This is a genomic window from Staphylococcus sp. KUGN1, assembly GCF_045984185.1.
Taxonomy (GTDB): Bacteria; Bacillota; Bacilli; order Staphylococcales; family Staphylococcaceae; genus Staphylococcus; species Staphylococcus warneri_A.
In genome coordinates this window covers 57,672-115,342 of the sequence record NZ_JBJQIL010000005.1, presented here as the reverse complement: position 1 = coordinate 115,342, position 57,671 = coordinate 57,672, and the positions used below count along the sequence as shown (strand labels likewise).

At 31.6% G+C, this 57,671-nt stretch carries 60 protein-coding genes and 1 pseudogene (2 of these 61 cut by a window edge); 17 read left to right on the top strand and 44 right to left on the bottom strand.

The window, feature by feature from the left end:
* Window positions 1–810: the 3' portion of a metal-dependent hydrolase gene (locus ACJQQZ_RS11075; RefSeq protein WP_002452358.1), read on the top strand. It extends 168 nt beyond the left edge of the window; the window shows 810 of its 978 coding nt (coding positions 169–978); the start codon falls outside the window, past its left edge; the stop codon is at window positions 808–810.
* A 55-nt stretch (window positions 811–865) separates the two neighbouring features.
* Here the strand turns inward: ACJQQZ_RS11075 and ACJQQZ_RS11070 are convergent, their stop codons facing one another.
* The 7 genes from ACJQQZ_RS11070 to ACJQQZ_RS11040 form a co-directional block, all read right to left on the bottom strand.
* A complete protein-coding gene (locus ACJQQZ_RS11070) occupies window positions 866–1,726 on the bottom strand; it encodes a hypothetical protein (protein ID WP_408023153.1) in 861 nt (286 codons plus the stop codon).
* Window positions 1,727–1,734: 8 nt separating this feature from the next.
* On the bottom strand, window positions 1,735–3,243 hold the full coding sequence (locus ACJQQZ_RS11065; RefSeq protein WP_124227741.1) for an ATP-binding cassette domain-containing protein: 1,509 nt from the start codon (window positions 3,241–3,243) through the stop codon (window positions 1,735–1,737).
* Window positions 3,244–3,257: 14 nt separating this feature from the next.
* Entirely contained in the window at window positions 3,258–3,572 is a 315-nt protein-coding gene (locus ACJQQZ_RS11060) for a YfhH family protein (protein WP_015364863.1), read from the bottom strand.
* Window positions 3,550–4,368 (bottom strand): recombination regulator RecX, encoded by an 819-nt coding sequence (recX, locus tag ACJQQZ_RS11055; RefSeq protein WP_145506714.1) that lies wholly within the window; start codon window positions 4,366–4,368, stop codon window positions 3,550–3,552. The genes ACJQQZ_RS11060 and recX overlap by 23 nt, the downstream gene beginning before the upstream one ends.
* A gap of 169 nt (window positions 4,369–4,537) precedes the next feature.
* Window positions 4,538–5,347, bottom strand: coding sequence for a monofunctional peptidoglycan glycosyltransferase SgtB (gene sgtB, locus ACJQQZ_RS11050; protein WP_075778666.1), 810 nt, complete (start codon window positions 5,345–5,347; stop codon window positions 4,538–4,540).
* Window positions 5,348–5,584: 237 nt separating this feature from the next.
* A complete protein-coding gene (locus ACJQQZ_RS11045) occupies window positions 5,585–6,103 on the bottom strand; it encodes a type 1 glutamine amidotransferase domain-containing protein (RefSeq protein WP_049423323.1) in 519 nt (172 codons plus the stop codon).
* Between the two features lie 125 nt (window positions 6,104–6,228).
* Window positions 6,229–6,390, bottom strand: coding sequence for an SE1561 family protein (locus tag ACJQQZ_RS11040; RefSeq protein ID WP_001830395.1), 162 nt, complete (start codon window positions 6,388–6,390; stop codon window positions 6,229–6,231).
* A gap of 233 nt (window positions 6,391–6,623) precedes the next feature.
* Here ACJQQZ_RS11040 and yfkAB point away from each other — a divergent pair, with 233 nt between their 5' ends.
* On the top strand, window positions 6,624–7,766 hold the full coding sequence (yfkAB, locus tag ACJQQZ_RS11035; protein WP_145506711.1) for a radical SAM/CxCxxxxC motif protein YfkAB: 1,143 nt from the start codon (window positions 6,624–6,626) through the stop codon (window positions 7,764–7,766).
* Window positions 7,767–7,883: 117 nt separating this feature from the next.
* On the opposite strand, the gene ACJQQZ_RS11030 is transcribed toward yfkAB, so the two are convergent.
* From ACJQQZ_RS11030 to ACJQQZ_RS11020, 3 genes are read right to left on the bottom strand one after another with little or no spacing between them, the layout of a single operon-like run.
* Entirely contained in the window at window positions 7,884–8,414 is a 531-nt protein-coding gene (locus ACJQQZ_RS11030; RefSeq protein WP_002452295.1) for an acyl-CoA thioesterase, read from the bottom strand.
* Between the two features lie 58 nt (window positions 8,415–8,472).
* Window positions 8,473–9,714 carry an aminopeptidase gene (locus tag ACJQQZ_RS11025; RefSeq protein WP_002452294.1) on the bottom strand — a complete coding sequence of 414 codons (1,242 nt, stop codon included), beginning with the start codon at window positions 9,712–9,714 and terminating at the stop codon, window positions 8,473–8,475.
* A gap of 12 nt (window positions 9,715–9,726) precedes the next feature.
* Window positions 9,727–9,930: a DUF1128 domain-containing protein gene (locus tag ACJQQZ_RS11020; RefSeq protein WP_002452293.1), complete on the bottom strand. Its 204-nt coding sequence runs from the start codon at window positions 9,928–9,930 to the stop codon at window positions 9,727–9,729.
* Window positions 9,931–10,076: 146 nt separating this feature from the next.
* On the opposite strand from ACJQQZ_RS11020, the gene ACJQQZ_RS11015 reads away from it, so the two are divergent.
* The 3 genes from ACJQQZ_RS11015 to ACJQQZ_RS11005 all read left to right on the top strand — a co-directional run bounded on the left by ACJQQZ_RS11015 (window position 10,077) and on the right by ACJQQZ_RS11005 (window position 12,296).
* A complete protein-coding gene (locus tag ACJQQZ_RS11015; protein WP_049423330.1) occupies window positions 10,077–10,541 on the top strand; it encodes a low molecular weight protein-tyrosine-phosphatase in 465 nt (154 codons plus the stop codon).
* 6 nt (window positions 10,542–10,547) lie between these two features.
* A complete protein-coding gene (locus ACJQQZ_RS11010) occupies window positions 10,548–10,832 on the top strand; it encodes a YtxH domain-containing protein (protein WP_002466132.1) in 285 nt (94 codons plus the stop codon).
* Between the two features lie 228 nt (window positions 10,833–11,060).
* Window positions 11,061–12,296: a YihY/virulence factor BrkB family protein gene (locus tag ACJQQZ_RS11005; RefSeq protein WP_124227743.1), complete on the top strand. Its 1,236-nt coding sequence runs from the start codon at window positions 11,061–11,063 to the stop codon at window positions 12,294–12,296.
* 57 nt (window positions 12,297–12,353) lie between these two features.
* Here ACJQQZ_RS11005 and vraR read toward each other — a convergent pair whose 3' ends face one another.
* The 5 genes from vraR to map form a co-directional block, all read right to left on the bottom strand.
* The gene (gene vraR, locus ACJQQZ_RS11000) at window positions 12,354–12,983 is read right to left on the bottom strand and encodes a response regulator transcription factor VraR (protein ID WP_002452289.1); all 630 of its coding nucleotides are present in this window, start codon (window positions 12,981–12,983) and stop codon (window positions 12,354–12,356) included.
* Window positions 12,973–14,016 (bottom strand): sensor histidine kinase VraS, encoded by a 1,044-nt coding sequence (gene vraS, locus ACJQQZ_RS10995; protein ID WP_145506703.1) that lies wholly within the window; start codon window positions 14,014–14,016, stop codon window positions 12,973–12,975. The genes vraR and vraS overlap by 11 nt, the downstream gene beginning before the upstream one ends.
* Window positions 14,013–14,714: a cell wall-active antibiotics response protein VraT gene (gene vraT, locus ACJQQZ_RS10990; RefSeq protein WP_145506700.1), complete on the bottom strand. Its 702-nt coding sequence runs from the start codon at window positions 14,712–14,714 to the stop codon at window positions 14,013–14,015. Before vraT ends, vraS begins: the two co-directional genes overlap by 4 nt.
* Before the next feature lie 14 nt (window positions 14,715–14,728).
* The gene (locus ACJQQZ_RS10985) at window positions 14,729–15,115 is read right to left on the bottom strand and encodes a DUF2543 family protein (protein ID WP_002452286.1); all 387 of its coding nucleotides are present in this window, start codon (window positions 15,113–15,115) and stop codon (window positions 14,729–14,731) included.
* A gap of 143 nt (window positions 15,116–15,258) precedes the next feature.
* Complete coding sequence (map, locus tag ACJQQZ_RS10980; protein ID WP_124227744.1) at window positions 15,259–16,014, bottom strand: type I methionyl aminopeptidase; 756 nt, start codon at window positions 16,012–16,014, stop codon at window positions 15,259–15,261.
* Window positions 16,015–16,177: 163 nt separating this feature from the next.
* Between map and ACJQQZ_RS10975 the strand changes: the two genes are divergently transcribed.
* On the top strand, window positions 16,178–17,167 hold the full coding sequence (locus ACJQQZ_RS10975) for an FUSC family protein (protein ID WP_186364176.1): 990 nt from the start codon (window positions 16,178–16,180) through the stop codon (window positions 17,165–17,167).
* A 54-nt stretch (window positions 17,168–17,221) separates the two neighbouring features.
* Here ACJQQZ_RS10975 and gatD read toward each other — a convergent pair whose 3' ends face one another.
* Together gatD and murT are read right to left on the bottom strand one after the other, a co-directional pair.
* Entirely contained in the window at window positions 17,222–17,947 is a 726-nt protein-coding gene (gatD, locus tag ACJQQZ_RS10970) for a lipid II isoglutaminyl synthase subunit GatD (RefSeq protein WP_049423339.1), read from the bottom strand.
* Window positions 17,947–19,260 (bottom strand): lipid II isoglutaminyl synthase subunit MurT, encoded by a 1,314-nt coding sequence (murT, locus tag ACJQQZ_RS10965; protein WP_124227745.1) that lies wholly within the window; start codon window positions 19,258–19,260, stop codon window positions 17,947–17,949. Before murT ends, gatD begins: the two co-directional genes overlap by 1 nt.
* A gap of 193 nt (window positions 19,261–19,453) precedes the next feature.
* On the opposite strand from murT, the gene ftnA reads away from it, so the two are divergent.
* The gene (ftnA, locus tag ACJQQZ_RS10960) at window positions 19,454–19,954 is read left to right on the top strand and encodes an H-type ferritin FtnA (RefSeq protein ID WP_002452281.1); all 501 of its coding nucleotides are present in this window, start codon (window positions 19,454–19,456) and stop codon (window positions 19,952–19,954) included.
* Window positions 19,955–20,177: 223 nt separating this feature from the next.
* Window positions 20,178–20,732 (top strand): 3'-5' exonuclease, encoded by a 555-nt coding sequence (locus ACJQQZ_RS10955; RefSeq protein WP_124227747.1) that lies wholly within the window; start codon window positions 20,178–20,180, stop codon window positions 20,730–20,732.
* Between the two features lie 32 nt (window positions 20,733–20,764).
* On the opposite strand, the gene dinB is transcribed toward ACJQQZ_RS10955, so the two are convergent.
* The 7 genes from dinB to gatC form a co-directional block, all read right to left on the bottom strand.
* Complete coding sequence (dinB, locus tag ACJQQZ_RS10950; protein ID WP_002452279.1) at window positions 20,765–21,835, bottom strand: DNA polymerase IV; 1,071 nt, start codon at window positions 21,833–21,835, stop codon at window positions 20,765–20,767.
* Between the two features lie 144 nt (window positions 21,836–21,979).
* On the bottom strand, window positions 21,980–22,522 hold the full coding sequence (locus ACJQQZ_RS10945) for a DUF3267 domain-containing protein (protein ID WP_049423345.1): 543 nt from the start codon (window positions 22,520–22,522) through the stop codon (window positions 21,980–21,982).
* 155 nt (window positions 22,523–22,677) lie between these two features.
* Entirely contained in the window at window positions 22,678–24,039 is a 1,362-nt protein-coding gene (rlmD, locus tag ACJQQZ_RS10940) for a 23S rRNA (uracil(1939)-C(5))-methyltransferase RlmD (protein WP_049423347.1), read from the bottom strand.
* A 75-nt stretch (window positions 24,040–24,114) separates the two neighbouring features.
* Window positions 24,115–25,089 (bottom strand): diacylglycerol kinase, encoded by a 975-nt coding sequence (locus tag ACJQQZ_RS10935; RefSeq protein ID WP_002452276.1) that lies wholly within the window; start codon window positions 25,087–25,089, stop codon window positions 24,115–24,117.
* Window positions 25,090–25,402: 313 nt separating this feature from the next.
* On the bottom strand, window positions 25,403–26,830 hold the full coding sequence (gene gatB, locus ACJQQZ_RS10930) for an Asp-tRNA(Asn)/Glu-tRNA(Gln) amidotransferase subunit GatB (protein ID WP_124227748.1): 1,428 nt from the start codon (window positions 26,828–26,830) through the stop codon (window positions 25,403–25,405).
* 12 nt (window positions 26,831–26,842) lie between these two features.
* Entirely contained in the window at window positions 26,843–28,300 is a 1,458-nt protein-coding gene (gene gatA / locus ACJQQZ_RS10925) for an Asp-tRNA(Asn)/Glu-tRNA(Gln) amidotransferase subunit GatA (protein ID WP_002452274.1), read from the bottom strand.
* A 1-nt stretch (window position 28,301) separates the two neighbouring features.
* Window positions 28,302–28,604, bottom strand: coding sequence for an Asp-tRNA(Asn)/Glu-tRNA(Gln) amidotransferase subunit GatC (gene gatC, locus ACJQQZ_RS10920; protein WP_002452273.1), 303 nt, complete (start codon window positions 28,602–28,604; stop codon window positions 28,302–28,304).
* 420 nt (window positions 28,605–29,024) lie between these two features.
* Here gatC and putP point away from each other — a divergent pair.
* Window positions 29,025–30,562 (top strand): annotated as a pseudogene (putP, locus tag ACJQQZ_RS10915) (sodium/proline symporter PutP).
* Window positions 30,563–30,618: 56 nt separating this feature from the next.
* On the opposite strand, the gene ACJQQZ_RS10910 reads toward putP, so the two are convergent.
* The 10 genes from ACJQQZ_RS10910 to ACJQQZ_RS10865 form a co-directional block, all read right to left on the bottom strand.
* The gene (locus ACJQQZ_RS10910; protein ID WP_124227750.1) at window positions 30,619–31,821 is read right to left on the bottom strand and encodes a CamS family sex pheromone protein; all 1,203 of its coding nucleotides are present in this window, start codon (window positions 31,819–31,821) and stop codon (window positions 30,619–30,621) included.
* Window positions 31,822–31,830: 9 nt separating this feature from the next.
* Entirely contained in the window at window positions 31,831–33,837 is a 2,007-nt protein-coding gene (gene ligA / locus ACJQQZ_RS10905) for an NAD-dependent DNA ligase LigA (RefSeq protein ID WP_145506691.1), read from the bottom strand.
* 3 nt (window positions 33,838–33,840) lie between these two features.
* Window positions 33,841–36,033 (bottom strand): DNA helicase PcrA, encoded by a 2,193-nt coding sequence (gene pcrA / locus ACJQQZ_RS10900; RefSeq protein WP_145506688.1) that lies wholly within the window; start codon window positions 36,031–36,033, stop codon window positions 33,841–33,843.
* On the bottom strand, window positions 36,030–36,722 hold the full coding sequence (gene pcrB, locus ACJQQZ_RS10895) for a heptaprenylglyceryl phosphate synthase (protein ID WP_124227752.1): 693 nt from the start codon (window positions 36,720–36,722) through the stop codon (window positions 36,030–36,032). Before pcrB ends, pcrA begins: the two co-directional genes overlap by 4 nt.
* Window positions 36,723–36,897: 175 nt before the next feature.
* The gene (locus ACJQQZ_RS10890; RefSeq protein ID WP_002452267.1) at window positions 36,898–37,200 is read right to left on the bottom strand and encodes a YerC/YecD family TrpR-related protein; all 303 of its coding nucleotides are present in this window, start codon (window positions 37,198–37,200) and stop codon (window positions 36,898–36,900) included.
* Between the two features lie 108 nt (window positions 37,201–37,308).
* Window positions 37,309–38,604, bottom strand: a complete 1,296-nt coding sequence (gene purB, locus ACJQQZ_RS10885; protein WP_002452266.1) for an adenylosuccinate lyase — start codon at window positions 38,602–38,604, stop codon at window positions 37,309–37,311.
* A gap of 233 nt (window positions 38,605–38,837) precedes the next feature.
* Complete coding sequence (locus tag ACJQQZ_RS10880; RefSeq protein WP_124227753.1) at window positions 38,838–39,014, bottom strand: NETI motif-containing protein; 177 nt, start codon at window positions 39,012–39,014, stop codon at window positions 38,838–38,840.
* Window positions 39,004–39,597 (bottom strand): DUF2179 domain-containing protein, encoded by a 594-nt coding sequence (locus ACJQQZ_RS10875; protein WP_002452264.1) that lies wholly within the window; start codon window positions 39,595–39,597, stop codon window positions 39,004–39,006. The genes ACJQQZ_RS10880 and ACJQQZ_RS10875 overlap by 11 nt, the downstream gene beginning before the upstream one ends.
* 165 nt (window positions 39,598–39,762) lie before the next feature.
* Window positions 39,763–40,584 carry an ammonia-dependent NAD(+) synthetase gene (gene nadE / locus ACJQQZ_RS10870; RefSeq protein ID WP_049423364.1) on the bottom strand — a complete coding sequence of 274 codons (822 nt, stop codon included), beginning with the start codon at window positions 40,582–40,584 and terminating at the stop codon, window positions 39,763–39,765.
* On the bottom strand, window positions 40,577–42,046 hold the full coding sequence (locus tag ACJQQZ_RS10865) for a nicotinate phosphoribosyltransferase (protein WP_075777797.1): 1,470 nt from the start codon (window positions 42,044–42,046) through the stop codon (window positions 40,577–40,579). Before ACJQQZ_RS10865 ends, nadE begins: the two co-directional genes overlap by 8 nt.
* Window positions 42,047–42,282: 236 nt before the next feature.
* Here ACJQQZ_RS10865 and ACJQQZ_RS10860 point away from each other — a divergent pair, with 236 nt between their 5' ends.
* Together ACJQQZ_RS10860 and ACJQQZ_RS10855 are read left to right on the top strand one after the other, a co-directional pair.
* Window positions 42,283–43,350 carry a nitric oxide synthase oxygenase gene (locus ACJQQZ_RS10860; protein WP_124227755.1) on the top strand — a complete coding sequence of 356 codons (1,068 nt, stop codon included), beginning with the start codon at window positions 42,283–42,285 and terminating at the stop codon, window positions 43,348–43,350.
* A 21-nt stretch (window positions 43,351–43,371) separates the two neighbouring features.
* On the top strand, window positions 43,372–44,178 hold the full coding sequence (locus ACJQQZ_RS10855; RefSeq protein WP_124227756.1) for a prephenate dehydratase: 807 nt from the start codon (window positions 43,372–43,374) through the stop codon (window positions 44,176–44,178).
* Window positions 44,179–44,233: 55 nt separating this feature from the next.
* Here ACJQQZ_RS10855 and ACJQQZ_RS10850 read toward each other — a convergent pair whose 3' ends face one another.
* A complete protein-coding gene (locus ACJQQZ_RS10850; RefSeq protein WP_002452259.1) occupies window positions 44,234–45,328 on the bottom strand; it encodes a glycosyl hydrolase family 28-related protein in 1,095 nt (364 codons plus the stop codon).
* Window positions 45,329–45,503: 175 nt separating this feature from the next.
* On the opposite strand from ACJQQZ_RS10850, the gene ACJQQZ_RS10845 reads away from it, so the two are divergent.
* The 3 genes from ACJQQZ_RS10845 to ACJQQZ_RS10835 all read left to right on the top strand — a co-directional run bounded on the left by ACJQQZ_RS10845 (window position 45,504) and on the right by ACJQQZ_RS10835 (window position 48,610).
* Window positions 45,504–46,058 (top strand): cysteine hydrolase family protein, encoded by a 555-nt coding sequence (locus ACJQQZ_RS10845; protein ID WP_124227757.1) that lies wholly within the window; start codon window positions 45,504–45,506, stop codon window positions 46,056–46,058.
* A gap of 69 nt (window positions 46,059–46,127) precedes the next feature.
* Window positions 46,128–47,057 (top strand): manganese-dependent inorganic pyrophosphatase, encoded by a 930-nt coding sequence (locus ACJQQZ_RS10840; RefSeq protein WP_124227758.1) that lies wholly within the window; start codon window positions 46,128–46,130, stop codon window positions 47,055–47,057.
* A 173-nt stretch (window positions 47,058–47,230) separates the two neighbouring features.
* Window positions 47,231–48,610: an aldehyde dehydrogenase gene (locus ACJQQZ_RS10835; protein ID WP_124227759.1), complete on the top strand. Its 1,380-nt coding sequence runs from the start codon at window positions 47,231–47,233 to the stop codon at window positions 48,608–48,610.
* A 42-nt stretch (window positions 48,611–48,652) separates the two neighbouring features.
* On the opposite strand, the gene pglS is transcribed toward ACJQQZ_RS10835, so the two are convergent.
* Window positions 48,653–49,681, bottom strand: a complete 1,029-nt coding sequence (gene pglS, locus ACJQQZ_RS10830) for a 6-phosphogluconolactonase (RefSeq protein WP_075778954.1) — start codon at window positions 49,679–49,681, stop codon at window positions 48,653–48,655.
* Between the two features lie 202 nt (window positions 49,682–49,883).
* Here pglS and ACJQQZ_RS10825 point away from each other — a divergent pair, with 202 nt between their 5' ends.
* A complete protein-coding gene (locus ACJQQZ_RS10825) occupies window positions 49,884–50,288 on the top strand; it encodes a YolD-like family protein (protein WP_124227760.1) in 405 nt (134 codons plus the stop codon).
* Window positions 50,289–50,368: 80 nt separating this feature from the next.
* Here ACJQQZ_RS10825 and ACJQQZ_RS10820 read toward each other — a convergent pair whose 3' ends face one another.
* Window positions 50,369–50,539, bottom strand: coding sequence for a hypothetical protein (locus tag ACJQQZ_RS10820; RefSeq protein ID WP_002466153.1), 171 nt, complete (start codon window positions 50,537–50,539; stop codon window positions 50,369–50,371).
* 386 nt (window positions 50,540–50,925) lie between these two features.
* Between ACJQQZ_RS10820 and ACJQQZ_RS10815 the strand changes: the two genes are divergently transcribed.
* Entirely contained in the window at window positions 50,926–51,966 is a 1,041-nt protein-coding gene (locus tag ACJQQZ_RS10815; RefSeq protein WP_124227761.1) for a C45 family autoproteolytic acyltransferase/hydrolase, read from the top strand.
* Window positions 51,967–52,020: 54 nt separating this feature from the next.
* On the opposite strand, the gene ACJQQZ_RS10810 is transcribed toward ACJQQZ_RS10815, so the two are convergent.
* From ACJQQZ_RS10810 to ACJQQZ_RS10800, 3 genes are all read right to left on the bottom strand, one after another.
* Window positions 52,021–52,863: a DUF4097 family beta strand repeat-containing protein gene (locus ACJQQZ_RS10810; protein WP_124227762.1), complete on the bottom strand. Its 843-nt coding sequence runs from the start codon at window positions 52,861–52,863 to the stop codon at window positions 52,021–52,023.
* Window positions 52,860–53,417 (bottom strand): HAAS signaling domain-containing protein, encoded by a 558-nt coding sequence (locus tag ACJQQZ_RS10805; RefSeq protein WP_002452237.1) that lies wholly within the window; start codon window positions 53,415–53,417, stop codon window positions 52,860–52,862. The genes ACJQQZ_RS10810 and ACJQQZ_RS10805 overlap by 4 nt, the downstream gene beginning before the upstream one ends.
* 63 nt (window positions 53,418–53,480) lie before the next feature.
* The gene (locus ACJQQZ_RS10800) at window positions 53,481–53,966 is read right to left on the bottom strand and encodes a hypothetical protein (protein ID WP_002452236.1); all 486 of its coding nucleotides are present in this window, start codon (window positions 53,964–53,966) and stop codon (window positions 53,481–53,483) included.
* A gap of 166 nt (window positions 53,967–54,132) precedes the next feature.
* Here ACJQQZ_RS10800 and ACJQQZ_RS10795 point away from each other — a divergent pair, with 166 nt between their 5' ends.
* Window positions 54,133–54,696 (top strand): thioredoxin family protein, encoded by a 564-nt coding sequence (locus tag ACJQQZ_RS10795; RefSeq protein ID WP_075778959.1) that lies wholly within the window; start codon window positions 54,133–54,135, stop codon window positions 54,694–54,696.
* Between the two features lie 132 nt (window positions 54,697–54,828).
* On the opposite strand, the gene pmtD is transcribed toward ACJQQZ_RS10795, so the two are convergent.
* The 4 genes in view from pmtD to pmtA are tightly spaced (at most 12 nt apart) and all read right to left on the bottom strand, a layout consistent with a single transcriptional unit that may run on beyond the window.
* Window positions 54,829–55,563: a phenol-soluble modulin export ABC transporter permease subunit PmtD gene (gene pmtD / locus ACJQQZ_RS10790; RefSeq protein WP_002452234.1), complete on the bottom strand. Its 735-nt coding sequence runs from the start codon at window positions 55,561–55,563 to the stop codon at window positions 54,829–54,831.
* Window positions 55,563–56,435 (bottom strand): phenol-soluble modulin export ABC transporter ATP-binding protein PmtC, encoded by an 873-nt coding sequence (gene pmtC / locus ACJQQZ_RS10785; protein ID WP_002452233.1) that lies wholly within the window; start codon window positions 56,433–56,435, stop codon window positions 55,563–55,565. The genes pmtD and pmtC overlap by 1 nt, the downstream gene beginning before the upstream one ends.
* Window positions 56,436–56,447: 12 nt before the next feature.
* Window positions 56,448–57,119, bottom strand: coding sequence for a phenol-soluble modulin export ABC transporter permease subunit PmtB (pmtB, locus tag ACJQQZ_RS10780; protein ID WP_124227764.1), 672 nt, complete (start codon window positions 57,117–57,119; stop codon window positions 56,448–56,450).
* On the bottom strand, window positions 57,116–57,671 hold the 3' portion of the coding sequence (pmtA, locus tag ACJQQZ_RS10775; RefSeq protein WP_124227765.1) for a phenol-soluble modulin export ABC transporter ATP-binding protein PmtA. 344 nt of this gene lie beyond the right edge of the window; the window shows 556 of its 900 coding nt (coding positions 345–900); its start codon lies beyond the right edge, outside the window — the gene reads right to left on this strand; it ends in the stop codon at window positions 57,116–57,118. Before pmtA ends, pmtB begins: the two co-directional genes overlap by 4 nt.

Here is a 57,671-nt window from a genome sequence, read left to right as displayed (position 1 = left end):
TCACATCATAGAGGTATTACACACTCTATTCCTTTTACAATCTTATGGCCTATTTTAATCACGTTTTTAATTTTTGTCATATTCAACCATACGAACCCTTTACATGTATGGATGTGGGCGCAATTAGCTGTGTTCTTGCATGTATTTGTTGATATCTTTAATTCCTATGGTACACAAGCTTTAAGACCTATTACAAATAAGTGGATTCAACTTGGTGTAATTAATACGTTCGACCCAATAATATTTATTATTCTATGTATTGGCGTGGCATTGTGGGCATTTGGTGTACATCCTTACTTAGCCTTTTTCCCGATTATCGGGGTTCTCGTAATATACTATATTGTCCGCTTTAAAATGCAATCATTCTTGAGAAAACAAGCATTGAAACAAATTAAACAAGAACATAATCCTGTTAAAGTTTTCGTGATTCCTACTTTAAAATTTATGGAATGGCGTATAGCAATTCAAACTGATGAACATGATTATGTAGGTAGATCATTTGGTAGAAACATTGTTTTTAGTGATAAGGTCAAACGTCAACATTTATCAATTGATTCATTATTATGGAAAGTTAAAAATAATAAAGATATTAGGACATTTTTAAATTTTTCATCGATTTATCGTTGGCAAACAACACCATTAGAAGATGGTACTACTGAAATTAGATTAATGGACTTGAGATATTTAAATAATGATCATTATGCATTTGTTGCAATTGCTCATTTAACTCAACAAGATGAAATCGACCACTCATATATTGGATGGGTATTTAGCGAAGATAAACTTCAGCGTAAATTATTCGCCAAATAAAATAGCCGAGGCATTTGGATAACTTCATTCTCCAAGTCCTTGGCTATTTTTCTTATTATTTCTTTTGCTCATTTTCTACTTTTTCATTATTATTTATTTCATTCAAGCTATTTTTTTCATCATTAGATTGAATTACTTTTTGTAGTTTTATATTTTGATTTCTATATTTCGCATGTGCTACATAACGTGACAATGCAAAATTGATAATAGAAATGATTGCAATAAAACATAACATGTATAGATGATATGGAAGATTAGCTACACTCACGTTTCCAAATAACACTGATTGCGCCAATCCATTAACTATATAATATAAAGGGTTTAACATTAATAGGTGTTCGATAAGCGTCAAGTGTGTCTTTGGCATATAAATTATAGGCAATATCAAAAATTCTACTACACAAAAGATATAGAAATATTTATCAATTTTGTAATTTAGTATTTTCAAAAGACCGAATGTTACTGACAATAAACTTATCAACACTATAGAAACAAATAAAAAGAATAACGTCGCTAATAATGAACTTTCATAGTTTATGGGTTTTAATAATGCAATGATAGTCATTAGTATAAATATCACTACACTTCCAACAATCGTGGTAATTACAGTAGGTGTTACTGGTGTAATATGAAAAAATTTCGTAATTAAATAATCTTTAGCATATAATCTATAACATCCATACAAAGTTAGCATGATAAAGATAAATGCAAATAGTGTTATTAGTCTATATAACCAAATACCATGGATAACTTCTGTAGCATTTGTAAATTTAAAAGATAGTTCTGCGATTAAAATAAACACTAAGCCAACTATAAAACTTAAGGTGAACCACTTCCATAAACTTTTAATTCTTTTTAACGTGTATGTTAAAAGATGTGGTAAGTTTTTAAAATATAATATTATATTATCAATCATGTTTACACCTACAATTCAATATATATCCATTTATTATCTTTTAAATCAGCAATAAAGTAACCATCTCCTGATTTACAAATCCAAATATCCTTCTTGATATTAAACTTATCTTTCAGCTCGCTTTTATTCTCAATCGGCATCACAAAACCATTTAATTGATTCTCATCGTTAAATATCATTTTAATCGGCTGAGATGTTATATCAGCAACAAAACGATTATCATCTTCAGGTACTAGTGACTTTTTCACAGAACTATGTTCTTTATGTAAATGGCTATTGAAGTAATCCACATATTTACTGTAGTTGGATTTAATATATGGAGATAGTGTTTTAAAACTATGTTTTTCATATAAACCTGCTGGATTAAAGTATTCTAATTGATTCTTTGCTATAGTATAACGATTACCACTTACATCAATACGATAATTTTTACTGTTTTCACCATCAATAGTCACAACACTATATTTGGGCAAAGTTAAATTACTTGAACCTGAAAGTTTACTACTGCCCTTTAAGGCTATACCGTATGCCAATTTATCCTCATATGTATCTTTAGCTTGTGTTTGAAGTGTGGCTTGGTTATTTTCAGGTACGTTAACTATGCCTAAATTATTGAATATAAATATACCCATCAGTGCTAAACCTAAAATAAAGCTAACCATCAATGTCCAAAATCTTACCAAGAATACTGGTGGTTTAGCATGATTATATCGTTCTATTCGTTTAAAATTATAAGTCATCTCTGGCATTCTTGTTCTACTTTTTTTCCAATCCAGGTCAAATGACGCAAGTGCTTCTTTAGATTCAATACTTTTTCGATCTTTTTCATGCTCTATAAAGGTAGGAATAACTTGGTTTACAGAGCCCTCCATACGAATTTGACCATGAGAAACCCATGTAATATAGTTACTTACTTGTTCGATTTTATCAATATCGTCATCGATAAAGACCATTGTTTGATTATTATCTATGTATTCATTAGATAGTTCTGTAGCTCTATTCATAAATGTTTCATCTAAATATTGAAGCACATGATTTAAAATGATGATGTTAGATTGGCAAGATCTCGCTATACTTAATAACAATTGCGCAAACTCTTGTTTTGACAATTTAGAAATCACTTGTTGCTCATCTACATGGGCATATTGTATCACTTGATCAGCTTTATGATTTGATATTTGATAAGGAAATAATTCAACGATATGAGTGACATAATCCTTAACAGTTCGATGAATCATACGTCTATCTTCAATATCTCCATAATATATATGATCAAGTTGAACTAATTTCCCCTTGTCAGGTTCGATAGATCCGGATAACAACCTTCCTATTAACCTTTTTGATGAACCTGGTTCTCCAATAATACCTAAAGATTCTCCTTGGTATATATGTAGTGAAATATTATTTAAATCAATGTCATCTGCGCCGTAACCAAAAGGTAAGTACCATTTTTTAGTTTTTTTGTTTCTATAATAATGAGTGACTTTCAGTAACTTTAAAACGATTGAACTTCCCATTTTATTTCATCCTTCTACAATTTTAATAATGCAATTGGTAATCCTTCTTCGGGTTCACTACTTTTAATTCGGAATCCCCAAGCAAATATACCTTTCAGTCTTTCAACTTTAAAATATTGATCACTACCATCATTTAATTGATAAATACGACCTAATTCAATTTGGTTACGATCAACAAGGTAGCTTTCTGCTACAATGACTTTACTTTGGTAAACGTCATATTCATTTAAAATACCGTTCATTTCTGCTTTTCTCATTTTTTCTTTATATGTTTGAATTTCATGTCTTAATTCTTGTTCAGACATCTCACTCAATTTCTTCTGTTCCATGTTCGATACCACTTTCTTCTAATTTAGATTTAATTTTATCATATTTATAGCCTTTTCTCATAAGTGTTTCTATCGTTTTTCTTATAACTTGTTGACCTTCATATTTACGTTGTTGCTTGTTATAAACTTTTTCTAAATCTGTTTGTAACATATGGTCCAATTGATCTTCATTTTCTGAAAAGTCTAATTCATCCATAGCATCTTTAATTCTTTCCATCGTATACCCTTTTTGCATCAATGATTGCATGACTTTTTGTTTTACCTTAGACGTCGGTCCTTTCTTAGTTCTAATTACTTTCTGCGCAACTTTAACTATATCCTCTAGTGGCTGTTGCTCTATATATATTTCTGTATACTGGTCGATAATATTAGGCTCTACGCCAGCTTGATACAACTTTTGTTTATATATTTCAGGGCCTTTATCAGTTGTATTAATCATTGTGTTTTTTAAACTTTCTGCATAATCATCATGGTCTATTAATTTTTCTTGATAACAATAATCTATAACTTGTTGAATTGCACCTTCAGAAACTTCATTTTTTGATAAATGCTGTCTAACTTCTTTTTCAGTACGTTTTCGATATGACAGAAATTGAATTGCATCATTTAAACCTCTACGATAATGATCATGTTTTTGTATCTGTTCCATATCTGAGGGTTCTAATACTTGACCTTTTTTTAAATTGAATTTAACTAAAGTATCAATATCAATTCCCATTTCAAATTCATTATCAAGATATAGGTTAAACCGCTCTTTATTTGTCTTTTGAACTTCTAATTTAGTGATTTTAGGCATCATGCACCTCCACTTGCGTATTGTATATTACTTATTATGACATAGTTTGATAATTATCTAAAAACCATTGCTTTACAAAAATAAATACCCTATCAGCTACCCAATATTAGGACTTCAGTTACACATAACTGTAATTAAGTCTTTCATATTGCATATGATAGGGTAAGTTTTAGTTACCTAATTGTGCCATTGCTTCTTCATATTGTTCATCTGAAATATAATGAAGTTGTTTCATCTTTTCTAAATTTGTTTTAACTCTATTTATAAAATTATCAGACATATCTTCAATATTATAAACACTTGGTGCATTGACTTTACTAGCTAAAATAGCACTTTGCAAAACACTAATTTGCTTTAAGTTTTGATTATCTTTATTAGTAGTTGCACCGAAATAATGATTGGCTGCACCTTCTACCGTATATTGATTGTCACCAAAATATATATTGTTTAAATAAAAACTTAGTATTTGGTTTTTATCATATTGTTTCTCAACTTTATGTGCTACAAATAATTCTTTTAATTTTCTTGTAAATGAACGTTCGTTATCATAATAATAATTTTTAACAACTTGTTGTGTAATCGTGCTACCACCTTGAACATCATGATCACTTAATGTTGAAAACAATGCACGCGATGTACCCTTAAAATCAAATCCATGATGTTTATAAAATCGTTCATCTTCTAACGAAATAAATGCACCTCTTACATATTCAGGCATTTGATCAGCAGCAACGTAATCATTTTTATTTTCTATCGATTTTAAATCATCCACGTTAGCTCTAGAAGACATAAAGTACATTAATCCTAAAAACAGAACTATGATAATTGTTAATATGATTAAAATTCTCAAAAAAATACGTTTGCTTTTTTTCTTTTTAGGTGGTTTTCCTACTGGTTGGTAATAAGTATTATAGTGAGGTTCACGCATATCTCGTTGATACGTATCATTCGATTGTGCAAATCTATCGCTTCTTTTCATGCATTTGCTCCTTTACTTAAACTCACTGTTATAATGTGAGTTTACCAGTACTTACGTGGTTTAGCTATAGTTAATCATAAAAATCAGTCCCAGGGTGTACGTGATCACAAATGGTATTAACTATATTTTGTTGAAAATTTATAGTTACATTATATCCATTTATATATCAATTAATATAAAAATAGCCTGTTGAAATTAATCAACAGGCTCTATATCAGTGCTTAATTAATGCTTAAATTAATTTTCTAATTGTTTAACAATTTCTCTGTTAAAGTCATCTAAATCATCTGGTGTACGACTAGTTACAATGTTGTTATCTACAACTACTGATTCGTCAACAACATGAGCACCAGCATTAGATAGGTCTTTTCGAACATTTAATACTGCTGTTAATGTTCTACCATTTAAATCATCAGTATCAATTAACACTTGAGGACCATGGCAAATTGCGAAAGCAGGTACATTATTTGTTGTGAAATATTTAGCGAAAGTACCGTATCTACCCTCTGCATCACCACGTAAATGGTCAGGTGCAAATCCACCTGGTATTAATAAACCATCGTAATCTTCTGGTTTAGCATCAGCAATACTTACTTGAACGGTTGCTTTTTCTCCATGTTTACCTACAACCTCTTGGTTTTCATTATCTCCAACGATAACTGTTTCAAAACCAGCATTTTCTAATGCTTCTTTAGGGCTTGTTAACTCTATATCTTCAAATTCATCTGCTAAAATAATAGCTACTTTTTTACTCATAATATAATCACCTTTCTATTGTACGATTATATTTATTACTTTCACTCTTTTACATAATTTTAAACATCTTCTAACAAATGAAAACTAATTGTCACTAAAGTGTCACTAATAATGATAACCTATGATTATTTTGAAACTTGTTTCACTTTTTCTTCTAATTGATCTAATAATCCAATCCACTCATCAATGTCTTCAACGCGTACTTCATCAGGGTTTACGTGATCAATATCTTCAATAAATTTGTTTAATCGTGTTTTAATTTGGTCAATTGTTTGTTGTTCACTCATATTAAATAAGCGCTCCTTTAGTTTGTTTTTTGATAATATCATCCTAACAGAATTTGACAAAAAGCGATATAATCTTAATAATGTTTACTGTACTTTTTACAAAATTTAAAGAGAAAGACTCGGTAAAAGTTAGATTTAACTATATTTTGTTATGAATCAATTCATATTAATGATTTACTTCATTTACATATCTAATTTTATACTAACGTCCCCCTCTTTTAGGAGTAATTTTCATGTTAACAACTAATAAAAAACCTATTTCAATACATAATGATCCTTGGGAAGCCTATAATGACATCATTGATAATGGTCAACTTACTTTAAGTAATATAGAGTTTACGACTACTAATTTATGTAATATGAGATGTAGTCATTGCGCGGTTGGTTATACACTTCAAACTCAAGACCCAGAACCTTTACCAATGGACATTATTTACCGTCGACTAGATGAAATACCTCATTTACGTACGTTATCAATTACGGGCGGCGAACCCATGTTTTCAAAAAAATCTATCAAGAATGTTGTTAAACCATTATTAAAATATGCATATCAACGTGGTATTTATGTTCAAATGAATTCTAATTTAACATTGCCACAAGATAGATATTTAGATATCGCTGAGTATATCGATGTCATGCACATTTCTCATAACTGGGGTACAATCCAAGAATTTACAGATGTGGGCTTCGGTGCTATGAAAAAGCAACCACCTTTGAAAGCGAAACTCAAATTATATGAACAAATGCTTGATAACGCAAGCACGCTCTCTGACCAAGGTATGTTCGTTTCTGCAGAAACAATGTTGAATCAAAGTACTTTACCCTATTTAAATAAAATTCATAAAGAAATTGTAAATGATATGAAATGTAGTCGTCATGAAGTACATCCAATGTACCCTGCTGACTTTGCTAGTACATTAAATGTATTGTCATTAAAAGAAATGAAAGAAGCAATTCATCATTTATTAGGCATTAGAGATGAAGATACTTGGATGTTGTTTGGTACGTTACCTATATATCCATGTATTAATGATGAAAATGATCAACATTTATTACAACGTTTAAGACATGCTAAAAACGTTACAATGCGAAATGATCCAGATGGCCGCAGTCGTTTAAATGTAAATGTCTTTACAGGTAATGTCATCGTAACTGATTTTGGTGATGAAAATGGGACTATCTCAAATATTCAAAATGATAAACTGACAGATGTTTTTAAGCAATGGCTTAATTCAGATTTAGCACAATCACTCAACTGTCATTGTGCTGAATATCAGTGTTTAGGACCAAATGTTTTAGTGAAAAATATGTACTACCCTAATACAGATTTCAAAGAAAATGAAAAAGCGATGCATGCTAAGCGTATTTTCTCTTAAAGTCTTTATTATGTAGCATTTGAATTGAATCATTATTTTAATAAGTATTAAAATAGGCCCTTATATCAATACGTTTAACGCATTGATATAAGGGCCTTTATTTAGGTAATTAGAGTATTATCTTTCTATATGCTGAATTTTAGATAAATACTCAATTGTATTTTTGCTTTCATCACGACGTTCTTTGCGACGAGCAACACGTTGTGGTGCAGTTTCATGGAACCATTTTTCAACTTTATCTTCTGGATATACCTGAGGTACTTGTGTTGGTTTACCACTTTGATCTAACGCAACGAAAGTTAAAAAGCTAAGAGCTGCTAATTTTCGTTCACCTTCGAACACATCTTCAATAATAATTTGCACACATACTTCCATCGAACTACTACCAGTGTACGAAACCATCGCTTCATATGACAAAATATCACCATTTTTAATTGGCAATAAAAAATCAACAGAATCCGTTGATGCTGTAACAACAGAGTTACCTGCATGTTTCATGGCAGTAATAGCTGCAATTTCATCAACGTTAGCCATTAAAGTACCACCAAACATCGTATGATGATGATTTGTATCTTGTGGATAGACTTGTCTAGATTTCAAACTTTTAGATTCTGACATTGCTTTTTTAGTCACTTGTTGTTTTGCCATTCATATCTCCCTATCTCTTAATGAATTTTGACTCCTCATCTGTTCTATAACATGATATTTAATTTGCCCAATTACCATTTTCAAATACGAGTTCTTTAGTACCATCTTCTAATATGCCATAGATAGTTAAATCTGCACTGCCAATCATAAAGTCTTCATGCACATTTGAATCATTTAAACCACTTGCTATTTTTTCTTCCGTAGTCATTTCTGTTCCACCTTCAATGTTGAAGCCGTATGCTGAACCTATAGCTAAATGACAGGATGCATTTTCATCAAATAACGTATTATAAAAGATGGTATTACGATTTGAGATTGGTGAATCATCCGGTACTAACGCAACTTCACCTAATCGTCTAGCACCTTCATCGGTATCCAATAAATCTCTTAACACGTCTTCACCTTTATCTGCTTTAAAATCAACAATTACACCATCTTTAAATGTTAAGGTAAAGCCATCAATAATATTTCCATTAAAACTCAATGGCAATTTATTAGTCACATAACCGTTAACATTGTTTCTATCTGGTGCAGTGAAAACTTCTTCTGTAGGTATATTAGCAATAAAGGCTTGTTGATCACCATTGACATAACTTGTCGCATCTTCCCAAATGTGACCTTTAGGTAAGCCAACAACTAAGTCTGTTCCTTCAGATAGATAGTGTAATGCTTTGTATTGTTTTTTCTGTAATTTATCAGCATGCACACTTAAATTTTTTACGTGAGATTTCCAATTTTGAATTGGATCGTTACCATCAACTCTTACAATATCAAATACTTCATCTATAAAAGTTGAGTACGCATCTTCTACTGATTTATTAGGATATACACGTTGCGCCCAAGCTTTAGATGGGAATGCTGCTACGACCCATGGGAATTGATTCTTTTGACTTGCTTCCATATAACCCTTATACGCTTTTGAATATTGTAATTGATAGGCTTTTAATTTACTTGCATCGATGCCACTTAATAAGTCTGGATCTTCAGTTAATATTGCAAGATTCGCAGCCCCTCTTTTCACAAAGTCCATTCTAGCTTCTACATCATATGACTTAACGTCGTTATTTTCAAAGTGATCTAATGATTCATATTCAAATTTTAATCGTTTTAAACGTGGATCAGCATACTCAACTCTAACATCTGAAGCACCCGCAATGTAGGCCTCTTCAACGACTAAATGAGTGAGTTCCAATGCCTCAACTGATGATCGAATAAATACTGGTTGCTTATCTTGAACATTCATCCCTACTCTAACTAATAGTTGTGCATATTGTCTTAACTTGTCTTGATAGTTACTCATTTAGGTTCCCCCTTATTGTCGTAATTGTCCTAGTGCATCTGCAATTGCAGTGACCTCACTAGGTGAAAATGAATCCTTTGAAGTAACAAATTGATGAATTTCACTAATCTCATCATGATTTGCCTCTTTAAATTTATCTGGATCGATGAGTGCTTTATTGACGATATTTAATTTTTGTCTAATCTCAGTAATCATCTCTTCATTAGTTAATGCCACACGTCTCACCTCTTTATCTAAGTAATCATATTCTATCAAACTAACATACTTTATGGAACTTTAATAGAAATTGAAAAAATTTGCTTTCTAATTGTTTGAAGAACCATTAAAATGGGGATATAATTACATGGTTTGGAGGAATCAATATGGTAGACGTTGCTTTTGTATGTCTTGGAAACATTTGCCGTTCTCCAATGGCTGAAGCTATCATGAGACAAAGACTTCAAGACAGAGGCATTAAAGATGTTCGGGTACACTCTCGTGGTACTGGTAAATGGAATTTAGGAGAACCACCACATGAAGGTACTCAAAAGATTCTTAAAGAACATCAAATTCCTTTTGATGGTATGATTAGTGAGCTATTTGAACCGACAGATGATTTTGACTATATTATTGCTATGGATCAAAGTAATATAGAAAATATCAAAGCAATTAATCCTAACATTCAAGGACAATTGTTCAAACTATTAGAATTTAGTAATATGGAAGAAAGTGATGTACCAGATCCATACTACACAAACAATTTTGAAGGTGTATATAAAATGGTACAATCATCTTGTGATCATTTAATTGACTACATCGTAAAAGATGCAAATTTGAAAGAGGGGTAAAATATTATGGAAAACAAATTCATTCCTGGTGTATTATTAGGCGCTGTTATCGGTGGCGCAGCAACATTAGCTGATAAATCAACTCGTAATTCATTAAAACAATCATTCTCTAATGTTAAAGAAGGCAAAAAATCTCAAAAACCTTCTAAAGTTAGTAGCATTAAAGATGAAGTAATGTATTGGAAAGATGTTATCGAAGAAATTCGTCGTAACAATCCAGAATTAGAACGTTCTATTAAAGATGCTAAAGACACATTTGTTAATAGAAAAAATGAACGTATTGGTAAGTAATGGAATGCCAAATGGACAATTTAATTGAATGTTGGCTTATCGCCAATACGTAATCTAGCTATTTTAAATAGTGAAACACTTCTATTATAATTGTCCCACTCCATTAATACGGGGGTGAGTTTAAGAATTCATTTCCAAATGAGTTCTTTCTCACTCCCTTTCTTTACAACTAATATTAAAATAAAATTGCATTTAAAATTCCATGTCAAAGGACTAAAGGAGATTGTTATGTCAAAGAAAGAAAAAACAAGTTCCAAATTCCTTAACTCTGCTAAAGAATATGAAGAGCATAAGGATGACAAAAATAGTGATAATAAAATTAAAGTAGACCGTACATATATTGAACCACAAGAATTTCAATCTAAGGAACCTAAGAAAGATAACCAAGTTTTCTTCTTATCAAGATTGAACAAACCTGCTAAATATACAAAGAATTCAAATTTCTTTTCTTATTTAGTTTATAGAATTGGCAAAGATGATGCTTCAGGATTAGCAGCACAAATGACTTATCATTTCGTTCTTGCAATGTTCCCTATGTTAATTTTCTTATTAACATTGTTACCATTCTTTAATATTGAACAAAGCCAAATTACTAATATGTTAAGCAGTGCACCTTCTGAAACATCATCAATCATAAAAGGTGTCATTGGCGATGTAACGAAGAACTCAAGTGGTGGCTTACTATCTGTCGGTTTGATCTTAGCAATTTGGTCAGCTTCAAATGGTATGACAGCAATTATGAACTCATTCAATGTTGCTTACGATGTTGAAGATAGTCGTAACGGCATTTTACTAAAACTTCTAAGCGTTGTATTTACAGTTGTGATGGGCGTTGTTTTTGCTATCGCAATGGCATTACCAACGTTAGGTTCTGCTATAAGTCATTACTTATTCGGACCTTTAGGCTTAGATTCTGAAGTAAAATGGGTATTCAATTTAATAAGAGTGGTATTACCACTTATCATCATTTTAGTTTTATTTATCGTGTTATATTCAGTAGCACCTATTGTTAAAACAAAAATTCTATCTGTATTACCAGGTGCTATCTTTACTTCTATCATTTGGTTACTAGGATCATTTGCATTTGGTTGGTATATTTCTAACTTTGGTAATTATTCTAAAACATATGGTAGTATCGCAGGTATCATTATTTTACTAATTTGGTTATACTTAACAAGTTTCATCATCATTATAGGTGCTGAAATCAATGCGATTATTCACCAACGTCATGTGATTAAAGGTGAAACGCCAGAAGAAGCTGCATTGAAACATGATGATAATAACCAAAACCATTACAACGAAGATACAACATATGAATATAATGATCATCGTGAAATAGGTAAAGATGAAGATTATAATATTGATAAAAATGCTAAAGACAAGTATCAAGAAGATCAAAGTACGATGAAAGATAAAATCGTTAATAAAATTAAAAATAATGATTCTGAAGATAAACATTCTTAATCATTAAATTAAAGGCCAAGTGGAATTGATATATCATCCACCTGGCCTTTTTTATAATTATTGAATTAAGTTATGTTGGAATGCATAAATGACTGCCTGTGTTCTATCTTGAACTTCTAATTTACTTAGAATATTACTTACATGAGTTTTTACTGTTTTTATTGTAATATGAGATGCACTAGCAATCTCTTGATTAGAATAACCTTTAGCAATTAACAATAAAATTTCCATTTCTCTATCTGTTAACATTTCGTATAGCTCAGCACGTTTTTTCATTCTGTTACGCATTTTAACTAATACTTCTGGTTCAAATACCGATTCACCATGATATGTTTTACGAACCGCTTCTGCGATATCACTAGCACTTGTGGTCTTTAAGATATAACTATCTACACCAGCATCTAGAGCTCGATACACTTCTTTATCTTCAATGAAACTTGTAAGCATCACAACTTTAATGTGTGGTAAATCCTTTTTAATTTCTGTTGTCGCTTCTACACCATCCATATCATCCATAAGTAAATCCATTAGAATCAAATCTGGTTGTAACTCATGTGCCTTTGCAATTGCATCTTTCCCAGACTCACCTTCTCCCACTACTTCAATGTCAGATTGTGTTGATAAGTAACTTGAAATACCTATTCTAACCATCTCATGGTCGTCTACAAACAATACTTTAATCGCCATACGAATCCTCCTTGTTTAATGGTGCTTTAACTTCAATACGTGTACCAGAATCTGGTAATGAAACGATATGGAAAGTAGCACCAATTTCTAGTGCACGTTCACGCATATTCTTTAATCCATAACTTTGCTCAAGTTTCTCGTCTATATTAAAACCTTTACCATTATCTTGTATACGTAACAATAAATAATCTTGTTTATTAAATAATTCAACCGTTACTCTTGTACCATTAGAATGTCTCAAAGTATTTGAAATTGCTTCTTGTGTAATTCTGAATAAATGATCCTCTATTCCTTTTGGTACTTTAAATTCTTGAATCTCATGTACTACTTTCATTGGAACTTTCTTTTGAAGGTCAATGACTAAATCTTTAATTCCTTCACCTAATGATTTATCTTTTAATCCTAGCGGTCTTAAATGAAGTAACAACGCTCTCATTTCAAGTTGAGAATCTTGAATCATTTTTTCGAGTACAGGTATTTGTTGATCTAATGGTGGTTCTAACTGTGTTTCTTTAATTGCTGATAACATCATACTTGCAGCGAATAGTTGTTGACTTACAGAATCGTGTAATTCTCTTGCTAAACGTTGTCGCTCGTCTTCAATAATTTTTTTAACTTTAACATCATTCATATTGTAATTTTCGTTAGTTAAATTTTGTGTTTTCATTCTTAATCGATGTAACTCTTGATTTAATGGAACGAGTGTATGATATATTTCTAAAGTCTCACTATACAATTCAATATTTTGGTCATTAATACCAACTGTTTCCCCTTCAATTGATCGCTCAATTTGAGTTTTAATCCAATCATTCTGTTGATTAATTTTATATGCTAGAACTGATCCGACTATAATACATAATAATATAACTATAATATTTAAGAATAAGAACACTGGAATACCGAAAATTTGTGTATAAAACATGCCTTGAAAGTAAATGATGTTAACAAAAACTTTATCAATAAATAAGAATGCCGTTAACATACTATATATCAATATCAGCATTGACCCAATGGCTCTTATATAGTGATTCATCTATATATCACCTCTACGTCGCCAATAAATGTTGATACATAGACATTAACTGTATAATTTTCTTCTTTTGTCTTTTCTTCAACATGAATATTATTATTCTCTATCTTGTATGATTTTTCATTAATATATGCGGAACCATAAAATGCCGTCGCATGGATATTAATATTATAATTTAATGGCACAATCACTTGTACTTTACCTAATATATGTCTAACAACAATTGTGTTGTTATCTTTAATATTTGCAGCTTTAGTTAAATCAATATGAATATCCCCGATTCCATGTTGGATTTGAACATCTTCCCACTTATATACATATACTGGTGTACGTTGTTCACCAAACCATTTCTGCTTAATAAATGCTGGCGACGTAACTTCTTCTTCAGTTGCTGTTACTTTTAATGGTTTAAATTTATAAATTAAGTACCTTACAATTAATATTAATAAAAATATAAACAATATGATAATTGTATATTTATTAGAAAGTAAGGTGAATGCAATTAACAAAGTACCAATCCAAAAGGATAACAACCCTCGTACTTTATGAAAATAAATATATCCTGCATAGACTAATACGCACCCTAAAAGTAAAACGAGTAAAAAGCCTATTTTTTCAAAGAATATATAATAAAAATTAGCAATAATCATTAATGCTGTAAAAACTATCAACAATTCTGTTGATATATATTTATGTGTCATGATTCGCCACCTTTCTATGCCACAGCACTCATATATTGAATTAAATGACATTCTTTTTCGATAGTCATTTTCTCTTTTGCTTGTTCACTTATTTTAGTTTCAATTTGAGCACAATACGCTTCAATTTGATTTAAATGATTTCTTAATGATGCAATTTCATTATCATGTACTTCTTCTGCACATCTAATATTATATAAATCTGCTATATCTATATATTTATTCTCTAATGCTAATGAAAGACTGTCAATTAGCTTTTTAAGTTGCATTCGCTTTTCATTTAAATAAGCGATATAATCTTCAATACTTTTCAATTTTTTGTCTAATTTCATTTTATAATCATCAATGTTGTATTGTAATGATGTTTTAAATATTTTATTTAAGTAAATCTCCATGTAATTCATAGAACCACCTCACCCTTGATTAGGTTCTATTATAAAACAATTCCGAAACCATCAGTAATAGGCTCCGGAACCATATCTTGTTAGTCCTTTAGTCCTAGTCTATGTAAAATGAATGACTATACGATCTAAAGGATGATAATACTTTAATCTTCAATTTTAGTTGTTAATAAAGGGCCTTCTTTTGTGACAATGACAGTATGTTCTATTTGTGCAACGTAACTTTTATCTCTTGTTTCAAATGCCCATTCATTTTTACCTTCAGTCACAAATGTTGCTTTAGAAGAAATAAATGGTTCAACTGCAATCACAAGTCCTTCTTTTAAAAGTGTTTTATCTTTAGGATCATAATAGTTCATGACATGATTAGGTGCTTCATGTAATGATTGACCAACGCCATGACCTGTTAGGTTCTTAATAACTGTTAAATCATTTTGACGTGCTGTTGCGTGTACAGCTTTACCAATATTACTCAACTTTGTACCTGGTTTTACTTTAGCCATTGCATTCTCAAATGCCATTGTAGCAACATCACACACTTTTTGTTTCATAGGATCACTTGCTTCTCCTACCACAAATGAAATACCTGTGTCGGCATAATAGCCATTTTTCAATGCAGAAACGTCAATATTAACTAAGTCACCTTCACGAATCACACGTTTTCCAGGTATACCATGTGCTACTTCTTCGTTGACACTGATACATGTATGTCCTGGAAAATTCTCATCATGAATTGGCGCTGAAATTGCACCATGTTCTTCGAATAACACTTTAGCAATATTGTCTAACTCTTTTGTCGTAACACCTGGTTTAGTCTCGGCTTGCATTGTGTCTCTAACTTTTGCACAAATATAGCCAATCTCTTTTAAAGCTTGTAATTCCTCATCTGTTTTTACAATCATTTTTATCCCGTTCCTTTTTATTTATTATTCTATCTTATTATAGCAAAAATTTTTTGATATACTAAACATGAATGCATTGAAATGACTTTATTTTGTTTGATTAAGAAAGAGAATTTGTAAAACCGTAAATCGTTTTAAAAATTCCCTTTTCAAGGGGGACAACATGTTGAATGAAAAATGGTATAAAAATCTTATTGGTGCTCGCACTATCAAGACAGGTTTAGCTACATTTTTTACGACTGTCTTTTGTATGTTATTAAATCTTACACCAATATTTGCCATATTAACTGCAATTGTAACAATTGAACCTACTGCTAAGGCCTCAATTAAAAAAGGGTATCGCCGTTTACCTGCTACAGTTATTGGCGCATTATTTGCAGTTGTATTTACTTTTATATTTGGGGATCAGTCACCATTTGCTTATGCATTAAGTGCAACATTGACAATTTTAGCCTGTACTAAACTGAATTTACAGGTAGGTACAACGGTCGCTGTATTAACGTCAGTTGCAATGATACCAGGTATACATGAAGCGTATGTATTTAACTTCTTTTCACGTTTACTAACCGCCTTAATTGGTTTAGTGACAGCAGGTCTAGTCAATTTTATGATTTTACCACCTAAATATTATAATCAGTTAGAAGATCATCTTTACGATTCTGAAGAAAAAATGTACGCACTATTTAATCATCGGTGTCATGAATTGTTGCTTGGTCGCTTTCAATCGGATAAAAGTAATAAAAAGATTATCCGAATCAGTAATTTAAACCAAAAAATTGATATGCTAACTGGCTATCAACGTGATGAACTTACTTATCATCAGAACAAGGCAGACGATTGGAAAAAACTAAATAAATTAACTAATAGAGCTTATACTAATCGATTACTGATGACCCATTTAGCAAACATTATATATTTACCTAAAGATGCACACGTATTCTTTACACCTGAAGAAAAAATGGCAATTCTAAAAATCAGTACAAGTATTAGCCAAATCCTATGTGATGGTACATTTAGACGTGAGCGACAATCCGCTTCAACACTAAAATCTTCAGTTAAACAACTAGAAGAATTTGACCAAAATCAAATTAAAAGTCATCTTATATACGAAATATTGTTAATCTATAAAATATTAGACCATCGTTATGCATAATAAAATAGAAAGAGGTTGCGACTCGTTACAAAAGTCACAACCTCTTCTTTTATGTTATTTACTTTTATTTGCACGATCTATTAAAACTTGTTTGGCTGCTTCTTCTTCAGTATTATCTAATTCTTTGGGTTCAAACGGAATACCTTTTCTTTCACAAGCTTTCTCTAATAAATAATCAGTTACTTCATGGTTTTTAGGTAAAATAGGACCATGTAAATAAGTTCCTAGTAAATTCTTATAATGGATACCCTCTTTACGATCCGTATCATTATTACCATAACCATGTGTCACTCGACCTAGAGTACCAAATTGATGATAAGTTCTTCCCCCGTGATTTTCAAAGCCAACAATAGTTCCAAATGTATCACTTTCGATAATGATATCACCTGTTAATCGGTCTTCTCTAGATTCAGTATAAAAATCTAAAATACCTAAACCTTCTAACTCTGTACCATCTGGTGTAATATATTTAGTTCCTAGAAATTGATATCCACCACATATAGTTAATCCAGGCATACCATCCTCAATTGCTTCTTTTAATGGGGTTTTAATTTTACTCAATTGTTTTGTAGCTAGTGATTGTTCACGGTCACTTCCCCCGCCAATAAAGAAGATGTCACAATCATCAAAGGTTACACCCTCTGTTTCATTAATTTCTACAACATTCACTTTAATATTTCTTTTTTTGGCTCTTATTTTTAATGCAATAATATTGCCAATATCGCTATATAAATTTAATTTATCGGACATAAAATGATAAATCGTTAATTCGTGATTCATTATGATTGTCCTCCTTCAAAAGAACGATTCAATTGTTCTAGCATCGGTGATAATGAAGTATAGTTAGGAATCGCTACTGTAAACCCTGTAAAGTCCATTGTTTTAGCAGTTGCTTTATATATATCCCTTTCAAGGATAACAGGTACATCCACTTCAGCTAATTTTAATCTTAATTGTAATTCTTCAGCACGATTACCTGTAACGATAATCGTTTCAATATCTTGATTACTTAGTTTTTCAAAGTCCGCATCATAAATCCATGACGTATCTCTACCATCCGCAGCATTATCATTTAAACTGATAACATATACTTTACGTCCTTGTAATTGTTCGCCGACTGATAAACTTGCATTCATTCCAGCTGGATTTTTAGCTAAGTTAATCATCGCTTCTTTTTGATTTAATGAAAAATACTGCATACGACCATTGTCAGATGTATATGTTTCAAATCCTTTTTGAATAGATGTATCATTTAATCCTAATTCTCTTAACACAGTATATGCTGCAAGTGCATTATATGCATTAAAATCACCAGCAATCTTCATATTAAACGTTGCCTCTCCTATATTTAATTTAAGGAATGGTGACGTTTCGAAAGAAGATACTTCATATTTAGGTTGTTCACGTTTAAAGCCGCATTCACAATGATAATGACCAATTTGATTATAATGTATGTAATCATATTTAAGTAAACGGCCACAGTTAGGACAATATCTACTTTCATTCATTGTACTTTGTTCAAATTCATGAGCATGTGCTTTCATACCATAATAAACTCGAGTCTCACTTGCAATCTTAAGTCGGCTAACGAATGGATCATCCGCATTTAATAATAATTTGATACCTTTATCACTAATTGATTTAGCGATATTATTGACCATGATGTCTATTTCACCAAAACGGTCCATCTGATCTCTGAAGAAGTTTGTAAATACCATCATAGATGGTGTTACTTCTTTAAGTACTCTCGGTATAGAGCCTTCGTCTATTTCAATAATTGCAATTTTAGTTTGCTTTGTTGTTTGCATAATAAAGGCAGACGTAATACCTGCTGCCATATTGGCACCTTCATTGTTATGAATAATATCAATTTGGTTGGCCTTTAATGTATGTCCAATTAAGTTAGATGTTGTTGTTTTACCGTTTGTACCACTTATGAAGACAATATCATCAACTTGTTCTGATAATTTTCTTAATATATTTTGATCCACTCTACGTGCGATTTGACCTGGTAAGTCAGTTCCATTTTTACCCACGGCTCTACTGGCCTTGCGCGCTAACTTCGCTAAATGGGTTGCAGTCCATTGTCTCATTTGTTTCCTCCCTATTACTATTCACTCGCATAATTATAACATGCAGAGGGTATAACTAAAAAGATTCTCAATTAAAAAGATAAAAATGCACTCCAGATTATAATAATTATTATTTACGAATGAGAATAAGTTTGTTATACTCATTTTAGTCAACAGAGAAAGAAAATGAAAATTTTCATATGAGGTGAATACTATGTTAAATAAAGAATTATTAGAAGCATTAAATGAACAAATGAATCACGAGTATTTTGCTGCTCACGCATATATGGCAATGGCATCTTATTGCGATTCTCAATCATACGAAGGATTTGCAAACTTCTACATTCAACAAGCTAAAGAAGAAAGATTCCATGGTAAAAAAATCTATGATTATATTAATGACCGTGGTGGCCATGCGAAATTCACAGCATTACCAGCACCAAAAGTAGACTTTAATTCTATTTTAGAAACATTCAAAGACGGTCTAGCTCAAGAACAAGATGTAACAAAACGTTTCTACAATCTATCAGAAATCGCACATAAAGATAAAGATTACGCAACAATCTCTTTCTTAAATTGGTTCTTAGATGAACAAGTTGAGGAAGAATCAATGTTCGAAACTCATATCGATTACCTAAACCGTATTGGTGATGACTGCAATACGCTATATTTATATGAAAAAGAATTAGCTACTCGTACATTTGACGAAGAATAATTCAATATATAATTAGATAAGTCATTTATCATTTATAGAAGAGCTGTCAATTAACGTTTAAAGTTGATTGGCAGTTTTTTTATTGAATTTCAACAATGACTTCCACATATACGCGCCTTAAAATGAATGTTTTATAAATGTTAAGTCTTTCCCTTTTACTATCCATTATAGCTTTGATATATTAAAATATATTTTATGATTATTGATAGAAAGGAGTGGCACAATGAGTGAGAATGCATTTGTTGCACTAGACTTTGAAACTGCTAACGGTAAACGTACTAGCATTTGTTCAGTAGGTATGGTTAAAGTAATAGATAGCCAAATTACAGAAACCTTTCATACTTTGGTCAATCCGAATGATTATTTCTCTGAACAAAATATTAATGTGCATGGTATATACCCAGAAGATGTGGCATCTTCTCCAAATTTTTCATATGTATTTCCCTATATGATGCAGTTTATCGATCAACTTCCAGTCGTTGCACATAATGCTGCATTTGATATGAATGTACTCCATCAAAGTATTCAAGACATTGGACTTGAAACTCCTCATCTAACATATTTTTGTTCATATCAATTGGCTAAGCGAACAGTTCAATCACATCGCTATGGCTTAAAACATATGATGGACTTTTATCAACTTGATTTTCATGGGCATCATGACGCACTAAATGATGCGAAAGCTTGTGCAATGATCACATATAGATTATTAAAACATTATGATGATTTACATAGCATGTTAAATATCTATGGCAAAGATTTAAAAGATAAAGGCTAATAATGTATTAAATATCATACATTACTAGCCCGTTATATAAAGTCATATATAGTCATATTGCGGTATGCTGATTGTTCTAGGTTACCTACTGTAACACCTATTAATCGTATAGGCACTTCAGGATCTTTCAAATCAGTATAAAGTGAGTAGGCAATATTATAAATATCTGTTTCTGAATTAACTGGATCTCTTAAACTGGTTTGCTTTGATAACGTCTCAAATTGATACGTCTTAATTTTAACAGTAACCGTTTTACCTGATTTTTGTAATTTATTTAATCTTTCAGCCGTTTTTCCAGATAATTCCCAAACCTTTCTTAATATCTCGTCATCATCATTTACATCTGTCGCAAAAGTACGTTCTGTTCCTACAGATTTACGTATACGGGTCGATTTTACCTCATTATGATCGATACCTCTTGCTTTATTGTATAAACCCCTACCCCTTTTTCCAAACAAACGTATTAACTCAAATTCATCCTTATTATATAAATCTTGACCGTTAAAAATTTGATTATCATGCATGACTTTTTCAGATGCTTTTCCAACACCTGGAAATTCACCAATATCCAAACCCATTAAAATGTCATGCACATTATTATAATCTATCACTGTAAGGCCATTAGGTTTATTCATACCGCTCGCTAATTTGGCTAAAAATTTATTATAAGACACTCCTGCAGAGGCTGTTAATTCAGTTTGTTCTAATATATCTCTTCGAATAAAATTGGCTATTTTAGAAGCTGGTAAATCAGGTCTTACTAAATGTGTAATATCTAAATAAGCTTCGTCTAAAGATAAAGGTTCTACAATTTCAGTATAACTCCGAAATATATCCATAATTTTTTGAGAAGCTTCTCTATAAGCATCAAATCGGCTCGTTACGTAATAACCATTAGGACATAATTTATGTGCTTGCGACATAGGCATGGCTGAATGCACACCATACTTTCTAGCTTCATAAGATGCCGTTGATACGACACCCCTGTTACTTGCCTTTCCTCCAACAATAACCGGCTTTCCTTTTAGTTTCGGATTATCTCTCATTTCCACTTGCGCAAAAAAGTAATCCATGTCAATGTGAATAATTCTTCTTTCTTCCATTATTTCACCATACTTTCATTTTTAGTTTAATCATACTTTTATTATAAAATGTATGACAAATATTCACGAATTTCATGCTCTTAAATTAAGGCATTAAAATAAGCCATCTCCACTTTTAAGAAAGATGACTTATTTGTTGAACTATTATTCATGATTCATTTGACTTGGCTTTTGTTGATATAAATATAATCCTTCATCATATTTTTGAATATATTTAAAATTACTAGCAAGTGCTAAAGACACTAATAAAATATCAAGCACACAATAACCAATATGAATACTAAACATAAATATCAACGATGAATATGCAAAAGTTTTGATTAGTACAAGTAAAAGCGAACTTATTAATACAAGAGGCGCTAACATGATTGTGCTAAATTGCCATCTGTTAAAGCAAGTTTCAGTAAATTGTAGTAACATTGTTCCCTTTTTATATTTCATTTTAGGCTTTTCACCTTTAGAAAATAATATAAATAATACTCGATGTATCATCTCATGGAGAATTAATAAAACTAAAAATCCAGCGAAACCATAAACTAAGTTCAATATAATATTTTGTTCGATAATATGTGTCACCGTGTAAGCCCATTTATATGTAAATAATATGACAAACATAATTAAAACAATCTGCATTAATACAAAGCGACGAATATTAATTTTATGAGGAAACAAATTAATTTTATGCACAACCAACCCTCCATTTATCTCTAAAATCAACTTTAGTATACATTGTTTATGATTGATACTAAAGGCATTTTCAAGAAAGTAAGTTGCTTGTAATATAATTTTAATAATCTTCTTGTTTTAGCAATCAACTTCTTCAAATTTCTCATCAAATGACATTATTTTCTTTCAAATAATGCCACAGTTTCGATATGCGTTGTTTGCGGGAACATATCAACAGGCGTAATTTCTTTTAATTCATATTGACGACTAAGTATATGTGCGTCACGTTGTTGTGTAGACGGATTACATGATATATATACAATACGTTTTGGATTAAGTTCTAATATTGTTTCTAAGAACGTTTCATCGCAACCCTTTCTTGGCGGATCGACCATGACAACATCTGGTCTTATTCCTTCTGATTTCCATTCTAGAATAACTTCTTCAGCTTTCCCACAGACAAAAGTCGTATTTTCGAATTGGTTTATAGTCGCATTTTGTTTTGCGTCTTTAATCGCAGAAGGAACTACTTCGACACCATAAACGTGTTTCGCATTTTCAGCCATATACAAACCTATTGTACCGATACCACAATATGTATCAAGAACAATTTCATTGCCTGTTAATTGAGCATAATCTAATGCTTGTTGATATAATTTTTCTGTTTGATGTGAATTGATTTGATAGAATGATTGATCGCTAATATTGAAGGTGACTTCATTTAGTTGATCTTTGATTTCTTCTTCACCATAAAGCGTGATAGATTGATGACCCATAATCACATTTGAATGTGCATCATTAATATTTTGTTTAATACTAGTGACATTAGGATATTTTCGAACTAGTGCATCAACCATAACTTGAGCTTGTTTGAATGCCTTTCCATTCGTCACAAGTATAATCATTAATTGATTCGTATAGTGACCTGTTCTCACTACTAAATGACGAAGTAGTCCTTTTTTAGTTTTTTCATTATAAACGCTTATATTTAAATCTGATATAAGTTGTTTAACATCGTTCATCACTTGTTGATGTTGTTGATCTTGAATTAAACAACTATCCATATCTATGATGTCGTGGCTTCGTTGACGATAAAATCCCATGATTGGTAACTGATCCTTACTTAAACCAACGGGAATTTGTGATTTATTTCTATATCTCCATGGCTCTTCCATGCCAACAGTATCTTTAATTACTGTATTGGTAAAATTGGATTTTCTATGAAATAAATTAACCACCTGTTCTTTTTTCATATTGAGTTGTGCTTGATAAGACATATGCTGTAGTTGGCATCCACCACATTTATAATAATATATGCATGGCGGCTCCACTCGTTCATCACTTTCAGTAATCACTTTTATTAATTTTCCAATCGCAAAGTTCTTTTTTACTTTAATAACTTTATATTCAATCGTCTCATCTATTAACGCATTTGGGATAAATATTGGATATCTATCAATTTTCACAACAGCATGGCCTTCATGTGTTAAGTCTACGACTTGTCCTGTTAGTACATCATTTTTCTTCAATGTTTCCACTTTATTTCCCCCACATATAAAAAGGTTAGGACATAAACGCTTGCCTATCCTAACCTTGTGTTCTGTAAATATTTATTATACTTCGTCTGAATTTTGTTGATAATCCTCAGCCTTCATCTGTGGTGTTACTGTTGGTTGGTCAAGTAATTCTTCATTATGAATATCATGAGGTGTAAATACATCGATATGTCTTTCTAAATTCAAGAAATTAGCTGGTAATTTACCGCCATATTCACCATCAACATTTAATTGCATTTCTGTATATGATGAAATATTAATAGATTTTGCTTTTTCATATATCACTTTTGGATGCTTAGTATGTTCGCCTCTCGAAGCTAATGTCATGATATGACCTAATTCTGCTAAGTTAGCTTTTTCTACTATTATTAATGTATAGTAACCATCATCTAACTTTGCGTCTGGTACTAATTTTTCAAAACCTGCCATAGAATTAGTTAATCCTAGTAAGAATAGCAATGCTTCTCCTTGAAAGACTTTGTCATCATATTCGATTCTCAAATCAACAGCCTTCATTTGCGGCAACATTTCAAATCCTTTAATGTAATATGCAAATGATCCGACGATAGATTTTAGTTTACTTGGTGTTTCATATGAGACTTGTGTCAATTGACCGCCCGCAGCTAAGTTAATGAAGTAACGATTGTTCATTTTACCAATATCAACTTTAGTACTGTGTCCTTCAATAATCACATCCAGCGCACCCATAATATCATTTGGTAAATGCAACGCACGTCCAAAGTCATTAACAGTACCCATTGGAATAACACCTAATTTCGGTCGATTAGGTTGCTCAGCAATCCCATTGACTACTTCATTTAGCGTACCGTCGCCACCCGCTACGATTAAGATATCATATTGTTGTTTAAGTGCTCGCTCTGCTTCTAGCGTAGCATCACCTTCACGCTCTGTAGCATACGCACTTGTTTCATATCCAGCTTTTTCTAGTTTAATTAAAACATCAGGTAACATTCGTTTAAAAAGCTCTTTACCAGATGTCGGGTTATAAATAATTCTTGCTCGTTTTCTCATATCATATCCCTCGACTTCATATACTCATATTTAATATTAAATGATTTACACTCGAGTTGAAAGTATTTTTTAGAACTTGTTAATAATTTATTGATTAGCATCTCTGATAAATTTCCGTAACTGAGGCATCAATATATTATCTTATTAAAGTGCTTCGTTTAACTAATACATAAATGACTTTTTCATTCTTTTTTCAATTCATTGTCTCACTCATAGATAGCTCTAACCATTTTTCGTGAAAACGAATGATATTCAAAAAACTCCTACAACGAATAGTTTACACTAAACGTTATAGGAGTGAAAATCAAACTATTTATCTTTTATCTAGTTCTTGTTTTAGTAATTGGTTTACTTTTTGAGGGTTTGCTTGTCCTTTAGAAGCTTTCATAATTTGACCAACTAGGAAGCCCATTGCTTTACCCTTACCATTTTTATAATCTTCAACGGATTGTGGATTGTTATCTAATGCTTCATTAACAAATTTTAATAATGTAGCTTCGTCTGAAATTTGAACTAAGCCTTTATCTTCCATAATTTGTTTTGCATCTCCACCATTTTCTGCTAATTCAGGGAAGACTTTTTTAGCAATCTTACTGCTCATTGTACCGTCTTCGATTAATTTAATCATACCTGCTAAGTTTTCTGGTGTTAATTTAGTATCTTGTAATTCTACTTGATTTTTATTCAAGTATTCATTTACGCCACCCATTAACCAGTTAGAAGCTAATTTCACGTCAGCACCATGTTCGATGGCACCTTCGAAGAAATCAGACATTTCTTTAGTAAGTGTTAAAACATGTGCATCGTATTCAGGTAATCCTAGATCATTGACATATTTCGCTTTACGTTCATCTGGTAATTCTGGGATAGTTTGACGAACACGTTCTTTCCATTCGTCATCTACATATAAAGGTACAATATCTGGCTCAGGGAAATAACGATAGTCGTCAGACCCTTCTTTAACACGCATTAAGATTGTTTTACCTGTTGATTCATCAAAACGACGTGTTTCTTGGCCAATCTCTCCACCATTTAATAATTCTTCTTCTTGGCGTTTTTCTTCGTATTCTAAGCCTTTACGAACATAGTTAAATGAGTTTAAGTTTTTCAATTCAGCTTTTGTCCCGAATTCTTCTTGACCGTATGGACGTAATGAAATATTGGCATCACAACGTAATGAGCCTTCTTCCATTTTACAATCTGAAACGCCTGTATATTGGATGATTGAGCGTAATTTTTCTAAATAAGCATACGCTTCTTGAGGTGAACGAATATCTGGTTCAGATACGATTTCAATTAAAGGTGTACCTTGACGGTTTAAGTCAACTAAAGAATATCCATCTTTATGCGTTGATTTTCCGGCATCTTCTTCCATGTGTAAACGAGTTATACCAATACGTTTTGTTTTGCCGTCTACTTCGATATCAATATATCCGTTTTCACCGATTGGTTCATCAAATTGAGAAATTTGATAAGCTTTTGGATTATCTGGATAAAAGTAGTTTTTACGGTCAAATTTAGAATTTGTAGCGATATCCATATTTAAAGCCATTGACGCACGCATTGCCCAGTCTACTGCTCTTTTATTAACAACAGGTAAAACGCCAGGATACGCAAGGTCAATTACGTTTGTATTTGAGTTAGGTTCTGCTCCAAAATGTGCAGGTGATGGAGAGAACATTTTTGAGTCTGTTTTTAGCTCAACATGAACTTCAAGTCCGATAACTGTTTCAAAATGCATTATTTCCACTCCTTATAATTTTTCATAAGCGTCATGTAGGTTGAATTGTGTTTCATATTGATATGCAACACGATATAACGTCTTTTCATCGAACGGTTTACCAATAAATTGTAATCCAATTGGGCGTCCGTTTGATTGTCCACAAGGAACAGAAATACCTGGTAAACCTGCTAAGTTAACTGGTGTAGTTAATAAGTCATTGGCATACATAGTCAATGGATCATCAATCTCATCACCTAAATCAAATGCAGTTGTGGGTGCAGTTGGACCTACAACTATGTCATATTTTTCAAAGATTTTATCAAAGTCATTTTTGATTAAAGTTCTAACTTTTTGTGATTTTTTATAAAAAGCATCATAATAACCTGAACTTAAAGCGAATGTTCCTAAGAAGATACGGCGCTTAACTTCATCACCGAAACCTTCTGATCTAGACATTTTATAAAGTTCCTCAAGTGATTGTGCTTCTTTAGAATGATAACCATAACGGATACCATCAAAACGAGCTAAGTTTGCTGATGCTTCTGATGAAGCAATAACATAATATGATGGAATACCATATTTCGTATTAGGTAATGATACCTCTTCTACTTCTGCACCTAATGATTTTAATGTTTCGACCGCATTTTTTACTGATGCTTTAACATCTTCGCTAACACCTTCACCTAAATATTCTTTAGGAAGTGCTACTTTTAAGCCTTTAATATCTTTCCCAATATCAGAAGTAAAGTCAACATCATCCACTGGAGCACTTGTTGAATCATTAGGATCTATACCAGAAATAGCTTCTAACACTAATGCATTATCTTTAACATTACGAGTTAAAGGTCCAATTTGGTCTAATGATGAAGCGAATGCTACTAAGCCAAAACGTGACACACGGCCATATGTTGGTTTCATACCTACGATACCACAATAAGATGCAGGTTGACGGATAGAGCCACCAGTATCTGATCCTAGACTAAATGGTACTAAACCTGCTGCTACAGCGGCAGCCGAACCACCTGAAGAACCACCTGGGACTGCAGTATGATCAAATGGATTCACTGTTTTCTTAAAGTAAGATGTTTCAGTAGAACCACCCATTGCAAATTCGTCCATGTTTAATTTACCAATTAAGACTGCGTTTTCATTATGCAATTTATTCATAACAGTTGATTCATAGATAGGTACGAAACCTTCCAACATTTTACTTGCACATGTTGTTTCTAAATCTTTTGTTATGATATTATCTTTAATTCCCATTGGGATACCAAACAATTTGCCTTCCATTTGGTCTTTTGCTTGTAATTCATCTAATTCTTGTGCTTTTTTCATCGCATTTTCTTTATCTAATGCTAAGAAAGATTTGATTGTAGGATCAGTTTCTTCAATAGCATCATAAATATCACTTACAATTTGTGATGGTTTAATTTCTTTATTTTTAATTAAAGTTAATAAATTCTCAACAGACTCATAGCGAATACTCATCTTAAGCGTCCTCCTCATTCATGATGGCTGGAACTTTAAATTGTCCATTTTCAGTTTCTTTTGCATTTTTTAATGCTAATTCTTGAGGAATGCCCTCGATAGCTTTATCTTCACGTAATACATTTTGTAAATCTAAAACGTGATATGTTGGTTCAACACCTTCAGTGTCTGCACTATCATTTTGTTTAGCAAAATCTAAAATACTCTCTAACGTATTGGCCATTTCATCCGTTTCTTCAGGAGAAATTTGAAGTCTGGCTAAATTAGCTATATGTTCAACTTCTTCGCGTGTTACTTTAGTCATTAAATAAAAGCCTCCTTATTACTCATTCATCACTAAATTGTATCAAATATTCATTTAAAAATCTAAGTATTTATTGAGTGATAACAATTTAAATCACTGTTTCCACTTTTTCGAACGTGTTTTTAGACATTTACATTACGAAATCCGATTATCAATGATTGATTCATTTGGGTGTAACTTATTTATATGTATTTATCATATATTTCTATTAAAATACAAGATCTTATATTAATCATTTATGATTATGCAATATTTATAAGTGGCAATATTAATTAAAATTTGTAATGTAAGCGCTACATCAAAGTTTTGGCAGTTATTTAAAAATAAAATTTTATTTTTTCACTTTTCTAAACATTTAACTATAATGTATAATATTACATGTGACACAAATTAATACATTGATAAGAGGGAGTTGTTAATATGCTATATTTGGGGACTGCACTAAATCAACAAGTTGATACAAATTGGCAAACTTACATCATGATTGCCATTTACTTTATTATTTTGCTCATTATAGGGTTTTATGGCTATAAGCAAGCAACTGGTAATTTAAGTGAATTCATGTTGGGTGGTCGTAATATAGGACCTTACATAACTGCACTATCCGCAGGAGCTTCTGATATGAGTGGTTGGATGATTATGGGACTACCAGGTTCTGTTTATAGTACTGGATTATCAGCTATTTGGATAACCATCGGTCTAACACTTGGGGCTTATATTAATTATTGGGTTGTAGCGCCTAGGCTAAGAGTTTATACAGAAATTGCAGGAGATGCCATTACACTCCCTGATTTCTTTAAGAACAGATTAAATGACCAACGAAATATTATTAAAATTATTTCAGGCTTAATTATCGTTATATTCTTCACTTTATACACACATTCTGGTTTTGTTTCTGGAGGTAAGTTATTTGAGAGTGCCTTTGGATTAGACTATCACTTTGGATTAATTCTCGTCGCCGTTATTGTTATTTTTTATACATTTTTTGGTGGATATTTAGCTGTATCCATTACAGACTTTTTCCAAGGTGTCATTATGTTAATCGCCATGGTTATGGTACCTATTGTAGCTATGATGCAATTAAATGGTTTAGATACTTTTAGTGAAGTAGCAGCTATGAAACCAACAAATATGGATTTATTTAGAGGCACGACATTAATTGTATTATTTCTCTATTTTCGTGGGGACTCGGGTATTTCGGTCAACCTCATATTATTGTTAGGTTTATGTCTATTAAATCTCATAAATTATTGCCAAAAGCTAGACGCTTAGGAATTAGCTGGATGACAATAGGCTTACTTGGTGCTGTTTGTGTAGGATTAACAGGTATTGCCTTTATATCTGAACGTCATATTAAAATGGAAGATCCAGAAACATTATTTATTATTATGAGTCAAATTCTATTCCACCCACTAGTTGGCGGATTTTTACTTGCAGCGATTCTAGCTGCTATTATGAGCACAATTTCATCTCAACTTTTAGTTACTTCAAGCTCATTAACTGAAGATTTTTATAAACTGATTCGTGGAGAAGAAAAGGCAGCAACACATCAAAAAGAATTTGTAATGGTAGGACGGTTATCTGTTTTAGTTGTGGCTATCGTAGCCATCGCAATTGCTTGGCATCCAAATGATACGATTCTCAATTTAGTTGGTAATGCTTGGGCAGGTTTTGGTGCCTCTTTTAGCCCATTAGTATTGTTCTCATTATATTGGAAAGGTTTGACGAGAGCTGGTGCTATTAGCGGTATGATTAGTGGCGCTTTAGTCGTGATTATATGGATAGCTTGGATTAAACCACTAGCTTCTATTAATGAATTATTCGGTATGTATGAAATCATTCCAGGTTTTCTTGTGAGTGTTATCGTGACATATATTGTAAGTAAATTAACAGCTTCACCTGGAGACTTTGTAATTCAAGACTTAGCTAAAGTAAAACAAATTGTCAAAGAAAAATAAAAAAATGCGCGTAGCAAAGGTCAATTCTTTGCTACGCGCATTTTTATTTTTAGTAATTAATTATGATAAATATGAACCTGTGGTTCTTTATCATCTTTATTTTTACTAATTAATGCTCTCGGATTATTACCATCTTTAATTCTGATTTCATACTCGTCAATATTATCAAAGTATTTATTAGCTTGTTCAGTCACATATTGTGTGATACCAATCGTTTCAGCTTGACCATAATAATCAATTGGTAAATCTACTGTTAATTGTTTTGCTTTTTTATCTACGAATTTTACTTTACCTACTGCTTGTGTGAAGTTAGAGAAATAAGATTGTAAGTTATCATTAAATTGTTTAAAGTTATTATTTAATGATTCGTCATATTTACCTGCTGTAGATGAAGGTAACAATGCAGTTGTCTCGTTAATTGTTTTCCAATCATTGATTTTCGTTTGCCCATCATCAGCAGTTGCACCAGCAATAAATTCCCCCGGTGTAATAGATTCTTGTCTACTTTGTTTATATATAGCAAAGTGAATTGGAATATCTTTTAAATCACTATTTTCTCTTAATCTAGATAATATTTCACTCGCCATTGCTTTACCTTGCTTCTCTATTTCTTTGTCATTTAACTTCTTACTATACGTTTCACCATCTTTTTCTTTTTGGTAATAATATTCACTATTCATAGCTAAACCTATGGTCATACCTTTAATATTCTTACCTTTAGTATCACTATTACCATAGAAATCCTGTTCTAAAATATTAGATAAATACGCTGGTGACTTTTCAGCTATTTTTGTTGGATTGGTTTCTCCTTGGTGAGAAGGATTAAGACCTAAATTTTCATTAGCCTTTTTATCTTTCTTATCTTTTTCACTCATTTTTTCAATTTCTTTTTTAGTATATTTAGGGTCAAGATATGCATTGATTGTCTTTTTATCTAAAAATTGTCCATCTTGATATAAATATTTATCTGTAGGAAAGACTTCTTTACTAAGTTCTAACAGACCACTCTCAAAGCCTTCACTGTTATAGCTATTTGCCATATTATCTTGTAATAACCCACGTGATTGACTTTCTTTAAATGGTAAAATCGTACGATAATTATCGCCTTGTACGTTTTTATCTGTTGCCACCTGTTTAACTTGAGATGAATGACTTCCTTTAGTATGATCTGCTTCTTGGTCAGATGATTTATCTTTATCGTTACTGCATGCGGCTAAAATAAAAATTGTCGAGATAAGTAAAATAATTGTTCGCTTCATCGACGTACCTCACTCATTGTTTATTTCATTTTGTTTTGTTGCAAATTCTTCTTCAGTCCATATTTCCGTGCCAAACTTTTCTGCTTTGGTCAATTTAGAGCCTGCATCAGCTCCAGCAATTAGTATGTCTGTACTCTTAGTGACACTATTCGTCACTTTTGCACCTTGCATTTGTAACCACTGTGAAGCCTCATTACGTGTCATTTGCTCTAATTTACCAGTCAATACAATTGTCTTTCCACTAAAATCTGGATGTCCTTCAATTTCAGTAGTTTTAACACCTTTATATGTCATATTAACATCTTTATCTTTTAATTTTTGAATTAATGCACGAATGTCATCATTTTCTAAATAAGTGACTACTGATTGTGCTAATTTACCACCAATATCATGAATAGCAATTAATTCTTCTTCAGTTACTGTTAAAAGTCGGTCCATTGTTTCATATTTTTCAGCTAGAACACGACTTGCTTTTACACCTAAATGACGAATACCTAAACCAAACAATAAATGTTCTAACGACTGTGATTTAGCTTGTTTTATAGCTTCTAATAAATTTTCAACTTTTTTACTTCCCATACGTTCTAGAGGTAATAAATCCTCTTCTTCTAAATAAAAGATATCGGCAACATCTTTGATTAAATCATTTTCATATAACTGTTGAATAATTTTTGTACCTAAACCATCAATATTCATTGCCTGACGTGAAACAAAGTGAATAAGACCTTCGATTAACTGCGCTTGGCATTTTGGATTAATACATCTTAAGGCCACTTCACCTTCAATCCTTACTAACTCATGTCCACAACTTGGACAATGTGTCGGCATGTGATATGTTTCAGCATCTTCTGGTCGACGATCAATAATACTTCTCACAACTTCTGGGATAATATCACCTGCTTTTTTGACAACGACACTATCACCAATTCTGATATCTCTTTCATGTATTAAATCCTCGTTATGTAATGAAGCCCTTGATACAGTCGTACCTGCTACTCTCACTGGTTCAAGTATTGCCGTAGGTGTAACAACGCCTGTACGTCCTATACTTAATTCAATATCTAATAGTTCTGTAACGACTTCTTCTGCTGGAAACTTATAGGCAATTGCCCATCGAGGTGATTTTTGAGTGAATCCCATTTCATCTTGTTGTTCTAAATCATTAACTTTGATAACAATGCCATCTATATCATAAGGTAACATTTCTCTTTCAGCTGTCCATTTTTCAATATATTTAAGCACGCCGTCTATATCAGATACTCTCTCTCGTTCATGATTTGTCTTAAAACCTAATTCATCTAATTCATCTAAAGCACCACTTTGAGTCGTAGCTTCAAAGTCAGTAAAATCGTTAATACTATATAAGAAAATACTTAACTTTCTTTTAGCAGCTAGTTTAGAATCAAGTTGACGTAATGATCCCGCTGCTGCATTTCGAGGATTTGCAAAAGGTTGCTCGCCATTCTTTTCTTTTTCTTCATTTAAATTCATAAATGATTTTCTAGGCATATATGCTTCTCCACGAACTTCAAAATTAAGTGGTTCTTTAATTTTTAATGGAATGGCATGAATCGTTCTTAAATTTTCAGTTATATCTTCACCCGTCGTACCATCACCACGAGTTAATCCTTGTACGAAACGGCCGTTTTCATATTTTAAAGAGACCGCTAAACCATCTATTTTAAGTTCACACATATATTCTACTTTGCCAATATTTTCTCGTATACGTTGATCAAACTTTCTTAAATCTTCTTCATTAAACGCATTACCTAAACTCAACATAGGTGTATCATGATTCACTTTTTCAAAGGATGATTGCGCTTCGCCACCTACTCTAACTGTAGGTGAATCTGGTGTCTTAAATTCAGGATGTTCTGCTTCAATATGAATGAGTTCATGTAATAATTTATCATATTCACTATCTGGCACTGATGGATTATCTTGAACATAGTATTCATAGCTATATTGGTTTAATAAATCATGCAATTCATTCACACGATTTTGTAATTCACTCATCCACTAATCCTCCTTTTTCTCAATTGGTGCAAATTGTGCAAGTAAACGTTTAGGTCCTTCTGATTTAAAGATAATATCTAATTCAACAGAACCATTCTTTTCGTTAACGTTACTTACCATGCCTTCTCCCCATGCTTTATGTGTTACTTTGTCTCCAACCTTCCAATCTGAAGATGTGACTTGTTTCTTAGATGATGTTGTACGTTTACTAAATCCACGTTTTTGAGTTGGTTTTGCTTTAGGCTGAATCGTTTGTCGTTTACTACCAGAATGACTTTCCATTAAATCTTCAGGTATTTCTTTTAAAAATCGTGATGGCATATTGGATTGAGAACGACCAAATAACATACGCGTTGTTGCATTTGTAATATATAACGTTTCCTCTGCTCGTGTGATTGCCACATAACAAATACGTCGTTCTTCTTCCATTTCATGATCATCATCACTTTTTATTGCTCTTATATGAGGGAACAATGACTCTTCCATACCCATGATAAACACAATTGGAAATTCTAGACCTTTCGCAGAGTGCATAGTCATTAATGTAACACCTGATTCGGTATCCGCTTCGTCAATGTCTGCTACGAGTGATAAATCTGTTAAGAAATTAATTAATGATTGTTCTTCTAATGGTGTATTCTCTTCATAATCTTTTGGGACTGACATAAATTCATCTAAGTTTTCAAGACGACTACGTGATTCTAAAGTTTGTTCTCTATCAAGCATGTCTCTATATCCAGATTTAACTAATACTTCTTCTACGATTTCACTAATTTCAAGAAACTCTTGCTCTTTAATAAGATTTTGAATCATTTCATAAAAAGCGATACATTCTTGAGTTACCTTTTTAGATAATCCAATAAAATCAACTTCGCCTAATGCATCAAACATACTGATATTATTTTGCACTGCATAAGTTTGAATTTTTTCAACAGAAGACGGCCCTACACCTCGTTTAGGTACGTTAATAATACGTTGTAAACTAATATCATCATTACTATTGGCAATGACTCTTAAGTAACTTAATAAATCTTTAATTTCTTTACGATCATAGAACTTTTGTCCGCCAACCATTGTATATGGAATGTTTGATTTCATAAATGTTTCTTCAAGTACACGTGATTGTGCATTGGTTCTATATAATATAGCCATATCACTATACTTTTTACCATTACGTTGATACTTCATAATTTCACGAACAACATATTCTGCTTCATCACGTTCCGTTGTTGCTTCGTAATAATTTATTTTATCTCCGCCTGTATTGGCAGTCCATAGCCCTTTAGGCTTTCTTTCAGTATTGTTTTTAATGACTTCATTAGCCGCATTTAAGATTGTTTTAGTTGAACGATAGTTTTGTTCTAAGAAGATTGTTTTCGCGTCTGGATAGTCTTCTTCGAATGATAAAATATTTTGGATATCCGCACCACGCCAACCATAGATAGATTGATCTGAATCACCTACAACACATAAATTTTTAAACTTGTTTGCTAACAATTTAATGAGTGTGTATTGTGCTTTGTTTGTATCTTGATACTCATCAACATGAATATATTGGAATTTGTTTTGATAATATTCTAAAGCTTCTGGCACTCTTTCAAATAAATTAATCGTTGTCATAATTAAATCATCAAAGTCCAACGCTTCATTTCTTGAAAGTTGACGTTGATAGCCTTTATAGACAGTAGCAACCATTTGTGAATGAAAATCATTAGCTTCTTTTTGAGCATCTTCTGGCGTTTTTAATTCATTCTTTAAATTACTAATCGCACCAATAAACATTCGTGGTTCAAAACGTTTACTATCGATATTTTCATTTTTTAAAACGTCTTTAATTACAGATTTTTGGTCAGTTGGATCAATAATTGTGAAATTGCGTTCTATCCCAATTCGATCTGCATCACGACGTAATATACGAACGCACATTGAGTGGAATGTAGACATCCATATTACTTGTGCTTCTTCGCCTACTAATTGTTCTACTCTTGCTTTCATTTCTTTAGCAGCTTTATTCGTAAATGTTATGGCTAAAATATTGTAAGGTGATACATCCTTCTCGTCTAATAAATAAGCGATTCTATGTGTTAACACACGTGTTTTACCAGATCCTGCACCTGCCATTATCAATAGTGGGCCTTCTGTTGTTCTGACAGCTTCACTTTGCTCTGCATTCATATTCTTTACTAATGAATTCATTTACTAGACTCCTTTATCTTAACTGTTTTCAATGCTTTCTTTATATCTCGATATACAATATCACCAACGACGATTGTATCAGCAAACTCAGCCATTTCTTGTGCTTGTGATAATGATGTTATACCGCCACCATAAAATAATTGTGTTGTCGTTAGTGTGTTTGCTACCGACTTAACTTTCTCTACATCCCCATATTCTCCACTATATTCGAGGTACATTATTGGGAAACGATATAATTCATTGGTCATTAATGCATATGCATCTACATCATCTATATCTAACTGCGTCTTTGCTTCTGTTTGATGTGCAACTTTACTATCCTCATTCATTACTAAATAACCTTCAAAGACGACTTCTTCAAAATTAATCACATGTCCAAATTCCTTTAAGGCTTCTAGTAGCATTCCATTATGATACTTTACATTGTTACTATTTAAGACTGTAGGCACAAAGTAAAAATCAAAACCTGGCATAACGCTCTCTAAGTTAGAAATTTCAAGAACAAGTGGTAATGGATAACGTCGTACTCTACTCATTAAATGAATGACGTTATCTTCAGTTACATTATCAGTACCCCCGATGATGATTGCATCAGTATTTGACATACCAATCGCATCTAAATCATCATCTGAAATAGACTTTGCAGGGTCTAATTTAAATACATGACGCCATTGTTTAATATCATACATTACGTGAAACTCCTTTTTTTAACATACCTTAAATTATATCATTTTTAACATGCTAGTTCTAAACAGTTAACGTGAAATTGTACAACTTATTTTTTACTTTTGACACTAAAAAAGAAACGATCGTTCACATATTATAGCCGTTAAACTTTAATAGTTACGATCGTTTCGTATTATTTTATTCTTTTGTATCGATATTAAGGCGATCTAATATCATTGTGTAGGCATCATTGCCCCATTGCAAAGAACGCTTCACTCGAGAAATTGTTGCCGTTGACGCGCCTGATTCTTGTTCAATTGTTGCATATGTGTATCCTTGTTTAATCATTTTAGCAACTTGTAGTCGTTGAGAAAGTGATTGAATTTCGTTCACTGTGCATAAATCATCGAAAAACTGATAACATTCTTCTCTATTCTCTAATGTAAGAATTGCATCAAATAATTCATTTAATGCATCCCCACGTAATTTTTCAATTTGCATCATAACAGCTCCTATATGCATATTCTTTTTACTATTTTAACTTACTAACAAGTTAAAGTGTAGTAGTTTTAATTGAATTTGTATAGGATTTCAATTTAATTTCTAAAGTTATTCTAAGCCTGCTCTTTTAAAAATAGTGTCGACTTGATTTAAATGATGTTTAGGATTGAAGCATTCATCCAATTCTTTTTTAGATAAAACATCTGTAATCTTACTGTCTTGTTCTATTAAATCTCTGAAAGGTGTTTTCGTTTCCCAAGATTTCATAGCTTTTGGTTGCACTGTATCATACGCTTCTTCGCGTACCATACCTTTATTGATTAGAGAAAGTAATACGCGTTGTGAATAAATTAAACCAAATGTTTTATCGATATTCGCTTGCATATTATCCTCATATACTGTTAAACGATCTACGATATTTGTAAATCTATTTAAGGCATAGTCTAAGGCAATTGTTACGTCTGGTAACATGATACGTTCTGCAGATGAATGTGAAATATCTCGTTCATGCCATAACGGTATATTTTCATAAGCAGTAGTAATATAACCACGAATCACACGAGAAATACCTGTAATATTTTCAGAACCAATTGGATTACGTTTATGTGGCATTGCTGAAGATCCCTTTTGACCTTTAGCAAAAGCTTCTTCAACTTCACGTGTTTCAGTTTTTTGTAGATTTCTAATTTCAACTGCAAATTTTTCTAATGAAGTGGCTATAAGTGCTAATGTTGCGATATAGTAAGCGTGACGATCACGTTGTAAAGTTTGAGTTGAAACAGGTGCTGCACCTAATCCTAAATGTTTACAAACATAACTTTCAATTTCTGGTGGAATGTTAGCAAAAGTACCTACCGCACCGCTCATTTTTCCTACCTCTATTTCTTCACGTACATCTTTAAAACGTTTTAAATTACGTTTCATTTCTGTGTACCATAATGCCATTTTGACACCGAACGTCGTTGGTTCAGCATGTACACCATGTGTTCTACCCATCATTAACGTATATTTGTAATTTTTAGCTTTTTCTTCTAAAACCTTGATGAATCTTTCTAAGTCTTTTTCGATGATATCATTTGCTTGTTTAATAACATAACTAAGTGCTGTATCAACAACATCAGTAGAAGTTAAACCATAATGAACCCATTTTCTTTCGTCACCTAATGTTTCTGAAACCTGTCTAGTAAATGCGACGACATCATGTCTAGTTTCTAATTCTATTTCTTTAGCACGTTCCACATCTACTTTTGCATTTTGGCGAATTTTTTGAACATCTTCTTTTGGAATATATCCTAGTTCACTCCATGCTTCAGATGCTAAAATTTCTACTTCAAGCCAAGCTTCATATCGGTTTTGGTCTGTCCAAATAGACGACATTTCTTCTCTAGAATAACGTTCAATCATTTTTTAAACTCCTATCGTATGTATATTCATATTTTAAATCACAAAATCTGTACATTAACTGCAAAATAAACTTAAAAGTTCGTCTTTGACGATTTACTTTAATTCTAACAGAATACTTATCGATTGTATAATTCTAATTAGCTTACATTCCTATTTTATTTCATATTTTAGTCAAACACAATTCCAAAATAAAAACCACTCAAAACAACTTATTGAGTGGTCTCTGTCATATTTTATTCAGTTATCTTCTTACCAATAAAAATGATATCTTGTTTTAAAACTTCTAAGCTTCCATCTTTATTTTCTTTATAAATTGGTTTTTCAATGCGTCTTGTTGGCATATAACCATCGGCTTTCATTCTTTGTAGGCAATCAGAAATCGTCTCATTATCATTTACTTTATACTTCATGTTCAACAACACTTTCTAATTCTTCTGGTTCGTACGCTTTAAGTTTACGTTTACGTACGCCTTTAACCCAGAAACCACCGTGAATATTTCTTGGTTCATAAGCAATGATAAAGGCTTTTGGATCTAAGTTTTTTATGGTATCCATTAACTTTAATTCATATTTTCTTGGTGTGAGAATTTGCATAACCATGCGGCTTCCATCTCGTCCAAACGCTTCATAATGTGTAACACCATACCCTAAGTTACGAAGTTCATTGGGTAAATCTAACTCGTATTCTGAAGATGTCACATTAACGACAGTGTATCCAAGCGCCAATTTCTCTTCGATTTTCATACCTACAATAATACCAATAGAAAAGCCAAATGCATATGCGACAATATTTTGAATTTGATCTAAACTAGACATTACTAATCCTAGACCTACGACATAAATCAATACTTCAACAAAACTTACAATCGCAGCCACATAACGGTAACCTTTTAAAGTTAAAATGGTTCTCATTGTTAAACATGTGACGTAACACACATTGATTACAAAGATAGCAAACACCATCAACCAAGGGTTTTGAGCAATCGCTGACATATTATTCCTCTTTTCTTACTTGAAATTCAAATTATTTTAACAGGCATTTTTAGCTTTGTCACGTCAAATTTTAACTTTAGTATTATAAAATAATTAATAGCATCATTAATTGTAAAATTGATTAAAAAGTATGTTCTACATTTCGATTCGTTTATAGCTTACTTTCTAATTTTTAGGCCAAGAATAACGTGTATAAGCGAGTTCACGTTTATGTGCATTTTTAACATAATGATTTTCAATCGTTTCTTTCGCTTCGCTTGAAACCTCTTTGCCTTCTAAATAGTCATCTATATCATTATAAGTTACGCCTAAAGCTTCTTCATCAGGTAATTGTGGTTTATCCTCTTCTAAATCTGCTGTAGGTGTTTTTTTATATAAATGTGCTGGCGCATCTAAATATTTTAGTAAAGCTCGACCTTGACGTTTATTCAGTCCAAATAATGGCGCGATATCAGCTGCACCATCACCATATTTAGTATAAAACCCAGTGATATTTTCTGCAGAATGATCCGTTCCCACAACAATACCTGATTGATTGGAAGCAATTGAAAATTGTACTTTCATACGCTCTCTTGCCTTTTCATTTCCTTTTTGGAAATCTGTTAATTGAATCCCTGCTTCTTGTAGTGATTTTACACTTGTATCTACTGCAGGTTTAATATTGACGGTAATCGTTTGGTCAGGGTTAATGAAGGCTAGCGCGTCTTCTACTTCATCTGCGTCTGACTGGACACCATAAGGTAGTTTTACAGCTATAAATTGACATTCTCTACCTTCTTCACGTAATTCATTAACAGCTAATTGAACAAGGCGACCAGCTAATGTTGAATCTTGACCACCAGAAATACCCAGCACTAATGATTTGATAAATGAATGAGATTGTACATAACTCTTTACAAATTGTTTAATCTCTTGTACTTCTTTTTCAACATCAATTTGAGGTTTTACCTTCATCTCTCTTACTACGATATCTTGTAAATTACTCATGGTCTTCCTCCATTTCTTTAACATGCTCAGCCACTTCAAAGATGCGTTTATGTTTATTTTCCCAACAAGCAGTACTTAAATCAACTGGATACTCTTGTGGATTTAAATAACGTTTATTTTCGTCCCAAAATGTTTTAAGTCCTTCTGTTAAATAAGCTTGGGCATCATGAACATTTGGCAAATCATAAACGAGTTGACCATTTTCAAAAATAGCATGATGTAAATCAATAGCTTCAAATGATTTAATAAATTTCATTTTAAATGTATGGACTGGATGGAATAATTTTAAAGGTTTTTCTTTAGTTGGATCTTCACCATGTAAAGTAATATAATCCCCTTCAGCTTTACCAGTTTTCTTATTAATGATTCGATATACATTTTTCTTACCAGGTGTCGTAACTTTTTCTGCATTATTAGATAATTTGATACGGTCACTGTATTCCCCATCACTATTTTCAATAGCAACTAATTTGTATACAGCACCTAATGCTGGTTGGTCGAAGCCAGTTATAAGTTTCGTACCTACACCCCATGAATCTACTTTAGCACCTTGTGCTTTCAGACTTGTTATTGTTTCCTCATCTAAATCATTGGACGCGATTATTTTGGCATCTTTAAATCCTGCTTCATCTAACATACGACGTGCTTCTTTAGAAAGATATGCGATGTCCCCTGAATCCAAACGTATACCTATAAAATTGATTTTATCACCTAATTCTTTGGCAACTTTAATAGCTGTAGGTACACCTGATTTTAAAGTGTGGAAGGTATCTACTAAAAATACACAATCTTTATGGCGTTCTGCATATTTTTTAAATGCAATGTATTCATCACCGTAAGTTTGTACGAGTGCATGCGCATGTGTACCTGATACAGGTATTCCAAATAATTTTCCTGCTCGTACATTACTTGTCGAATTAAAACCACCAATATAAGCAGCTCTAGCACCCCATAATGCTGCATCTAACTCTTGACCACGACGTGTCCCAAATTCCATAAGAATATCGTCATTCGCTATTTGACGAATACGACTTGCTTTCGTAGCAATGAGCGTGTGGAAGTTAATAATGTTTAATAATACTGTTTCCAGCAATTGAGCTTGAATTAATGGGGCTTCTACTCTCATCAACGGTTCATTTCCAAAACATATTTCTCCTTCTTGCATTGAATGAATATGTCCTGTAAATTTTAAATTTTTCAGATAATCTAAAAAGTCATCTTGATAACCAATTGATCTTAAATATTCAATATCTGTTTCTGAGAAACCAAAATTATCCATAAAATCTATAACACGTTTAAGTCCATTAAAAACAGCATAACCACCATTAAATGGCATACTTCTAAAGTATAAATCAAATACAGCCATTCTTTCATGAATACCATCATTCCAATAGCTTTCAGCCATATTAATTTGATATAAATCATTTTGTAACATCAAACTGTCGTCTTCAAATTGGTACACTCGTATCTCTCCATTTCGACCATTCTTTTATTAGTATTTTATCATAATTCAATTTAACTAGGTAACAACTGAATTGCTTTTACGCCCCTCATATAAATGAATGCTATCAAAATTTACTTTCAAGTATCATATGACTTTGCCTATATATCTTAGACGTTGCGACAAATTCGTGACAATTATCATTATTGAATGTGTAAATCAATCGTGTCGATTATAATACTAATGAGGTGTTTGAAATGTTAATAGATAAAGCAACAACATTTATCCAAACGATGTATTCTGAATTAAATTATACGCAAGATGAAATCGATAATAGAATTAAAGAAATTAATCATGAGATTCTAAAAACAGGTACCTACACGCATACATTAGAAGAATTAACTTACGGTGCCAAAATGGCTTGGAGACATTCAAATCGCTGTATCGGTAGATTTTTTTGGGAGTCACTTAATGTCAAAGATGCTAGAGATATTAATGATGAAACACATTTTTTAGAAGCTATTGAAGACCATATTATCAAGGGAACTAACGACGGAAAGATTAAACCTTATATAACGATTTTCAGTCCTGACGAACCTCCTAAGATCTACAATAATCAATTAATACGTTATGCAGGTTATGAGAATTGTGGTGACCCATCTGAACGTGATGTAACGACGCTAGCACAGCATTTGGGATGGCAAGGAAATGGTGGAGACTTCGACGTATTACCCCTCATTTATCAAATCAATGACGGACCAATTAAATATTATGAATATCCTAAATCCATAATCAAAGAAGTCATAATCGAGCATGACCGATACCCTAAATTGAAAGATTTAAATTTAAAATGGTATGCAGTACCTATCATTTCGAATATGGACTTACAAATTGGCGGCATTACCTATCCTACTGCACCATTTAATGGCTGGTACATGGTTACTGAAATCGCAGTTAGGAATTTTACTGATAGCTATCGTTATGATTTATTAGAAAAAGTTGCAGAAGCGTTCGAGTTTGATACACTTAAAAATAATTCTTTTAATAAGGATAGAGCACTTATCGAACTTAATTACGCTGTTTATCATTCATTTAAATCACAAGGTGTATCAATTGTGGATCATTTAACAGCTTCTAAACAATTTGAAATGTTTGAAAAGAACGAAACAAAGCATCAGAGAGAAGTAACAGGTAAATGGTCATGGTTAGCACCACCTATTTCACCGACGCTGACTAATAATTATCATCATGGTTATGATAATACGATGCGAGATCCAAACTTTTTCTATAAACAATCAAGTGAGACAAAGTGCCCCTTCCATTAACACATCAATAGAGGTGAAGGCATGCAAATATATTATTTAGGTCCAAAAGGTACATTTTCCTATTTAGCTTCTCAAAAGTTTGTTAATCAAAATCAAATACAACATTATGACTTTATACCCAAAGCCAATTTATACGAAGTGATTAAATATGTTTCTCAAGATACTGCTTCAATAGGCATTGTGCCAATTGAAAATTCAATCGAAGGAACAATTAATATCGTTGCTGATTCACTTGCACAGCAAAATGTTTACGCACATGGTGAATTACATTTAGATATTGATTTTGCTTTATACGGTAAAGCTGGTAGTCAAATAAGTGATATCAAGAAAGTTTATTCTATAGCACCAGCCATTAGTCAAACCTCAAATTATATTATGAAACATCAATTTGATTACGATTATGTTGATAGCACTGTTAAAGGTTTGGATATGATTAATGACCATATTGGGGCTATTGCTCCACTAGCTAGCGGAAATGATTATGATTTTGAAATTTTAGATACACATATCCAAGATTTTGCTCACAATGCTACACGATTTTTAATCATTAAAAACCATGATAATTTCGATAGCAATACGAATACGTCAATGTTTTTAATCACACCAAAATACGATAAACCCGGCCTTTTAGCGAGTATATTAAATACATTTGCTTTATTTAATATTAATTTATCATGGATTGAATCACGACCACTTAAGACTAAGCTCGGCCAATATCACTTTTTTGTTCAAGCAGATGCTCCTATATCACAAGATGTCAAAAAAGTCATAACTATCCTTAATACACTTGATTTTGAAACTAAACTTATTGGTTCATTTTATAAATAAGATAATAAAGAACGCTTCTCCCATACTTTAAGATCTAGGGAAAAGCGTTTTTGTATTATTTTATGTTTTCTACATTCTTTTTTTCTATAGACACTAAATGATCATCTTGATTCAATGTTAAATCATCGATATCTTCGAGATGTATTTTTTGAGATTTATCATTAAATGTATTGCCTGCAATAAATATTTGCGTATGTTTCACATTATTATAACTTCTAATGTGTATAGCATCCTTTTCCATTTTCCCAATAAATTCGTTGCCAATCACATTAAAATTAGAACCTGCTTGTGTCCCCATGTCTTTACCAGTATAAGGATCCGCTGCGTTTTTACCATCTTTGACACCTAAAAAACGTATGCCCCCTACACAATTTATGAACTTGTTTTTAGATATAAATGTATTTTGAGATTTTAGTGGCGTTAGTGCATATTCTTGAATGTGATCAAACACATTGTCTCTGATATGAATATTTTCATAATATCGATGATATCGACTCGCATGTGATCCTATCGCCCTATTCCAAGGTTTCATGTTAGGATCATCTGACGGTCCAAAATAACAATTTTCTATAATGGCATTTTTAGTTATCGTCCCATCGGTGGTACCAAACTTCGGAAATGCACCTGGCACTTGGATATCCAATTGTACTGCTTCCGAAAAGAATCTATCACCATCAATATCTAAGAAACCTTCAAAAGAACAATTCGCTATCCTTAATCCATTTAAGCCACACGCATCTATGGCATGCCCACCTACAATATTTTTAAAAGTCACTCCTATAAATTGAATGTCTTCTGCATGTCCCATGCATATAGCTGTATTGTTATATGGAAAATTAGAGCCATTCATATCAAATGTACCACCTTTAATATGTATATGACTATTTCCTCTATATTCATGATAGAAAATATAGGGTTTTCCATTCTTTAACAGTGCATCTTTGCTATATCTCAATAATACTGTTTCATCATCTAAAAGCAGTGTTGTAGAATCATAAATCACTAACGCTTTGCCAATATGATACGTCCCTTTTGGGATATACACCGTATGTTCACCATTTTTTGCTTTGTTCAATGCTTTTTGAATTGCTTTAGTATCTTTTACTTTATTTTGACCTTCTGCGCCAAAATCTTTCACATTTATGAACATCCAATTTCTCCTTTGTTTCATATTTAATTGTAGTCCTCTTGATAAATATATATACTATGATTAATCTTATAAAACATTTTTTAAGCATATTAGATGAATTTTTAATTAACTTAATGAAATTGAATGACAGGATTGTAAACAATAGTTATGTTTATGTTGGGAAGGATGTTATTGAATGGAGAAAAAGGCTTTAATTGTAGTAGATTACTCAGTGGACTTTATTGCACCTGACGGAAAGTTATCTTGCGGAGAACCTGGACAAAAATTAGAAACATTTATAACAGATCGCATCCATCGCTATATTGAAAATAATGACAATATCTTTTTTATGATGGATTTACATTACGAAAATGATAATTATCACCCAGAATCTAAGCTATTTCCACCCCATAATATTGCAGGTACCTCAGGACGACAACTCTATGGTACTGTGGGAGAAATTTATGAAGCGAATAAACATCAAAGCAATATGCATTACTTAGATAAAACACGTTATGATTCATTTTACGGTACACCTCTAGATAGTTTATTACGCGAAAGAACAATTAACACATTAGAAATCGTTGGTGTTTGTACTGATATATGTGTGTTACACACTGCTATTTCTGCATATAATTTAGGTTATAAGATACATGTACCGAAGAATGGCGTCGCTTCCTTTAATCCATCTGGACATGAATGGGCATTAGATCATTTTCAAAACTCATTGGGCGCAGAGGTAGAAGAATAAGCTATAGTCATGCTAAAATAACTATATAATATCAATAAAATAACTAATGAATAAGGGAGACATTTATCCATGGCAAACACTTACATTTTTGGACACAAAAACCCAGATACTGACGCAATTTCATCAGCTATTATTATGGCTGACTTTGAACAATTAACAGAAAATGCAGGCGCTAAAGCCTATCGCTTAGGTGAAGTTGGGGCTGAAACTCAATATGCATTAGATCACTTTAAAGTAGATGCACCAGAATTATTAGAAGATAATTTAGATGGTCAAGATGTTATTTTAGTTGACCATAACGAATTCCAACAAAGTGCTGATACAATTGCCGATGCCACAATTAAACATGTTGTAGATCATCACAGAATTGCAAACTTTGAAACAGCTAGCCCTCTTTATTACAGAGCAGAGCCAGTTGGTTGTACAGCAACAATTCTATACAAAATGTACAAAGAACGTGGATTTGAAATTAAACCTGAAATTGCTGGACTTATGATTTCTGCAATTATTTCAGATAGTTTATTATTTAAATCTCCTACTTGCACTGATGAAGATGTCAATGCAGCTAAAGCTTTAAAAGATATAGCAAACGTCGACTTAGATGCTTATGGTTTAGACATGCTTAAAGCAGGCGCTTCTACTACTGATAAATCTGCTGATGTATTATTAGATATGGATGCTAAATCATTTACTATGGGAGATTACGTAACACGTATTGCTCAAGTTAACACAGTTGATATTGATGAAGTATTAGATCGTAAAGAAGAATTAGAAAAATCTATGCTAGAATCAAGCGCTGAAGAAAAATATGATTTATTCGTTTTAGTTGTAACTGATATCATTAATAGCGATTCTAAAATTTTAGTTGTAGGTGCTGAAAAAGATAAAGTTGGCGAAGCATTCAACGTTAAATTAGAAGACGATATGGCATTCTTAACAGGTGTTGTATCTCGTAAAAAACAAGTTGTACCTCAAATTACTGAAGCTTTAACTAAATAATTTTATTAGTAATAAATGTATTTGATTGTATTGAGCCTGGGACATGATTTAATGTCTCAGGTTAATTTTTTATATTAAAATTAATTATTTTTGTGGTAATCGGGTAAAGATATGTTAAGCATTTTTTCTTGAGAATATTGTTATCTCAAATCCAACTTAAGGAGGTTCAACTTTTGAATTCAATTGATCAACTATTTGAAAATAGCAAAGCTTTTTTCAAAACACATCAAACTAAAGATATTAAATTTAGAAAACAACAATTAAAGTTGTTAAGCAAGAGTATTAAACATCATGAAAACGAGATACTTGAAGCTTTACAAAAAGATTTAGGTAAAAGTAATGTTGAAGCATATGCTACTGAAATTGGTATATTGTTAAAAAGTATTAAATTAGCCCGTAAAGAGCTTAAAAATTGGTCTAAAACAAAACAAGTAGATACACCACTTTATCTTTTCCCTACAAAAAGTTATATCAAAAAAGACCCTTATGGCACTGTTCTTATTATCGGTCCCTTTAATTACCCAGTACAATTAACATTTGAACCATTAATCGGTGCGATTGCAGCTGGCAACACAGCGATTATTAAACCATCAGAACTAACGCCTCATGTATCTTCAGTCATTCGTAAAATTGTTGAAGATGTTTATAAACCTGACTATATTGCTGTAGTTGAAGGTGGTATTGAAGAAACAGACCACCTTATTCACTTACCGTTCGATTATATGTTCTTCACTGGTAGTGATAAAGTAGGTAAAATTGTTTATCAAGCTGCAAGTGAAAACCTCGTTCCTGTAACACTTGAATTAGGTGGTAAATCTCCTGTAATTATCGATGAAACAGCTAATTTAAAAGTAGCTAGTGAGAGAATTGCTTTTGGTAAATTTACAAATGCAGGTCAAACATGTGTTGCTCCAGATTATATTTTAGTAGATCGAAAAGTAAAAGATGATTTTATCAAAGCATTAAAACAAACCTTAAATGAATTTTATGGAAAAAGCATTCAATCTAGTCCAGATTTTGGCAGAATTGTAAATCAAAAGCATTTTAATCGCTTAAACGAATTACTACAACAACATAAAAGCAATATCATTTTTGGTGGTCATAGTGATGAATCTGATTTATTCATCGAACCCACTATTATTGATGATATTCAAACTTCAGATTTAATTATGCAAGAAGAAATATTTGGTCCATTATTACCAATCATCAGTTATGATCAATTTGATGAAGCTTTTGAGATAATCCAGTCTCGTCCTAAACCTTTAAGCCTTTATTTATTTAGTGAAGATGAAAATTCAACGCATCGTGTACTTAATGAACTTGCCTTTGGTGGCGGCGCAATTAACGATACATTGATGCACTTAGCAAATCCCAATTTACCATTCGGCGGCGTAGGTCTATCGGGTATTGGAAACTATCACGGCAAATACTCATTTGATACATTTTCTCATGATAAATCATATACTTTTAAATCGACACGTTTAGAGTCGAGCCTATTTTTCCCACCTTATAAAGGCAAATTTAAGTATATTAAAGCATTTTTCAAAAATTAAAAAGTAGATCCCATAAGCGATATCGCTTATGGGATCTATTTTTTAGAACATGACACAAACGCCTTCTGGTGCCTGAGTTGATTGATCTTTTAAAGTTAATGTACCTGTTTCTTTATCTCTTTCGAATACCGTTAATTTAGAAAGGCCTTCTTGATGTGCACAAATTAAATAATCATCTGATTCTGTGATATTAAAATCTCGTGGGAATGCATCGCCACTTTTGACAATATCAACCAATTCAAGTTTAGCTCCGTTTTCTAACACTTTGTAAATTGCAATGCTATCATGACCGCGATTACTTACATATAAGAACTGTTGGTCATGAGATAAATGTACTGCTGCAAGTTTAGTTGCACCATCAAAATGTTCTGGAATTGTTAAATGACGTTCTAATTCTTCAAAACGCCCATCTTCATATTGAGTCACGCTAACAACATTTGATAATTCATGTACGACATATGCATATTTTCCATTTTCATGGAATGCAATATGACGCGTACCATCAGCTGCATTAAATTCTGAAACAGCATGTTCTTTCAAACCATTTTCACTAAATGTGTATGACACAAGTCGATCTGTACCTAAATCAGCTGCTACTACATATTGACCATCTGGTGTCTCGTTTAAAAAATGCACATGAGGATGTTCTTGTCTTTCATGAGGTCCAAGTGGATAGTCATGCGCTAGTTCTTGAATTAAGCTCTCTATTTCACCAGTAGTTGGATTTAATTGATAAATTCGAGCTAACCCTGCACCATAAACCGCTTCAAATAAAAACTCACCATTTGTCGATACTTGAACATAACATCCTGTGCCATTTTGAGAATCCAAACATTTATTGATTAATGTTAATTCACCATCTTCCGCTATTTTAAAACTTGCGACACCACAATTGTCTCCTTCTTTTGTAATAGCATATAGAAAAAGATTATTTCTTGTTACATATGTTGATGCTTCTAGTTGATAACCAGTCGCTACTTCAACTATTTGTCCCTTTTTTTCATCTAATTCAAATTGATAAATCCCTTTCCCATTCTTCTTCGTATATGAACCAATATAACCTTTAGTCATTTCGTCAACGCCTCCTTATCACTTATCTCTATTCTATTAAAATTATATATATAAAGACAAACGTTTGGGCATGATTTTAGTCATAAACCTCTATACTTAAATTTTATTTGTTGATAACCACACATGATTCTATCGAAATACCACTTGCAAAACAGAACGTACGTTCGTATAATAGAAGTATAAATATTGAGGTGATTGAAAGATGATTACGGATTTAAATAATAATCAATTGGACTATCGACATATTCCACGCAATCAATTGGATAGAAATATCCCGAAAGGCCGCGGCATGGTTAAATGGGCACCTTTTGCTACCTTACCTGAACAATTTGAAACGATTCATCAATATATCATAGATCAAAATAAGGTTGATCGCCCTGTACTTTCTGATGATCAATTATCTGATTTGAATTTTCGTTTACATCAGTCCTTGCAGTTAAATCAGCCAGTAGTTGTACAGTATTATGATGACGGATACTTTAAATCTATCGAACTTAATATTGAACGTATTGATGCTATAACTTTTGAAGTTGAAGGCTATCCATCTCATTCTTCTGATAAATTCAAACTTTCTTTATTAGACATCGTGCGTATTTCCCCTACTTAATTTCTTTTCAAACTCAAGCAAATAAAAAAGCCACTGATGACAATTTCATCAGTGACGCTTTCATTAATTTAATCTTTAAATTAATTATTATTTTCGATATCTGAAACGATTTCTTTAGTTTTTCTTTCGATATCTTCAAAGTCTTTTTTGAAAATATAAGCAAATGCAACTACACCTACACCTACAACAACTGTAGTGATAGCTACTAAACTAAATACAAATTTAAATAAACCTTTAATAAAGTTCCACATTAAAATTCACCTCTATATTTTATATGCATATCTACAATACATTATGATAGCATATTTATCGTTATCAATAAATACATACCCTTTTTACTATTTTTATAAGCTCTCTTTATAAAAATTTTTATGATAAGATATAACTATAAAAAAGACGACTGATTTATTCATCAGCCGTCAGTGCAATATTATAATTATTTATGCCACCAATTATAAATTGCGCCTTTTATATAATCATATTTGCTACGCATGATATCACCCCAAAATAAATTATTTCTCAATGCTATCAGTAACTAATTACAATTTTATTATATATATAATTACATAAAATAACAATTAATGTAACATTAACATTATATTACAAAGTGTAAATTTTGATTAAGGAGTACTTTCATATGCAAAGCGTTCAATCTGAAATTATGAGCTATAGAGGTTCACATTATGATTTAGGCGTACAAACCGCCAAATGGTTAAAACAAACTGACCTCTTGAAAAATAGAGAAAAAGAATGGAAAAAGCGAATTCCTAGATTTGATATAGATATTAACGAAACACATTCTATTTTTCAAACGTATGCACCTAAAATTTGGGAAGAACTCATGGGTATGCAGGATGTATTAAAGTTACCAACACGTCAAATGATTTTAAACTTTGCACATTATCGTTTTACTGATTTAAAAGAAAGTGGTTGTACCGTATTTAACGGGGCGGATTATTTAGTAAGAAATTATGATTATCATCCTGCTACTTATGATGGCAGATATTTATTATACCAACCAAATGATGGCGGATTAGCACAAATTGGTCCAACATCAAGAGTAACTGGACGTATGGACGGTATGAATGAAGCTGGTTTAGTAATGGCATATAATTTTATGCATCGTAAAAAACCAGCAAATGGATTCGTTTGTTATATGGTAGGTAGATTAATATTAGAACTCTGTAAAAATGTCGACGAAGCGATTCAACTGTTAAAAGAGATACCACACCGTAGTTCTTTTAGTTATATTTTAATGGACCAATCTTTAAATCATGCCATCGTAGAAATTACACCACGAGATATCAATGTTAGATATGATACTATTTGTACAAATCATTTTGAATTACTAACGCATGAAAATAGAAATTATACTAAAGAATCTAAAGAACGATTAGCACGCGTCATTAATCAAACACATACACAACTTGATAAGCATCAAGCATTCAAATTATTTAATGATCCACAATACGACATATATAGCAAACTTTTCAACAGTTGGTCTGGTACCATTCATACATCGATGTACGAACCACAATCACTTACGGCATGGATGTCTTTAGGTGAGAATCAGATACCTTCAAGTATAGATTTTAATGCTTGGCTTAAAGGCGAAGAGCTCACGCAAAGAACATTTGAAGGCGTCATTGATACAGATTTAACTTTTGCCACACATTAAAAAAGTACAAAACGAGAACAATTAAACTTGTCTCGTTTTGTACTTTATCTTCCTTTATTTTATAACTATATCCCCATCAACTGTATAGAATTCAAGAATATTGTCACTCTTACCTACTTTACTTTCATGAAAATGTTTATTCTCAATTAAAGCCTTTCCTTTACCTGGTTGTAATTTCAACAAAGTATTTTCTGGTTTATCTTTATAAGAATAATGAATATCACCTTTTTTAGTAGAAGCCTTGATATCGCTTCTTGGTGACATACTATTAAAATAAATATCTCCTTCTCCTAATAGAAAAATAGAATCGCTAATATTACTATCATAAACATTTATAAACCCACTATTTAGATTTACATTATTATTTTTTAAAGTAGATTTTTTAATTAAAAATTGTGAGCTATTAGCCTTAATATCTGAATCATTAACATTTAGATTTTTAAATTTCACATAACAATTGGTACTCAGTAAATTTAAATGATTAGTAGTAATATTATCTACGTTCAAATGACCACCTTTAGATACATAAGAAAAAGCATTTAATTTTCCATTTGGCACTTCGATAACAATCTGATTGTCATCTTTTCTAAACGGATTTAAATTAATAGCGTAGCCTCTATCAACATTTTTCACTTCTGAAATTTTCAGTGTTTTATTCTTGTTAACTAAGTTTACTTTATTATCCCCATTATATTTCACTTTAAATTTAGAGCCTTTAACCACCTTAACATTAGTATATTCTGTGTTTATTGATATATTTTTAAAATTAGAGTTAGGATAGGATTTATTAATTTTCGTTTCTTCATAATTCTGTTTTTCAAAGGTGAACCAGCAAACTGTAGCACCTATAAAGAAAACAAGAAAAATGATAAGACCTGAAAACATTATCTTTCTCATCTTCGAACGCTTCCTTTAACTGTTTTAATATACCATCTCAAATATTTTAGAATGAGTCTATATATCGTTTCTAATACTTTAAATGTTATAACAATCAACATTAATCCGAGTCCTGTATAGGCTATTGAAAAAAGAATATTACTTACTGAATCATGTATACCTTTATATAAAGACGATAAGACTAAAATTAAAGGTGCACAAATTAATAACACGGAAACAATAAACAAAATAACGAATATCATACATATGAAAAACACTGGAATTAATACTAAAAATACTGATAGCAAACCTAAACTTAATGAAGCCGTAACAGCTCGTAACGTATTATGAAATGTTGGTTTATATTCAGCATATTCAATCGCGCTATGCGCTTTGACCTGTTTAGCTATATCATTAGGCTCTTTTAACGCTTTAACTATTTCCGCTTCAGATTTACCTTTCAGTTCCTCTTCATAAAAGTAATGTTCATAATCATACATTTTTTTATCTTTTTCTTTGCGAGGTAGTTCGTCTAATGAGACTTCTAATTCATTCAAAAATGTAATTTTATCCATAGTATTGTCACTCTTTCGATCTATTTTTTCAATTAGTTGCAATACTAATGTTCAACTATTTAGTTACTTACTAAAGAATTCAATCCGCTTCACGATATCATCTTTATATAAAATACTTAATTTCATATGATGTTCACGATCTCGATAAGTTATTGATTGATAGTTCTTACCTATTTTACTTTTTTGATAATTACTACCTAAATCATTAATAACTTCATCAATATGACTCCCAATTCTAACACCAAAATTTGTATGTATCTCTTTATCTTTAACAAGTACAATGCCTTTAACAACGTGTTTCTTTTTATGTACTTTAACTGTTAAATCATCATACTTTTTATGATTATAAAATGTGTAACGATCTACTTTAATATTTTTATTTACATTAAAATCCTTTTTATGAAATTGTTCATTTAAATGTATCCCATTTATTGATGCACTTGATAAATCAACGGTTTTTATATTTTTATAAAATGAAAGACCTATCAGAAGTAAAATGGCTAATATTAAGAATAGCGTACTAATTATCCATCGATTCTGTATGCGCAAAGATGTTCACCACTTTCAACTTATTATAATAAATATAGCATAAGGTGTATTTAGTTTCATCTCACGGTAGGTATTTGCTAAAATGAGAGAATTTTTAAAATATTTTAATTTATTTACATTATGAAAATTGGTATAATATATAAAATGATTAAAGGAGGTTTTTTCGATGACCAATTTAGAAACATATTTTAAAAACAGTCAAGACATCGGACCTTATATTGAGCAGATGCAAGACAATAAAGACAATCTCGTTTCAATTTATGATTCCTTTAAGTTACCTGAAGATGATGAAAGATTACAGAAATTAAAATCATCTAACTATTCTAAAGTATTGGTAATTACCGAAGACTGGTGTGGCGATGCCATGATGAATCTTCCAATACTTAAACATATTGCTGAAGCCCTAGAATTAGAAGTCAAAGTGTTCCATAGAGATGATGATACACATCTTATAGACCAATATTTAACAAATGGAAAATCACGTTCAATTCCTATTTTTGTATTTTTAAATGATAATTATGAACAAGAAACAGTTTGGGGTCCACGTGCTAAAGAAGTTCAATCATTTGTTACGAATTTACGTGAAGATACTTTACCAAGTAAAGATCACCCGGATTATGAAGATAAAGTTAAAGAAACACATTTAATTATTTCAAATCGATATAAAACAGATTCCACATTCTGGAAAGCAGTTTACAATTCAATTATTGATCAAATGCTTTATAAATAACACCTATATATAACGAAGCTATTTGAGTAAGATAGCTTCGTTTTCTTTTGAAATCTCCCGTTTTAACGCCTTATTCTCTCTTAAATTAAAATATTAAAAACCGGGACTATCAAGCCCCGGTAATCACTTATTCTAAATATCTCTTTTAGCTGCATATAATACATTAACAATAAATAGCACTACGATTGATGCTATAGAAATAAACCATTGCCAATGTGTAAATGAAACATCGGACTCAGTCATTTTTTGAGTTAAATATGTGAATGGAATGTATTTAAATGACTTATGAATGTCATCACCGATGTTTGGAATTAAACCTACTAGCGGTTGGATAAATGGCACAATTAATAATAAGAAAATGCCTAACGTAAATATAACAGCTGGTTTTTCAACTGCTAATGTAATTAAAAATAAAAATAATCCAAAGAATAGGAAAAAGATAAGATAGAACCAAATGTTAGTTAAAAAGTTATCTCCGTCAATACTTTTACCTTTAGTTGTAGATTCAATTACAATAATCACTATATATTGAACAAGTGTAAATAAAAATGAAATTAGAATCATTGAAATTGTTTTAGCAACAATATAGCCAATTCTACTACTCATTTTGTTCATATATAATTGAATTGTTCCTTGTGAGTAATCTCGAGTAATTGTTTTGATAATAAATAATAAACCTGCAAATAAGAATAACCAATTGGCCATGATAAATACCATTGTATAGTCCACTTTGTGTCCAGGACTATAATTTGCCATCATGACAGCTTGAAAGACAGTTAAACCAATGACAAGTATAAACGCAATGTACGTGAGCGGACTTTTAAAAATACTAATTAAATCATGTTTTACTAATTGTAAAGATCTCATTATTTATCACCTCTTTGATTAATATTAAAGTAAGTATCACGTAATGAACTTTTACGTGTTTCAATATATTTAGGATAAATATTGAGTTTTGCTAATGCTTCAAGTACATCTTTATAATTTTTTTGCGCTTTGATTATGATTTCTCCATTTTCTTTATTAGACTGTTGAACATGGAATTTTTCTGTTAACATTTCTAATGCATTTTGATAGTCTTCTGTATCGATTGAAATAATCGTACTATCTTTTGGTCCACCATCTTTCATATTGACATCTTGTACGAATGTACCATCTCTTAAGAATACAGCTCTATCACAAATGAGTTCAATGTCCTCTAATTTATGACTAGAAATCAATATTTTCATTTCTAACTGTTTAACCAATGATTGAATCGTCTTCAATACGTCAATCGAACCATCTGGATCCATACCATTTGTAGGTTCATCTAAAATAAGGTATTTTGGTTTATTCATTAATGAAACTGCTATAGCTAATTTTTGCTTCATACCCATTGAATATTTTTTCACTTTTTTCTTGATATAAGGTCTCATACCGAATGCATCAATGATGTGATCCGCATATTCTTTATCGAATCCTTTACCTAATACTTGTGCAAATAATTTTAAATTATATAAACCTGTTTTATTATCATATAGTTTAGGATGCTCAATTAAATAACCAACATTTTCATTATTAGGTAAATTAACTTTCCCCTCATAATTAATAATATTCCCATTCATTACTTTCATTAGTGTTGTTTTACCTACACCATTTTTACCGATTAATCCTACGATTTGACTGTTTCCAAAATCAAAATCAATATGATCTATAACAGTATTTTGGCCATATTTTTTTGTTATTTGTTCTAACTTCATTGTAGACCTCCTTTAAAGTGTATGTTTCTTAATTTTATTTAGTTGTAAAACGTAATTAATGATTAAAACTATAATACTTAATAGTACAAATCCATAATTTAAAAAATAAGAGTAAAATTGTGGAATTTGACTATGATTTAAAAATATATAATTAATTAAAATCAAGGTGACGGATAATAGAAATGGTAATGCGAACATAATCAAAATGATATAAGCAATATATGATACTCCCTCAGTTTTATACTCAGTACTTTTTCTAAAAGCTACTGGTATCGATAAGAAGTTCGCTACAATATAGGCATATGTAGTTGAGAAATATATTGCATTGGTTTGAATAGAATCTGATTCATAACCGTATAAAGTAATCACAATTGCACCAAATAAAGTAAAGAAGATACATGTTAAATAATTGGCGTTTAACATATTCTTCTTGGATACTGGTAAACTTCCAAAAAATAAGTTTGATCGATTCCCACCTAATCGTCGATGAAATCTAAACAAATGACCAGCATCGAGTATAGACATTATCATTAAAATTAATCCAAGCGGTATTGCCATAACAGAATTCATGAGCGGATTAGGTTTCATTATGAAGCTATATATTGGATAAAATACAATCAATGCTATATACAAAATAAGAGTCCAGTATCTTAATTTAATATTTCTAATTAATAATTGCTTCATTTTTTATCCTCACTTTCTAAAGTAAGGGGCTCATATGATTTACTCTTAAATTTTTCTAAATAAATCATTAATTCTTCTATACTCGGATTTTGAACTTCAATATCATTTCCGAATATTTCTTTAAATGTTTGTGCATGTCGTGTTAAAGCTGTATATCCAGTTTTCCTAGTTTCTCTGTAGATTAATAATTCTTCCAATTCTTCATCTAAATCATTATGATTACCTTTAATAATTTGAAATTTACTCATTAACGATTCAATTGAATCATTTAATATCATTTCACCGTCTCTGATATATACTAAATAATCAGCAATCTTTTCCAAATCTGAAATAATATGTGTAGAAATGAAAACTGTCTTATCTTCATCAATTAGTTCTTGTTGAATAATTTCTAATACTTCATTTCTTACAATTGGGTCCAAACCCGAAGTAGGCTCATCCAAAATAAATAACTCAGCATGATGGCTAAATGCAATAGCCAGTGACAATTTCATCTTCATACCATTAGAAAATTGATTGATTTTCTGATTATACGGTAAATCAAATCTACTT

Coding starts and splice junctions, on each gene's coding strand:
- ACJQQZ_RS10975 (WP_186364176.1), top strand. CDS start 16,178: ATGTTGAATGAAAAATGGTATAAAAATCTTATTGGTGCTCGCACTATC.
- pglS (WP_075778954.1), bottom strand. CDS start 49,681: ATGACTAAAGGTTATATTGGTTCATATACGAAGAAGAATGGGAAAGGG.
- ACJQQZ_RS10935 (WP_002452276.1), bottom strand. CDS start 25,089: ATGAGAAAACGAGCAAGAATTATTTATAACCCGACATCTGGTAAAGAG.
- ACJQQZ_RS11060 (WP_015364863.1), bottom strand. CDS start 3,572: ATGGAACAGAAGAAATTGAGTGAGATGTCTGAACAAGAATTAAGACAT.
- ACJQQZ_RS10890 (WP_002452267.1), bottom strand. CDS start 37,200: ATGCAAATTGAAAAATTACGTGGGGATGCATTAAATGAATTATTTGAT.
- ACJQQZ_RS11070 (WP_408023153.1), bottom strand. CDS start 1,726: ATGATTGATAATATAATATTATATTTTAAAAACTTACCACATCTTTTA.
- ACJQQZ_RS10810 (WP_124227762.1), bottom strand. CDS start 52,863: ATGAGAAAGATAATGTTTTCAGGTCTTATCATTTTTCTTGTTTTCTTT.
- ACJQQZ_RS11030 (WP_002452295.1), bottom strand. CDS start 8,414: ATGGCAAAACAACAAGTGACTAAAAAAGCAATGTCAGAATCTAAAAGT.
- ACJQQZ_RS10850 (WP_002452259.1), bottom strand. CDS start 45,328: ATGTTCATAAATGTGAAAGATTTTGGCGCAGAAGGTCAAAATAAAGTA.
- ACJQQZ_RS10910 (WP_124227750.1), bottom strand. CDS start 31,821: ATGAAGCGAACAATTATTTTACTTATCTCGACAATTTTTATTTTAGCC.
- gatC (WP_002452273.1), bottom strand. CDS start 28,604: ATGACTAAAGTAACACGCGAAGAAGTTGAACATATAGCTAATTTAGCC.
- ACJQQZ_RS10840 (WP_124227758.1), top strand. CDS start 46,128: ATGGCAAACACTTACATTTTTGGACACAAAAACCCAGATACTGACGCA.
- ACJQQZ_RS10845 (WP_124227757.1), top strand. CDS start 45,504: ATGGAGAAAAAGGCTTTAATTGTAGTAGATTACTCAGTGGACTTTATT.
- ACJQQZ_RS10955 (WP_124227747.1), top strand. CDS start 20,178: ATGAGTGAGAATGCATTTGTTGCACTAGACTTTGAAACTGCTAACGGT.
- dinB (WP_002452279.1), bottom strand. CDS start 21,835: ATGGAAGAAAGAAGAATTATTCACATTGACATGGATTACTTTTTTGCG.
- pmtC (WP_002452233.1), bottom strand. CDS start 56,435: ATGAAGTTAGAACAAATAACAAAAAAATATGGCCAAAATACTGTTATA.
- purB (WP_002452266.1), bottom strand. CDS start 38,604: ATGATTGAACGTTATTCTAGAGAAGAAATGTCGTCTATTTGGACAGAC.
- ACJQQZ_RS10820 (WP_002466153.1), bottom strand. CDS start 50,539: ATGTGGAACTTTATTAAAGGTTTATTTAAATTTGTATTTAGTTTAGTA.
- ACJQQZ_RS10880 (WP_124227753.1), bottom strand. CDS start 39,014: ATGAAGTATAAAGTAAATGATAATGAGACGATTTCTGATTGCCTACAA.
- recX (WP_145506714.1), bottom strand. CDS start 4,368: ATGCCTAAAATCACTAAATTAGAAGTTCAAAAGACAAATAAAGAGCGG.
- pmtB (WP_124227764.1), bottom strand. CDS start 57,119: ATGAAGCAATTATTAATTAGAAATATTAAATTAAGATACTGGACTCTT.
- sgtB (WP_075778666.1), bottom strand. CDS start 5,347: ATGAAAAGAAGCGATAGATTTGCACAATCGAATGATACGTATCAACGA.
- ACJQQZ_RS11025 (WP_002452294.1), bottom strand. CDS start 9,714: ATGAGTAACTATCAAGACAAGTTAAGACAATATGCACAACTATTAGTT.
- pmtD (WP_002452234.1), bottom strand. CDS start 55,563: ATGAGATCTTTACAATTAGTAAAACATGATTTAATTAGTATTTTTAAA.
- ACJQQZ_RS11045 (WP_049423323.1), bottom strand. CDS start 6,103: ATGAGTAAAAAAGTAGCTATTATTTTAGCAGATGAATTTGAAGATATA.
- map (WP_124227744.1), bottom strand. CDS start 16,014: ATGATTGTAAAAACAGATGAGGAATTACAAGCTTTAAAAGAGATTGGC.
- ligA (WP_145506691.1), bottom strand. CDS start 33,837: ATGAGTGAATTACAAAATCGTGTGAATGAATTGCATGATTTATTAAAC.
- pcrA (WP_145506688.1), bottom strand. CDS start 36,033: ATGAATTCATTAGTAAAGAATATGAATGCAGAGCAAAGTGAAGCTGTC.
- gatD (WP_049423339.1), bottom strand. CDS start 17,947: ATGAATCACGAATTAACGATTTATCATTTTATGTCCGATAAATTAAAT.
- ftnA (WP_002452281.1), top strand. CDS start 19,454: ATGTTAAATAAAGAATTATTAGAAGCATTAAATGAACAAATGAATCAC.
- nadE (WP_049423364.1), bottom strand. CDS start 40,584: ATGAGTAATTTACAAGATATCGTAGTAAGAGAGATGAAGGTAAAACCT.
- ACJQQZ_RS11010 (WP_002466132.1), top strand. CDS start 10,548: ATGGAAAACAAATTCATTCCTGGTGTATTATTAGGCGCTGTTATCGGT.
- ACJQQZ_RS10875 (WP_002452264.1), bottom strand. CDS start 39,597: ATGTCAGCGATTGCTCAAAACCCTTGGTTGATGGTGTTTGCTATCTTT.
- gatA (WP_002452274.1), bottom strand. CDS start 28,300: ATGAGTATTCGCTATGAGTCTGTTGAGAATTTATTAACTTTAATTAAA.
- ACJQQZ_RS10860 (WP_124227755.1), top strand. CDS start 42,283: ATGTTAATAGATAAAGCAACAACATTTATCCAAACGATGTATTCTGAA.
- vraT (WP_145506700.1), bottom strand. CDS start 14,714: ATGACACATAAATATATATCAACAGAATTGTTGATAGTTTTTACAGCA.
- ACJQQZ_RS11005 (WP_124227743.1), top strand. CDS start 11,061: ATGTCAAAGAAAGAAAAAACAAGTTCCAAATTCCTTAACTCTGCTAAA.
- vraR (WP_002452289.1), bottom strand. CDS start 12,983: ATGGCGATTAAAGTATTGTTTGTAGACGACCATGAGATGGTTAGAATA.
- ACJQQZ_RS10795 (WP_075778959.1), top strand. CDS start 54,133: ATGACCAATTTAGAAACATATTTTAAAAACAGTCAAGACATCGGACCT.
- ACJQQZ_RS10815 (WP_124227761.1), top strand. CDS start 50,926: ATGCAAAGCGTTCAATCTGAAATTATGAGCTATAGAGGTTCACATTAT.
- ACJQQZ_RS11040 (WP_001830395.1), bottom strand. CDS start 6,390: ATGAGTGAACAACAAACAATTGACCAAATTAAAACACGATTAAACAAA.
- vraS (WP_145506703.1), bottom strand. CDS start 14,016: ATGAATCACTATATAAGAGCCATTGGGTCAATGCTGATATTGATATAT.
- ACJQQZ_RS10985 (WP_002452286.1), bottom strand. CDS start 15,115: ATGAATTACATGGAGATTTACTTAAATAAAATATTTAAAACATCATTA.
- yfkAB (WP_145506711.1), top strand. CDS start 6,624: ATGTTAACAACTAATAAAAAACCTATTTCAATACATAATGATCCTTGG.
- ACJQQZ_RS10825 (WP_124227760.1), top strand. CDS start 49,884: ATGATTACGGATTTAAATAATAATCAATTGGACTATCGACATATTCCA.
- ACJQQZ_RS10805 (WP_002452237.1), bottom strand. CDS start 53,417: ATGGATAAAATTACATTTTTGAATGAATTAGAAGTCTCATTAGACGAA.
- ACJQQZ_RS11065 (WP_124227741.1), bottom strand. CDS start 3,243: ATGGGAAGTTCAATCGTTTTAAAGTTACTGAAAGTCACTCATTATTAT.
- ACJQQZ_RS10855 (WP_124227756.1), top strand. CDS start 43,372: ATGCAAATATATTATTTAGGTCCAAAAGGTACATTTTCCTATTTAGCT.
- gatB (WP_124227748.1), bottom strand. CDS start 26,830: ATGCATTTTGAAACAGTTATCGGACTTGAAGTTCATGTTGAGCTAAAA.
- ACJQQZ_RS11015 (WP_049423330.1), top strand. CDS start 10,077: ATGGTAGACGTTGCTTTTGTATGTCTTGGAAACATTTGCCGTTCTCCA.
- pcrB (WP_124227752.1), bottom strand. CDS start 36,722: ATGTATGATATTAAACAATGGCGTCATGTATTTAAATTAGACCCTGCA.
- murT (WP_124227745.1), bottom strand. CDS start 19,260: ATGAGACAATGGACTGCAACCCATTTAGCGAAGTTAGCGCGCAAGGCC.